This window comes from Microbacterium sp. CFH 31415, from assembly GCF_022538185.1.
Taxonomy (GTDB): Bacteria; Actinomycetota; Actinomycetes; order Actinomycetales; family Microbacteriaceae; genus Microbacterium.
Genome location: NZ_JAKYXC010000004.1, coordinates 1 through 54,331 on the forward strand (window position 1 = coordinate 1; position 54,331 = coordinate 54,331).

At 70.6% G+C, this 54,331-nt stretch carries 62 protein-coding genes (1 of these 62 cut by a window edge); 25 read left to right on the top strand and 37 right to left on the bottom strand.

Annotated elements, in window-relative coordinates:
• Positions 1-32 precede the first annotated feature (32 nt).
• The 11 genes from MK786_RS06085 to MK786_RS06135 all read right to left on the bottom strand — a co-directional run bounded on the left by MK786_RS06085 (position 33) and on the right by MK786_RS06135 (position 10,647).
• Positions 33-1,418 (bottom strand): glycine--tRNA ligase, encoded by a 1,386-nt coding sequence (locus MK786_RS06085; RefSeq protein ID WP_241111350.1) that lies wholly within the window; start codon positions 1,416-1,418, stop codon positions 33-35.
• Positions 1,419-1,484: 66 nt separating this feature from the next.
• Positions 1,485-2,528: a hypothetical protein gene (locus MK786_RS06090; protein ID WP_241111351.1), complete on the bottom strand. Its 1,044-nt coding sequence runs from the start codon at positions 2,526-2,528 to the stop codon at positions 1,485-1,487.
• A gap of 12 nt (positions 2,529-2,540) precedes the next feature.
• Positions 2,541-4,415, bottom strand: a complete 1,875-nt coding sequence (locus MK786_RS06095; RefSeq protein ID WP_241111352.1) for a substrate-binding domain-containing protein — start codon at positions 4,413-4,415, stop codon at positions 2,541-2,543.
• A gap of 65 nt (positions 4,416-4,480) precedes the next feature.
• The gene (locus MK786_RS06100) at positions 4,481-4,804 is read right to left on the bottom strand and encodes a DUF4870 domain-containing protein (protein ID WP_241111433.1); all 324 of its coding nucleotides are present in this window, start codon (positions 4,802-4,804) and stop codon (positions 4,481-4,483) included.
• Between the two features lie 133 nt (positions 4,805-4,937).
• Positions 4,938-6,266, bottom strand: a complete 1,329-nt coding sequence (locus tag MK786_RS06105) for an alpha-hydroxy-acid oxidizing protein (protein ID WP_241111353.1) — start codon at positions 6,264-6,266, stop codon at positions 4,938-4,940.
• Positions 6,267-6,388: 122 nt separating this feature from the next.
• Positions 6,389-6,547, bottom strand: coding sequence for a hypothetical protein (locus tag MK786_RS06110; RefSeq protein ID WP_191764592.1), 159 nt, complete (start codon positions 6,545-6,547; stop codon positions 6,389-6,391).
• A gap of 97 nt (positions 6,548-6,644) precedes the next feature.
• Complete coding sequence (locus tag MK786_RS06115; protein ID WP_241111354.1) at positions 6,645-7,550, bottom strand: hypothetical protein; 906 nt, start codon at positions 7,548-7,550, stop codon at positions 6,645-6,647.
• Entirely contained in the window at positions 7,547-8,680 is a 1,134-nt protein-coding gene (gene menC, locus MK786_RS06120) for an o-succinylbenzoate synthase (protein WP_241111355.1), read from the bottom strand. Before menC ends, MK786_RS06115 begins: the two co-directional genes overlap by 4 nt.
• Before the next feature lie 36 nt (positions 8,681-8,716).
• The gene (locus MK786_RS06125) at positions 8,717-8,869 is read right to left on the bottom strand and encodes a hypothetical protein (RefSeq protein ID WP_241111356.1); all 153 of its coding nucleotides are present in this window, start codon (positions 8,867-8,869) and stop codon (positions 8,717-8,719) included.
• Positions 8,870-8,934: 65 nt separating this feature from the next.
• Positions 8,935-9,852 carry a cyclase family protein gene (locus MK786_RS06130; protein ID WP_241111357.1) on the bottom strand — a complete coding sequence of 306 codons (918 nt, stop codon included), beginning with the start codon at positions 9,850-9,852 and terminating at the stop codon, positions 8,935-8,937.
• A gap of 78 nt (positions 9,853-9,930) precedes the next feature.
• Positions 9,931-10,647: a GNAT family N-acetyltransferase gene (locus MK786_RS06135; RefSeq protein WP_241111358.1), complete on the bottom strand. Its 717-nt coding sequence runs from the start codon at positions 10,645-10,647 to the stop codon at positions 9,931-9,933.
• Positions 10,648-10,740: 93 nt separating this feature from the next.
• On the opposite strand from MK786_RS06135, the gene MK786_RS06140 reads away from it, so the two are divergent.
• The gene (locus tag MK786_RS06140; RefSeq protein ID WP_241111359.1) at positions 10,741-12,141 is read left to right on the top strand and encodes an MFS transporter; all 1,401 of its coding nucleotides are present in this window, start codon (positions 10,741-10,743) and stop codon (positions 12,139-12,141) included.
• 73 nt (positions 12,142-12,214) lie between these two features.
• The gene (locus tag MK786_RS06145; RefSeq protein ID WP_374200433.1) at positions 12,215-13,819 is read left to right on the top strand and encodes a peptide MFS transporter; all 1,605 of its coding nucleotides are present in this window, start codon (positions 12,215-12,217) and stop codon (positions 13,817-13,819) included.
• A 37-nt stretch (positions 13,820-13,856) separates the two neighbouring features.
• Here the strand turns inward: MK786_RS06145 and MK786_RS06150 are convergent, their stop codons facing one another.
• Entirely contained in the window at positions 13,857-14,423 is a 567-nt protein-coding gene (locus MK786_RS06150) for an SRPBCC family protein (RefSeq protein ID WP_308220023.1), read from the bottom strand.
• Between the two features lie 128 nt (positions 14,424-14,551).
• Between MK786_RS06150 and purU the strand changes: the two genes are divergently transcribed.
• Positions 14,552-15,433, top strand: coding sequence for a formyltetrahydrofolate deformylase (gene purU / locus MK786_RS06155; RefSeq protein WP_241111360.1), 882 nt, complete (start codon positions 14,552-14,554; stop codon positions 15,431-15,433).
• A 13-nt stretch (positions 15,434-15,446) separates the two neighbouring features.
• On the opposite strand, the gene MK786_RS06160 is transcribed toward purU, so the two are convergent.
• Genes MK786_RS06160 through MK786_RS06190 form a run of 7 tightly spaced genes read right to left on the bottom strand, consistent with a single transcriptional unit; the run spans position 15,447 to position 21,925 of the window.
• Positions 15,447-17,090, bottom strand: coding sequence for a CDP-alcohol phosphatidyltransferase (locus MK786_RS06160; protein ID WP_241111361.1), 1,644 nt, complete (start codon positions 17,088-17,090; stop codon positions 15,447-15,449).
• Complete coding sequence (locus MK786_RS06165) at positions 17,074-17,769, bottom strand: dihydrofolate reductase family protein (protein WP_241111362.1); 696 nt, start codon at positions 17,767-17,769, stop codon at positions 17,074-17,076. The genes MK786_RS06160 and MK786_RS06165 overlap by 17 nt, the downstream gene beginning before the upstream one ends.
• Positions 17,766-18,734, bottom strand: a complete 969-nt coding sequence (locus tag MK786_RS06170) for a lysylphosphatidylglycerol synthase domain-containing protein (RefSeq protein ID WP_241111363.1) — start codon at positions 18,732-18,734, stop codon at positions 17,766-17,768. The genes MK786_RS06165 and MK786_RS06170 overlap by 4 nt, the downstream gene beginning before the upstream one ends.
• A complete protein-coding gene (locus tag MK786_RS06175) occupies positions 18,725-19,534 on the bottom strand; it encodes a class I SAM-dependent methyltransferase (RefSeq protein ID WP_241111364.1) in 810 nt (269 codons plus the stop codon). The genes MK786_RS06170 and MK786_RS06175 overlap by 10 nt, the downstream gene beginning before the upstream one ends.
• Positions 19,531-20,562: a glycosyltransferase family 4 protein gene (locus tag MK786_RS06180; RefSeq protein ID WP_241111365.1), complete on the bottom strand. Its 1,032-nt coding sequence runs from the start codon at positions 20,560-20,562 to the stop codon at positions 19,531-19,533. The genes MK786_RS06175 and MK786_RS06180 overlap by 4 nt, the downstream gene beginning before the upstream one ends.
• Positions 20,559-20,954, bottom strand: a complete 396-nt coding sequence (locus MK786_RS06185; RefSeq protein ID WP_241111366.1) for a 6-carboxytetrahydropterin synthase — start codon at positions 20,952-20,954, stop codon at positions 20,559-20,561. The genes MK786_RS06180 and MK786_RS06185 overlap by 4 nt, the downstream gene beginning before the upstream one ends.
• On the bottom strand, positions 20,951-21,925 hold the full coding sequence (locus tag MK786_RS06190) for a zinc-binding alcohol dehydrogenase (RefSeq protein ID WP_241111367.1): 975 nt from the start codon (positions 21,923-21,925) through the stop codon (positions 20,951-20,953). The genes MK786_RS06185 and MK786_RS06190 overlap by 4 nt, the downstream gene beginning before the upstream one ends.
• 89 nt (positions 21,926-22,014) lie before the next feature.
• Here MK786_RS06190 and MK786_RS06195 point away from each other — a divergent pair, with 89 nt between their 5' ends.
• Both MK786_RS06195 and MK786_RS06200 read left to right on the top strand, forming a co-directional pair.
• Entirely contained in the window at positions 22,015-22,755 is a 741-nt protein-coding gene (locus tag MK786_RS06195) for a CDP-alcohol phosphatidyltransferase family protein (protein WP_241111368.1), read from the top strand.
• Complete coding sequence (locus MK786_RS06200) at positions 22,752-23,144, top strand: hypothetical protein (protein ID WP_241111369.1); 393 nt, start codon at positions 22,752-22,754, stop codon at positions 23,142-23,144. Before MK786_RS06195 ends, MK786_RS06200 begins: the two co-directional genes overlap by 4 nt.
• An 8-nt stretch (positions 23,145-23,152) precedes the next feature.
• Here the strand turns inward: MK786_RS06200 and MK786_RS06205 are convergent, their stop codons facing one another.
• Positions 23,153-23,362, bottom strand: a complete 210-nt coding sequence (locus MK786_RS06205) for a hypothetical protein (protein ID WP_241111435.1) — start codon at positions 23,360-23,362, stop codon at positions 23,153-23,155.
• Positions 23,363-23,468: 106 nt separating this feature from the next.
• On the opposite strand from MK786_RS06205, the gene MK786_RS06210 reads away from it, so the two are divergent.
• Entirely contained in the window at positions 23,469-23,675 is a 207-nt protein-coding gene (locus MK786_RS06210) for a hypothetical protein (protein ID WP_241111370.1), read from the top strand.
• 9 nt (positions 23,676-23,684) lie between these two features.
• Here MK786_RS06210 and arr read toward each other — a convergent pair whose 3' ends face one another.
• Entirely contained in the window at positions 23,685-24,095 is a 411-nt protein-coding gene (arr, locus tag MK786_RS06215; RefSeq protein ID WP_241111371.1) for an NAD(+)--rifampin ADP-ribosyltransferase, read from the bottom strand.
• Between the two features lie 103 nt (positions 24,096-24,198).
• Between arr and MK786_RS06220 the strand changes: the two genes are divergently transcribed.
• The 4 genes from MK786_RS06220 (at position 24,199) to MK786_RS06235 (ending at position 26,998) form a co-directional block, all read left to right on the top strand.
• Positions 24,199-24,864 carry a VOC family protein gene (locus MK786_RS06220; protein WP_241111372.1) on the top strand — a complete coding sequence of 222 codons (666 nt, stop codon included), beginning with the start codon at positions 24,199-24,201 and terminating at the stop codon, positions 24,862-24,864.
• 62 nt (positions 24,865-24,926) lie between these two features.
• The gene (locus MK786_RS06225; protein ID WP_241111373.1) at positions 24,927-25,679 is read left to right on the top strand and encodes a MerR family transcriptional regulator; all 753 of its coding nucleotides are present in this window, start codon (positions 24,927-24,929) and stop codon (positions 25,677-25,679) included.
• A gap of 103 nt (positions 25,680-25,782) precedes the next feature.
• Positions 25,783-26,340, top strand: a complete 558-nt coding sequence (locus MK786_RS06230) for a small multidrug efflux protein (RefSeq protein ID WP_241111374.1) — start codon at positions 25,783-25,785, stop codon at positions 26,338-26,340.
• 70 nt (positions 26,341-26,410) lie between these two features.
• Positions 26,411-26,998: a GNAT family N-acetyltransferase gene (locus tag MK786_RS06235; protein WP_241111375.1), complete on the top strand. Its 588-nt coding sequence runs from the start codon at positions 26,411-26,413 to the stop codon at positions 26,996-26,998.
• Positions 26,999-27,016: 18 nt separating this feature from the next.
• On the opposite strand, the gene MK786_RS06240 is transcribed toward MK786_RS06235, so the two are convergent.
• Positions 27,017-27,244, bottom strand: a complete 228-nt coding sequence (locus MK786_RS06240) for an RNA-binding S4 domain-containing protein (protein ID WP_241111376.1) — start codon at positions 27,242-27,244, stop codon at positions 27,017-27,019.
• A 115-nt stretch (positions 27,245-27,359) separates the two neighbouring features.
• Here MK786_RS06240 and MK786_RS06245 point away from each other — a divergent pair, with 115 nt between their 5' ends.
• The 3 genes from MK786_RS06245 to MK786_RS06255 all read left to right on the top strand — a co-directional run bounded on the left by MK786_RS06245 (position 27,360) and on the right by MK786_RS06255 (position 30,499).
• Complete coding sequence (locus MK786_RS06245; RefSeq protein ID WP_241111377.1) at positions 27,360-28,163, top strand: N-formylglutamate amidohydrolase; 804 nt, start codon at positions 27,360-27,362, stop codon at positions 28,161-28,163.
• Positions 28,160-29,368, top strand: a complete 1,209-nt coding sequence (locus MK786_RS06250; protein ID WP_241111378.1) for a tyrosine/phenylalanine carboxypeptidase domain-containing protein — start codon at positions 28,160-28,162, stop codon at positions 29,366-29,368. Before MK786_RS06245 ends, MK786_RS06250 begins: the two co-directional genes overlap by 4 nt.
• Positions 29,369-29,455: 87 nt before the next feature.
• On the top strand, positions 29,456-30,499 hold the full coding sequence (locus tag MK786_RS06255; protein WP_241111379.1) for a glutathione synthetase: 1,044 nt from the start codon (positions 29,456-29,458) through the stop codon (positions 30,497-30,499).
• Between the two features lie 36 nt (positions 30,500-30,535).
• Here MK786_RS06255 and MK786_RS06260 read toward each other — a convergent pair whose 3' ends face one another.
• Together MK786_RS06260 and MK786_RS06265 are read right to left on the bottom strand one after the other, a co-directional pair.
• Positions 30,536-31,453 (bottom strand): serine hydrolase, encoded by a 918-nt coding sequence (locus tag MK786_RS06260; protein ID WP_241111380.1) that lies wholly within the window; start codon positions 31,451-31,453, stop codon positions 30,536-30,538.
• A 66-nt stretch (positions 31,454-31,519) separates the two neighbouring features.
• Positions 31,520-33,484 (bottom strand): M13 family metallopeptidase, encoded by a 1,965-nt coding sequence (locus tag MK786_RS06265; RefSeq protein WP_241111381.1) that lies wholly within the window; start codon positions 33,482-33,484, stop codon positions 31,520-31,522.
• A gap of 114 nt (positions 33,485-33,598) precedes the next feature.
• On the opposite strand from MK786_RS06265, the gene MK786_RS06270 reads away from it, so the two are divergent.
• Positions 33,599-34,924 carry an MATE family efflux transporter gene (locus tag MK786_RS06270; RefSeq protein WP_374200436.1) on the top strand — a complete coding sequence of 442 codons (1,326 nt, stop codon included), beginning with the start codon at positions 33,599-33,601 and terminating at the stop codon, positions 34,922-34,924.
• Positions 34,925-34,947: 23 nt separating this feature from the next.
• Here the strand turns inward: MK786_RS06270 and MK786_RS06275 are convergent, their stop codons facing one another.
• A complete protein-coding gene (locus tag MK786_RS06275; RefSeq protein ID WP_241111382.1) occupies positions 34,948-35,583 on the bottom strand; it encodes a TrmH family RNA methyltransferase in 636 nt (211 codons plus the stop codon).
• Positions 35,584-35,653: 70 nt separating this feature from the next.
• On the opposite strand from MK786_RS06275, the gene MK786_RS06280 reads away from it, so the two are divergent.
• The gene (locus MK786_RS06280; RefSeq protein ID WP_374200438.1) at positions 35,654-36,991 is read left to right on the top strand and encodes an Nramp family divalent metal transporter; all 1,338 of its coding nucleotides are present in this window, start codon (positions 35,654-35,656) and stop codon (positions 36,989-36,991) included.
• Positions 36,992-37,014: 23 nt separating this feature from the next.
• On the top strand, positions 37,015-37,653 hold the full coding sequence (locus tag MK786_RS06285) for a metal-dependent transcriptional regulator (RefSeq protein WP_241111383.1): 639 nt from the start codon (positions 37,015-37,017) through the stop codon (positions 37,651-37,653).
• Here MK786_RS06285 and MK786_RS06290 read toward each other — a convergent pair.
• Positions 37,643-38,593 (bottom strand): SDR family NAD(P)-dependent oxidoreductase, encoded by a 951-nt coding sequence (locus MK786_RS06290; protein ID WP_241111384.1) that lies wholly within the window; start codon positions 38,591-38,593, stop codon positions 37,643-37,645. The genes MK786_RS06285 and MK786_RS06290 overlap by 11 nt on opposite strands.
• Before the next feature lie 38 nt (positions 38,594-38,631).
• Here MK786_RS06290 and MK786_RS06295 point away from each other — a divergent pair, with 38 nt between their 5' ends.
• Positions 38,632-39,441: an HAD-IIA family hydrolase gene (locus MK786_RS06295; RefSeq protein WP_191764668.1), complete on the top strand. Its 810-nt coding sequence runs from the start codon at positions 38,632-38,634 to the stop codon at positions 39,439-39,441.
• A 51-nt stretch (positions 39,442-39,492) separates the two neighbouring features.
• Complete coding sequence (locus MK786_RS06300; protein WP_241111385.1) at positions 39,493-40,068, top strand: YdeI family protein; 576 nt, start codon at positions 39,493-39,495, stop codon at positions 40,066-40,068.
• 162 nt (positions 40,069-40,230) lie between these two features.
• Here MK786_RS06300 and pyrE read toward each other — a convergent pair whose 3' ends face one another.
• The 3 genes from pyrE to MK786_RS06315 form a co-directional block, all read right to left on the bottom strand.
• Positions 40,231-40,809 carry an orotate phosphoribosyltransferase gene (gene pyrE, locus MK786_RS06305; protein ID WP_241111386.1) on the bottom strand — a complete coding sequence of 193 codons (579 nt, stop codon included), beginning with the start codon at positions 40,807-40,809 and terminating at the stop codon, positions 40,231-40,233.
• A 74-nt stretch (positions 40,810-40,883) separates the two neighbouring features.
• Positions 40,884-41,672, bottom strand: a complete 789-nt coding sequence (locus MK786_RS06310; RefSeq protein ID WP_241111387.1) for a trypsin-like serine protease — start codon at positions 41,670-41,672, stop codon at positions 40,884-40,886.
• 116 nt (positions 41,673-41,788) lie between these two features.
• The gene (locus MK786_RS06315) at positions 41,789-42,466 is read right to left on the bottom strand and encodes a Type 1 glutamine amidotransferase-like domain-containing protein (RefSeq protein ID WP_241111388.1); all 678 of its coding nucleotides are present in this window, start codon (positions 42,464-42,466) and stop codon (positions 41,789-41,791) included.
• Between the two features lie 127 nt (positions 42,467-42,593).
• Here MK786_RS06315 and MK786_RS06320 point away from each other — a divergent pair, with 127 nt between their 5' ends.
• The 3 genes from MK786_RS06320 to MK786_RS06330 all read left to right on the top strand — a co-directional run bounded on the left by MK786_RS06320 (position 42,594) and on the right by MK786_RS06330 (position 45,067).
• Entirely contained in the window at positions 42,594-43,433 is an 840-nt protein-coding gene (locus MK786_RS06320; protein WP_241111389.1) for an exodeoxyribonuclease III, read from the top strand.
• A gap of 76 nt (positions 43,434-43,509) precedes the next feature.
• Complete coding sequence (locus tag MK786_RS06325; RefSeq protein ID WP_241111390.1) at positions 43,510-44,235, top strand: histidine phosphatase family protein; 726 nt, start codon at positions 43,510-43,512, stop codon at positions 44,233-44,235.
• Entirely contained in the window at positions 44,219-45,067 is an 849-nt protein-coding gene (locus tag MK786_RS06330; protein WP_241111391.1) for an NAD(P)H-hydrate dehydratase, read from the top strand. Before MK786_RS06325 ends, MK786_RS06330 begins: the two co-directional genes overlap by 17 nt.
• A gap of 6 nt (positions 45,068-45,073) precedes the next feature.
• Here the strand turns inward: MK786_RS06330 and MK786_RS06335 are convergent, their stop codons facing one another.
• The 3 genes from MK786_RS06335 to MK786_RS06345 all read right to left on the bottom strand — a co-directional run bounded on the left by MK786_RS06335 (position 45,074) and on the right by MK786_RS06345 (position 46,853).
• A complete protein-coding gene (locus tag MK786_RS06335) occupies positions 45,074-45,640 on the bottom strand; it encodes a hypothetical protein (protein ID WP_241111392.1) in 567 nt (188 codons plus the stop codon).
• A 70-nt stretch (positions 45,641-45,710) separates the two neighbouring features.
• Entirely contained in the window at positions 45,711-46,415 is a 705-nt protein-coding gene (locus MK786_RS06340; RefSeq protein ID WP_241111393.1) for a helix-turn-helix domain-containing protein, read from the bottom strand.
• Entirely contained in the window at positions 46,416-46,853 is a 438-nt protein-coding gene (locus MK786_RS06345) for a VOC family protein (RefSeq protein ID WP_241111394.1), read from the bottom strand. It abuts the gene before it with no gap.
• 178 nt (positions 46,854-47,031) lie between these two features.
• On the opposite strand from MK786_RS06345, the gene MK786_RS06350 reads away from it, so the two are divergent.
• Together MK786_RS06350 and MK786_RS06355 are read left to right on the top strand one after the other, a co-directional pair.
• Positions 47,032-48,291 (top strand): sensor histidine kinase, encoded by a 1,260-nt coding sequence (locus MK786_RS06350; RefSeq protein ID WP_241111395.1) that lies wholly within the window; start codon positions 47,032-47,034, stop codon positions 48,289-48,291.
• 44 nt (positions 48,292-48,335) lie between these two features.
• A complete protein-coding gene (locus MK786_RS06355) occupies positions 48,336-48,998 on the top strand; it encodes a response regulator transcription factor (protein ID WP_241111438.1) in 663 nt (220 codons plus the stop codon).
• A 63-nt stretch (positions 48,999-49,061) separates the two neighbouring features.
• Here the strand turns inward: MK786_RS06355 and MK786_RS06360 are convergent, their stop codons facing one another.
• A complete protein-coding gene (locus MK786_RS06360) occupies positions 49,062-49,631 on the bottom strand; it encodes an NADPH-dependent FMN reductase (RefSeq protein ID WP_241111396.1) in 570 nt (189 codons plus the stop codon).
• A 225-nt stretch (positions 49,632-49,856) separates the two neighbouring features.
• On the opposite strand from MK786_RS06360, the gene MK786_RS06365 reads away from it, so the two are divergent.
• Both MK786_RS06365 and MK786_RS06370 read left to right on the top strand, forming a co-directional pair.
• A complete protein-coding gene (locus MK786_RS06365) occupies positions 49,857-50,741 on the top strand; it encodes an ABC transporter ATP-binding protein (protein ID WP_241111397.1) in 885 nt (294 codons plus the stop codon).
• Positions 50,738-51,844, top strand: coding sequence for an ABC transporter permease (locus MK786_RS06370; protein WP_241111398.1), 1,107 nt, complete (start codon positions 50,738-50,740; stop codon positions 51,842-51,844). Before MK786_RS06365 ends, MK786_RS06370 begins: the two co-directional genes overlap by 4 nt.
• Positions 51,845-51,902: 58 nt before the next feature.
• Here the strand turns inward: MK786_RS06370 and MK786_RS06375 are convergent, their stop codons facing one another.
• The 4 genes from MK786_RS06375 to MK786_RS06390 all read right to left on the bottom strand — a co-directional run.
• Positions 51,903-52,283: a VOC family protein gene (locus MK786_RS06375; RefSeq protein ID WP_241111399.1), complete on the bottom strand. Its 381-nt coding sequence runs from the start codon at positions 52,281-52,283 to the stop codon at positions 51,903-51,905.
• An 81-nt stretch (positions 52,284-52,364) separates the two neighbouring features.
• Entirely contained in the window at positions 52,365-53,576 is a 1,212-nt protein-coding gene (locus MK786_RS06380) for an acetyl-CoA C-acetyltransferase (RefSeq protein WP_241111400.1), read from the bottom strand.
• Positions 53,577-53,658: 82 nt separating this feature from the next.
• A complete protein-coding gene (gene rraA, locus MK786_RS06385; RefSeq protein ID WP_241111401.1) occupies positions 53,659-54,126 on the bottom strand; it encodes a ribonuclease E activity regulator RraA in 468 nt (155 codons plus the stop codon).
• Between the two features lie 135 nt (positions 54,127-54,261).
• Positions 54,262-54,331 carry the final stretch of a helix-turn-helix domain-containing protein gene (locus MK786_RS06390; RefSeq protein WP_241111439.1) on the bottom strand. Its footprint extends 470 nt past the window's final position, so 70 of the gene's 540 nt are visible here — the last part of the coding sequence; its start codon lies off the right edge, out of view — the gene reads right to left on this strand; its stop codon occupies positions 54,262-54,264.

The following is a 54,331-nucleotide window of genomic DNA, read 5'->3' on the forward strand; positions in this document are numbered from 1 at the left end:
CCCCCCCCCCCCCCCTCTTCTGGTTCTCTGACTCAGGCGCCCTGGAGTCGCTCGCTGAGGTAGGCGTGGAGGGCGTCGAGCGCCACGCGCTCCTGGCCCATCGTGTCGCGGTCGCGCACGGTGACGGCGCGGTCGTCGAGCGAGTCGAAGTCCACCGTGACGCAGTACGGCGTGCCGATCTCGTCCTGGCGGCGGTATCGGCGGCCGATGGCTCCAGCGTCGTCGAAGTCGACGTTCCACTCACCGCGCAGCACATCGGCCACCTCACGCGCGATGGGCGAGAGCTGCTCGTTGCGCGAGAGCGGCAGGATCGCGACCTTGACCGGGGCCAGGCGCGGGTCGAGCTTGAGCACCGTGCGGGTGTCGGTGCCGCCCTTCGCGTTGGGCGCCTCCTCCTCGTGGTATGCGTCGACGAGGAACGCCATCATCGCGCGCGTGAGGCCGAACGACGGCTCGATGACGTACGGGATGTACTTCTCGCCGGAGGCCTGGTCGAAGTACGTCAGGCTCTGACCCGACGCCTCGGTGTGGCTGGAGAGGTCGTAGTCGGTGCGGTTGGCGACGCCCATGAGTTCGCCCCACTCCTTGCCGGTGAAGCCGAAGCGGTACTCGATGTCGATGGTGCCGGCGGAGTAGTGCGCGCGGTCCTCCTGGGGGACGTCGAACTGACGCATGTTCTCGGGGTCGATGCCGAGATCGATGAACCAGTCCCAGCACGCCTGGACCCAGTGCTCGAACCACTCGCCCGCCTCGGCGGGCGGCGTGAAGAACTCGATCTCCATCTGCTCGAACTCGCGCGTGCGGAAGATGAAGTTCCCGGGGGTGATCTCGTTGCGGAACGCCTTGCCGACCTGGCCGATGCCGAACGGCGGCTTCTTGCGCGACGCGGTGAGCACGTTCGAGAAGTTCACGAAGATGCCCTGCGCGGTCTCGGGGCGCAGGAAGTGCAGGCCCGACTCGTCGTCGACGACGCCGAGGTAGGTCTTCACGAGGCCCGAGAAGGCCTTCGGCTCGGTGTACTGGCCCTTCGTGCCGCAGTTCGGGCACGGGACATCCGCCAGTCCGTTCTCGGCCTTGCGGCCCTTGCGCGCCTCGAAGTCCTCGAGGAGGTTGTCGGCACGGAACCGCTTGTGGCACTGCAGGCACTCGACCAGCGGGTCGGTGAAGGTGGCGACGTGGCCGGACGCCTCCCACACGCGCTTCGGCAGGATGATCGACGAGTCGAGGCCGACCATGTCGCCGCGGCCGCGCACGAACGTCTGCCACCACTGGCGGCGGATGTTCTCCTTGAGCTCCGTGCCGAGGGGGCCGTAGTCCCACGCCGACCGGGATCCGCCGTAGATCTCGCCCGCCTGGAACACGAACCCGCGGTGGCGGGCGAGGGCGATGACTTTGTCGAGGCGGGACTGCTCGGCCACGGTGGCTCCAATGGTCGGGATGGGTGTTCGTGCCGGATGCGGCGAGCGCCGCGGCATCCGTCGATTCTAGTCGTCGGACCCGGGCCGGCTGGACGATCCGGGCTCGTCCCCGGCGGCGCGCTCGAACTCCCGGTCCCACTCGCGCAGCTCCTTGCGACGGCCGATGAGTCCGTCGAGCGACACCTGGAAGTGCAGTCCGCGCCGGGCGTTGACCTGCTTGATGTTCTCGACGAGCTCGAGCGAGAACGCCGACAGCGCGCTGCGCACCTCGTCGATGCGCTCGGCCGGGTCATCCCACAGGTCGGGGTGGATGAGGATGTCGAGCAGGTAGTCGCGGTCGAGCGCGCCGGTGAGCTTGCGCAGCGTCTCGCCGTACTCGACGGCGGCGGTCGCGCGCTGCCCCTCCTCGCCCTTGCGGTCGAGGCGGTCGAAGAGCTCGGTCGTGTGGGACGCGATCCGGCCGACGTCGGCGGAGACCTCGCCCGCCTGCGCGATGCCGCCGGCCCCGGCGTGGGCGTACTCGGCACTGAGAATCTGCAGCGTCTGCACGTGCGTGCGCACCGGATCGGGAAGCGGATGCCGCACCGCGGCGCCACGCGTGCGGCGACGCCGCGAGCGCATGACGCCGAAGAGCGCGCCACCTGCAGCGAGCAGCACCGCCGCGCCGACTGCGATGCCGACGAACGGCCCGGCGTCGGCGCCGCCGGGCGACGGCGCGTCGGGCGTGAGCGCGATGACCCCCTGGATCGTCTCGGTGAGCGCGGCGTCGACGTCGGGGGCCGACACCTCCGCCTCGTTCGCGACGCGCATCGCCTCGCCCGGCGCGAGCACGCGGGAGCCGGCCGACAGGTCGTCGCCGACCGCCACGATGATCGTCGCGGTGCCCGGGTGCGCGGCTGCCAGTTCGGAGACGATGTCGGGTCCGGATGCCTCGAGCGCGGCGTTGTCGGAGAAGACCGCCACCCCGATCGACTCGTCGCCGATCTGCTGGGCGAGCTGGTCGCGGAGCGATGCCGCATCGGCGACCTCCGACGACACGTACACGCTGGCGGAGCCGAGCGCGTCGACGGCGTCGTCGACGTAGCCCTGGCCGTCCATCGCGTTGTGCATGCTCGCCGTCGCCTAGAAGTTGTTGATGACCGAGGCGAAGACGAGATCGATCTTCGCGGCGTCCGACGCATCGAACCACTGGCCACCGGTGGCCTCGGCGATCCGCTGCAGGGCGCCGGTGTCGGCACCCTCGCCGTACGCGATCGGGAAGATGCGCACCGGGGCGTCGTCGCCGCCCTCGCGCGTCGCTTTGCCGATCTTCGCCACGAGCGAGTCGAGCGAGATCGACGAGTCGGTGTCCTGCCCGTCGGACAGCACGACGATCGCGTTGATGCGACCGGGCTCGGCACGTTTCGTCATCTCGTCGTACGCCTGCGCGATCGCGTCGTAGAGCGGCGTGCCTTCGCGCTTCGCGAAGCGCAGGTCGTCGAGCGACGCGTCGACCGACTCGCGGTCCGACGCGAGCGGCGAGACGTCGCGCAGCACGACGATGTTCTCGCCCGCCGTGGAGTCGACGCCCGTGGTGAACGCCCAGACCCCGACCTCGTCGCTCGAGCGGAAGTGGCCGAGGGTCGCCTGCGCGCCCTCGATGGCGCCGTCGAGCTTCGACCGGCCGTCGCCGATCGGCTCATCCATCGAGCCCGAGATGTCGATCACCTCGAGCACCGACGACGGCTTGCGGATCTGCGTCCACTGATCGATGGCCGCCGAGACGACATCGACCTCGGGCCGCGGGAGCGAGATCGCCGGCCCCGCCGGGTCGACGCCGTACGCCGCGGTGAAGAGGTCGCCGAGCGGGACCGTCTCGTCGAGCGGCCGGAAGCCGAACTCGGGGAGGATCTCCTGCGCGGCCTCGGTCTGCAGGAACGCCGCGAAGGCGGCGCCCGCCTCGGCCTGGGCATCGGTCACCCAGTCGGCGCCGAGCACCGTGATCGGGTTGTCGGACCACATCGATCCGCCCGACGGGTAGACCGCGACGAGCTTCTCCTTCGGCGGGGTGAGCTGCTCCCCCGGCTGCACGGTGTGCGAGTCGGGGTTGCCCTGGTTGTAGTTGAGCAGCGACGTCTCTTCGAGCGCGACGGCCGACACGTAGCCCGAGCCGCCCGCGCCGTTCTGAGTCTCGTCGTACAGCGTCGTGAGCACCTTGCCGGTCGTGTCGCCGTAGTGGATCACGCACTCCTCGAACACCCGCGAGAAGTCCGCCGCGGCGGCGACATCGGCGGCGGTGAGCCCGTCGGTCTTGCCGGAGGCCTCGTACGACTGCATCAGGATCGCCGAGAGGCCCGTCGTCGAGGTGTTCGGGTTCGTCTTCGAGATCTTGAAGGAACCCCACAGGTCCTTGCCGACGCTGCCCCAGCCCTCGGGATCCTGGCAGAGACGCTCGAAGTCGGCGATGCCGATCGGCGACCCGGGGTAGCCGAGGGCCTTCGCCATCGTCTCGGGCACACCGAAGACGATGGGCGTGTGGGTGAACGACTCGGGCTCGCCGACGAGAGAAGCGGATGCCGCAGCGGCGACGCGCTCCGTCCACACCGTCGACGCGGGCGACCACATGGTGGGCCAGCGACGCGGGTTCTCGTCGGGCCAGTCCTGTCCCGACGTGAGGAAGCGCGTGGCGTCGCCCGACGAGACGTTGATCGGGCGCACGGTCGCGCACTCGTCCAGTGCCTCGTGCTCGGGCGAATCCTTGAACGCGGCGGCGAGCGCGTCGAGCATGTTGACCTTCTCGGACGACGTCGCCACGACCACGCTCGTGCAGCCGTCGTCGGCGAAGTCGCCGTCGCCGAAGTCGCCGCCCTCGGTGCCCCCTCCCCCGAAGCAGGCGCTGAGGGCCAGCGCCGCGATCAGGATTCCGGCGCCTGCGGCGCCGCGCCGTGCGGGCGTGCGGACGCGCTCGGGCGAGAAGGGCGAGGAGGCGGCGAGGACCCGCCGGCGTGGGGCTGGCATGGGGCCAGCCTAAGGGTGAACCCGGCCCGTCGCGGGCTCGACCGCGACGCTGTGGAGCGAGGTCGTCAGGAGACGAAGCCGATCGACATCGGGTACTTGTACCACTCGCCCCGGTTGGCCTTCACGGCCGCGACGATGCAGAACACGATGTTGAGCACGTAGGCCGCGAGCAGGATGAAGATGCCGATGAGCACGAACGTCAGGACGGTGCCCACGACGTACGCGATGAGCAGCGTCAGCTGGAAGTTCAGCGCGGTCGCCGAGTGGGCGCGCACGAACGGTCCGCGGTCCTTCAGCACCAGGTAGCCGATGAGCGGGGCGAGGAATCCGAAGAAGAGGCCCCCCAGATTGATGAGGGTCGCCCAGAGCTTCTCGTCTGCCGGGTTCATCGGCTGGGGCTGCGGTGCGGCATACGGAGAGGACGGCTGGTACGGCGGAGGCGTGGTCACCGCCTCAGCATAGAGGCGCGGCGCGACGGCGACACGGGTGCTGACCCCCGAGTTCGCACGAACGGTGCGCCGGTCACGCCTCGCGCAGTGCGCCCGGGCCGACCTGGGCGATCGAGGTGTGCCCCGACAGGCCCAGCGTGATATCGAGCTCGGCGAGGATGTTGCGCACGGCCTCGCGCACACCGTCCTCTCCCGCGATGCCGAGGCCGTACGCGTACGGGCGGCCGATCGCGACGGCCGTGGCGCCGAGCGCGAGAGCGATGAAGGCATCCGATCCCTGCCGCACCCCCGAGTCGAAGATCACCGGCACGCGCCCGCCGACCCGCTCCACGACGGCCGGAAGAGCCTCGAGGGTCGGCACCGACTGGTCGATCTGGCGTCCGCCGTGGTTCGACACCCACACGCCGTCCGCTCCGACGTCGACGGCGCGCGCCGCATCGTCGGGGTGCGTGATGCCCTTGAGCAGGATGGGCAGGGTCGTCCACGCCCGCGCTCTGACGAGGTCGTCCCACGTCAGCGCGGGGGTGGAGAACACCTCGAGGAACGTCTCGACGGCGGCGCGCGGCAGCGGCGAACGGAGGTTCTCGCGCAGTCCGCCCCCGGTGAGCGCCGCGCCCTTGCGCGCGATCTTCACGCCCGCCGCCACCGTCTGCGGGGTGAGGCGCACCGGCGGCGCGGGCGGGGCCGCGGCATCCGCTCCTCTTCTCACGCGCTCGCGCACGAGCTGCTGGAAGACGGGATCGCTGGTGTACTGCGCGATGCCCATGCCGCGCGTGAAGGGGAGGTACGCGAGGTCGAGATCACGGGTGCGCCAGCCGAGCAGGTGCGTGTCGAGGGTGATCACGACCGCTTCGCACCCGGATGCTTCGGCTCGGCGCAGCAGCGATGCGTTGAGGTCGTCGTCGGCCGACCAGTACAGCTGGAACAGGCGCGAGCCGTCGGGCGCGGCATCCCGCACCTCTTCCATCGGGAACGAGGCCTGGTTGCTGAGCGTGAGGGGCAGACCGAGGGATGCCGCGGCACGCGCCACCGCGAGGTCGGCGTCGTCGTGCGCCATCTCCATCACCCCGAGCGGGGCGAGCAGCAGGGGCGTCGGACGGCGGCGGCCGAGGAAGTCGATCGACAGGTCGCGGGCGGCGACGTCGCGCAGCGGACGCGGCCACACCTGCCAGCGGCCGAACGCCGCCGCGTTGGCGCGCATGGTGCGCTCGGCGCCCGCACCGCCGGCGATGTAGGCGAAGGCCTCGGCGCTGAGCGCGCGGCGGGCCGCGTCTTCGAGGCGCTGGGCATCGACGGGAACGGCGGGCTTGGCGCCGCTGATCCCGGCGCGGTACACCTCCGACTGCGTGCGACGGGAGATTCCGCGCGCGGCGGCCGGGTCGTGGGGAGCGACGTTGCTCATGCGGCACAGCCTACGGGCGAGCACGCTCCCTCACCGTCCAGGCTGACGAAAGGGCGGGATCCGTGGGGGTCCCGCCCTTTCCGGTGCTCCGACGCTGGGGTCGACGGAGCGATGGGGGTGTGTCAGGTCTGGCGGCGGATGAAGCGCATCAGCCAGGCGATGATCGCGATGATCACGATGACGATGCCGATCCACAGCAGGAACTTCGCGGCCTCGATGAACACTCCGAGCAGAAGGAGCACGATGCCGACGATGAGAAGGATGACTGCGAGTCCGGTCATGACCCCAGATTCGCGGCATCCCCGCCCCGCGTCGAGGGGTTGACAAACGCGCGTGAGGAGTGCAAACCGGCGGATGGAGGACCGTGTCGGTTTCGCTTCAGCCGCCGAATCCGCACCAGTCGGCCACCCACGTGAGGACCTGGCCGCGGAGTTCTTCGGATGCCGCGAGCTCGATCTCGCCGGGCTCGCCGTCGACCTCCACCTCGAGGTCGAAGATCGTGCCCCGCTTGTCCTCCTGCACGGCGTGCGGGTCGCAGCGGATCGGGACGATCGGCAGCGACACCTCCGTCATTCCGGTATCACCCTCCCGCACCTCCAGGCCGATCGGAAGCGTTTCGAGCGCGGTGTCGCCGCCGTCCTCGAACGTGATCAGGTTCGTGGTCTGGATGCCCGAGATCAGCACGGCCGACCGCCCTGTCGGCGCGATGCCGAGCATGAGGGCCGCCGGTTCGCCCGGAGGCGAGGGATCGAAGTCGGTGAACGACACGTGGGCGGCATCGGCGACGGCGTCCGCACGGCAGTCGCGCACATGGAGCGGCTCGATGAATCCGATCGGGTCCTCGATGCCGGCCGACGCGCGCCCGGAGTCGTCGCCCAGCGTGTAGTCGAGGATCACCGTCGACCCGACAGCCTCCGTCGCGTCGCCTGCGCACGCCGCGTCGGGAAGCTGGACCCGGATGCCGACGGTGCGGCCGGGCCCGATCGTGCTCTCGCGCTCCTCGACGCGGACGATGGGGGCGGCGAACCGCGGATCCTCGACCTCGACGGAACCGACGACCAGCGTCTCGTCGGTTCCGTTGCGCACCACCACCTGCGCCTGCCGTGCGGCCACGTCGGAGCGACCCTGCTGCAGTTCGACGGTCACGCCGTCGGGGAGCCCGGTGCTCGGCGTCGTCGCCTCGCCGTCCGGCGCCTCGCCGCCGGGTGCACAGGCGGACAGAGCCAGCGCGAGAAGGGCGGCCACGGCGGTCGCCGCCCCGCGCATCCTCAGACGCGACATCATCGCGTCAGCGTCTCCCGCACGACGGTGACGTCGTCGAGCGCGACGGGATCGATCTCGACGCCGAGGCCGTGACCGGTCGGCACGCGGACGTGCCCGTCTTCGAGCACCGCCGGCTCGGTGACGATGTCACGCGTGTAGAAGCGGTCCGACGCCGAGACGTCGCCCGGCAGGGTGAACCCGGGGAGTGCGGAGAGCGCCGCATTCGCGGCGCGCCCGATGCCGGTCTCGAGCATGCCTCCGCACCACACCGGGATGCCGGCATCCCGGCACAGGTCATGGATCGCGACCGCCTCGAGATAGCCGCCGACGCGGCCGGCCTTGATGTTGATGATGGATGCCGAGCCGAGGGCGAGCGCGTCGGCGGCGGCCTTCGCCGAGACGATCGACTCGTCGAGGCAGACCGGCGTGCGCAGCCTGCGGGCGAGCGTCGCGTGGTCGACGAGGTCATCCTCCTGCAGCGGCTGCTCGATGAGCAGCAGGTCGAACCGGTCGAGCTCTGCCAGGGTGTCGGCGTCGGCGAGCGTGTAGGCGGAGTTCGCGTCGACCTGCAGCGCGATCGTGCCGAAGGCGTCGCGCACCGCAGCGGTGTCGGCGATGTCGCGCCCGGGCTTGATCTTGATCTTGATGCGCGCGTAGCCCTCGTCGAGGTATCCGCCGACCGCGTCGACCAGGGCCGACGGGTCGCGCTGGATGCCGACCGAGACGCCGCTGGGAACGCGGTCGCGGACCGCGCCGAGATACTCCCCGAGCGCGCGGCCCTCGCTGCGCAGCGCGGCGTCGAGCACCGCCAGCTCGAGCCCGGCCTTCACCATCCGGTGTCCGACGAACGGCGCGAGTGCGCCGGCGACCGCTTCGGGTGCGATCGTGCCGCGGTCGAGCAGAGCGGGCACCAGGAAGCGCAGCGCGACATCCCAGGCGCTCTGCGTGTACTCGCTCGAGTAGAGCGGCGCGGCGCCGGTGACGATCTCGCCCCAGCCGTCGCCGCCGGCGGTGAGGGCGCGGACGACGATCACCTCGCGGATGGTCTCGGTTCCGAACGACGTGGTGAACGGGGATACCAGCGGCAGATGCAGGACGCGCAGCTCGAATCCCTCGAGGGCGACGGATGCCGCGGGCGTGGCGATGGGCATGCGCTCAGGCTACGCCCGGCACGCGACCCGCCGCGCTCAGTGGGCGAGTGCCAGCGCAGGTGTCTCGGGGACCACCGGCACGAACGTGCCGCGTGCGCGGCGGGGTCCGTTGCGACGGGCGGCGCGGTGGCGTTCGCGACGAAGCTTCGCCGTCACCGCTGCCATCATGAGCTCGATGTGCTCGTGCATGATCGTCTCCTCTTCTGCGTTGCTGCAGAAGAGGAGCGCACGAGCGTCGCGCTGATACGTCGATGTCAGTCGGGGATCTCGGCGAACGCCCGAACCGGGAAGGTGCCGAACCCCTCGACGGCGGGCGGAGCCGCAGTGAAGCGGGCTCCGCGGGGCGGAAGCGAGCCGAGGTTCGTGAGGTGCTCGACGACGTGCACCCCGGCACCCAGCAGCAGCGAGTGCGCAGGGCGTTCCCCGCCCGACTCGGTGTCGTCGATGTTGAGCGAGTCGATGCCGACGAGCACGGCACCGGAGTCGATGAGCCATTGGGCGCCTTCGCCAGTGAGGAACGGGGCGCCCGAGCCGTACTCGGGCCGACCGAACCAGCGGTCCCAGCCGGTGTGGAGCAGCACGGCCGCGCCGCGCACATCGCGATCGGCGAGGGTGGCGGCCCGGATTCCGCGGCGCTCAGGCGCCCACGCGTCCTCGAGGTGGAAGACCTCGGCGCGCAGTCCGACCAGCGAGGCCAGGTCGAGACCGGCGAGGTCGGAGCCGTCCGCGTAGCGGTGGAACGGGCTGTCGAGGTAGGTGCCGGTGTTGCCGATCATCGTGAGGATGTCCATCGCGAACTCCGTGCCCGGTGCGTAGCGCGCACGGGAGTCCTCGCGGGTCAGGTGCGGCGTGATCGTCGGCGCGGGCAGCCCCGGATACGTCACCAGCCCGGCGCGGATCGGATGACTGAGATCGACCACCCGTGTGCCCACGCCGGTCGCGGCCGCGGAAGCCACGCCTCGGCTGCCGCGGTGCTCCTCCTCGACCACGCGCAGCCCGCGCAGCTCGACCTCATCGACGAGCGCCAGGCCGAGATGCTGCACCAGCAGCCGGCCGATCTCGTCCTCGGAGGCATCGGCGGACGGCAGGTCGAGGCGGAAGCCGGTGCCGGCGAGTGCTCCCCCGTTGGCGAAGCGGATGTCGAAGTCGAAGTGGGCGCGATACTCGGGCATGTCGCGAGCCTAGAACCGAGCGGATGCCTTCGACTGCCGCATCCCGTCGGATTCCCGCCGTTCCGCGCGTGACCCCCCTCAGCGCCTCGCGACGAACAGATACCCGCGCTCGTCGTCGAAGCCGCCGATGCGCATGCCGTCGGCGATGTTGCGCATGATCTCGTCGCGCACGCGCACGCGCCAGGCCGCAGCGTCCGCCGGATCGGTGCGCCGCAGCGACTCGATGTCGTGCGGCACCGCGACCGACGCCACCACCCGATCGTCCTCCGGCGTCGGCACCGGCGGCGCAGCGAGCGCCCACGACACCATGATCCGGTCGGTCTCATCACCGCGGTTGATGCCGTCGTCCATCGCGCCGTAGTGGTTGACGAGGTACTCGGTCACGCGCGTGCCGAGCGTGCACAGGTTGAAGTGCGCGTTGCGGGCGACCAGCGGGTCGAACGTCCAGGTGATGTGGCCGACCTCGCGGGCCAGCGCCCACTCCCGCTGATGCTGCTTGAGCAGCCTGCCGAGGCCCCGGCTCTGCAGGCCCGGCACGACTCCGGTGATGTGACTGTGCATGGTGCGCGCGGCGGGCGGCGCGAAGAAGCCGACGGAGGCCCCGACCATGCGCCCGCCCTCGTACAGGCCGACGGCGTAATTGCCGGAGTGAGCCAGCGCGCGGAGCAGATTCGGCGGCATCCCGCCGCGGTCGCCGCCCCACACCTCGGCGAGCACGTGAGACGCGGTGTGGACGGCGTCGATCGTGTCGAGGGCGTGGATGTCGATGCCCGGCGGGGTCGCGGAGTCGGCCATGCGATCACGGTACTCCGGCCCGGGCGGTCCTCGCGCGGATAGCCTGGACGGATGCGCGCGCGGGATGAGGACGACAGAAGAAGACTCACCCGGATGCCGCGCCAGGGCGCCATCGTGGCGGTCCTGGCCATCGCCGGCCTCGCCTCGTCCTTCATGTTCACGCTGGTCGTGCCGATCCAGTCGAAGCTGCCTGAGCTGCTCGACGCGAGCCGGGAGGACACCGCGTGGGTCGTGACCTCGACCCTGCTCGCCGCGGCGATCATCACCCCCATCTCGGGCCGGCTCGGCGACATGTACGGCAAGCGGCGCATCGTCCTCGTGCTGCTCGCACTGCTGGTGGTGGGATCGGTGATCGCCGCTCTCTCGCCCGGCATCGTCGGCATCATCGTCGGCCGTACCCTGCAGGGGGCGGTCGTGGGCGTCGTGCCGCTCGGCATCTCGATCCTGCGCGACGTGCTGCACGAGAAGCGCGTCGACACCGCGATCGCCCTCATCAGTGCGACGCTGGGGGTCGGCGGCGCTCTCGGCCTGCCGATCAGCGCGTTCATCACCGAGCGCAGCGACTGGCACGTGCTGTTCTGGGTCGCCGCGGGCCTCGGAGCGGTGGTGTTCGCACTCGTGCTGTGGATCGTTCCGGTGAGCGTGCTGCGCACCGCCGGCAGGTTCGACTTCGTCGGCGCGGCCGGTCTGAGCCTCGGTCTGCTCGGGATCCTGCTGGCGATCTCGCGCGGGAACGAGTGGGGCTGGCTCTCGCCGCCGGTGCTCGCTCTCGGCGTCGGCGGCCTGGTCGTGCTTCTGGCCTGGGGCTGGTTCGAGCTGCGCATCGCCGAACCCCTCCTCGACCTCCGCGTCGCCGCGCGGCGCCCGGTGCTGCTGACCAACATCGCCTCGGTCGCGATGGGCTTCTCGCTCTTCGCGTCGAACGTCGTCTACCCGCAGATGCTCGAACTGCCCGTCGCCACCGGCGGCTTCGGCCTCTCGCTCCTGGCCGCGAGCCTCGTCGTGATGCCCGCGGGCATCGTGATGATGGTGCTCTCACCGTTCTCCGGCCGGATGGCCCGCACGGTCGGACCCAAGCTGCTGCTCGTGCTCGGCGCGATCTCGCTCATCGCCGCGTACGGGTTCACCCTGCTGTTCTCGTCGGAGGTGTGGCACCTGGTCGTGGCGAACTTCCTCATCGGCGCCGGCATCGGCTTCGGCTACGCGGCGATGCCGATGCTGATCATGCGGTCGGTGCCGCAGTCCGAGACCGGCGCCTCCAACGGACTCAACGCGCTCTTCCGCTCGCTCGGCACCAGTACCGCCGCCGCCATCGTCGGCGCAGTGCTGGCGACCTTCACCGTGTCGTACGAGGGCACTCCCGTGCCGTCAGCCACCGGCTTCCAGCTCTCGTTCCTGCTCGGAGGCGCCGCGGCCGTCATCGCGTTCGTCGTCGCCCTCTTCATCCCGCGGCACCGCTCGGCCCAGGAGCGGCACCCCTCTCTCCCGGAGTGACCGTGGGCCCACTGTCGAGCGCGGTGGCGGGCCGCTAGCCTGACGTCATCCACCGGGGGCGGCGACGGGAGCGATGATGGGCGAGCGCGACGAACGGGATCCGGAGCAGGTGCCGGTCGGGGCGCCGGACGGGGCGACCGCGGCCGGGGCCGAGGCATCCGCCACCACTTCCGGCTCCGTCGCCGCAGAGCGCAGCGGCACCGACGCGGCCGCCACAGCGGGCCCAGGCGATCACGACACGCGTTTCTTCGGACAGCCGTGGTCCCTCGTCCACATCTTCTTCGTGGAGATGTGGGAGCGGTTCAGCTTCTACGGCATGCAGGGGATCCTGCTGCTGTACATGTACTACTCCGTGACCGAGGGCGGGCTCGGGATGCCGGAGGCCACGGCCGCGGGGATCGTCGGCGCCTACGGCGGCACGGTGTATCTCTCGACGATCCTCGGGGCATGGGTCGCCGACCGGCTGCTCGGTTCGGAGCGGGTGCTGTTCTACAGCGCGATCGTCATCATGGCGGGGCACATCGCGCTCTCGCTGATCCCGGGGTACTGGGGCCTGGGTGTCGGCCTCATCCTCGTCGCGGTCGGATCGGGAGGCTTGAAGGCGAATGCGACGGCGGTCGTCGGCACGCTCTACGCCTCCGACGACACGCGACGCGACGCCGGGTTCTCGCTGTTCTACCTCGGCATCAACCTGGGCGCGTTCCTCGGGCCGATCCTCACCGGCTGGGCGCAGGTGACGTGGGGCTTCCACGCCGGCTTCCTGCTCGCAGCGATCGGCATGGCCGCCGGTCTGATCCAGTACTCGTTCGGCCGGCGCGGCCTGCCCAAGGATGCGAGCGTCGTGGCCAACCCGCTGCCGCGCAACCGCTACGGGCTGTGGGTGGGAGTCGCCGCCGGCGCCGTGCTCGTGATCGTCGCCCTCGTGCTCCTGCAGGTGATCCGCGCCGACAACCTCGCGCAGGTCGTCATCCTGATCACGGTGGTCGCGGCCGTCGCGTACTTCGCCGTGATCCTGTCGTCGCGGGCCATCTCGTCGCTCGAGCGATCGCGGGTGCTCGGATTCATCCCGCTGTTCCTCGTGAGCGTCGCGTTCTGGTCGCTGTACCAGCAGCAGTTCACCGTGCTGACGATCTACTCCGACAAGCAGCTGGACCGCACCGTCTTCGGCATCGAGCTGCCGCCGTCGGTCATCCAGTCGATCAACCCGATCTTCATCATCATCCTGTCGGGCGTGTTCGCCGCCCTCTGGACGAAGCTCGGCGCGCGGCAGCCATCCACGCCCGTGAAGTTCGGCCTCGCGTCGATCATCATGGGCATCGCGTTCCTGCTCTTCCTGCCCTTCACCGGCGGGGCGCCGAACTCGACCCCCATGCTGGCGATCGTGGGAATCCTGTTCGTCTTCACCGTCGCCGAGCTGCTGCTCTCGCCCGTCGGGCTGTCGGTGACGACGAAGCTGGCGCCGACCCGCTTCCACACTCAGATGGTGGCGCTGTTCTTCCTCTCGGTTGCCCTCGGCACGTCGATCGCGGGCTGGCTGGCGAGCTTCTACGACCCCGAGAACGACCCGCAGGGCGAGGTGCCGTACTTCCTCACACTGGGCCTCATCGCGATCGCGGTCGGCGCCGTGCTGCTCGTGTTCGTGAAGCCGGTCCTCAAACTGATGAGGGGCGTGCGCTGACGCACGCCCCTCACAGGCTCACTGGCCGAACCGCCGATCAGACGCGGTCGCCATCCGAGGAGTGGGGGCTGGAGGGCTGTGCGGCTGCCGGGGAATCGGCGCCGTAGCCGCCGCTCATCGCCTCGGCATCGCGCTCGGTGACTCCGTCGTGCACTTCGCCGCGCCAGCCGCCGGTCTCGCGGCCGCGCTCCTCGATGAACGACTGGAAGCGCTTGAGGTCGGCCTCGGCCTGGCGCTCGTCGAGGTCGAGGGCAGCGCCCACCTTCTCGACGAACGTCTCGGGCAGCCACATCATCTCGAGATCGACGTGCGTGCCGCCATCGGCGTTCGGGCGGAACGCGACGCGGCCGGTGTGGGTCTTGCCGTCGATGCTCGCCCAGGCGATGAGCTGGTCGGGTACCTGCTCGGTGATCTCCGCCTCGAACTCACGGCGCACGCCGCCGACGCTCACGACCCACCGCGTGCGGGTGTCGTCGAGCTGCGTGACCTCCTTCACGGCGTGCAGGAAGCTCGGGAACGACTCGAACTGCGTCCACTGGTTGTACACGGGCCGGATCGGCGCATCGACGTCGATATCGGCGCTCATGGTGCTGGTCTTGGCCATGGTTCCTCCCTGGATCTGCGGTTCGACCACGCTAGGCGCACCGGCACACGAGCCGGAGGGGGTTGACGATCGCCGTCCGGGCGTCTATCCGCGTCACGGGCCCCGCGACGACAGGGCAGAATCGATGCATGGCCGCCCACAGCCCGCATCTGCTTCCCGACCACGCCTGCCTCATCGTCCACGGCAGCGACCGGCCCGGGATCGTGGCCGCGGTGTCGGCCCTCATCACGCGCAACCAGGGCAACATCGTCGCGTTCGACCAGTACTCCGACGACCCGACCGGCGGCGCGTACTTCCAGCGGGTCGTGTTCCACCGGCCCGACCTCGCCGCGGCCATGCCCGGGATCGAGGCCGACCTCACCCGCACCCTCGGCGAGGGCTTCGACCTCGAGTGGACGATCACCGACCAGTCCGTGCCGAAGCGCATGGCGATCCTCGCGTCGAAGCAGGACCACTGCCTGCTCGACCTGCTGTGGCGTCACCGCCGCGGCGACCTGCCGGTCACGATCCCGATGGTCATCTCGAATCACACCACCTCCGCCGACGACGTGCGCTCGTTCGGGGTGCCGTTCTTCCATGTGCCCTCCACACCGGGGCCCGACAAGTCGGCGTCGGAGGCTGAGATCGTCAAGCTGCTCGCCGGCAACGTCGACTTCGTGGTGCTCGCGCGGTACATGCAGATCCTGTCGGCCGACTTCCTCGAGAAGCTCGGGGTGCCGGTGATCAACATCCACCACTCGTTCCTCCCCGCCTTCATCGGTGCGGAGCCGTACAAGAAGGCGAAGGAGCGCGGCGTCAAGCTGATCGGCGCGACCTCGCACTACGTGACCGACGACCTCGACGAGGGCCCGATCATCGACCAGGACACCATCCGCGTGACGCACGGCGACTCGGTGGCCGAGCTCGCCCGCCGCGGAGCGGACGTCGAGCGCCAGGTGCTCTCGCGCGCCGTGCTGTGGCACGCGCAGGACCGCGTGATCCGCCACGGCAACCACACCATCGTCTTCTGACCCGGGCCACCGTCTAGGGGCTGAAGGCGTCGATGAAGCGGTCTCGGAAGGCGTCCATGCGCCAGACCGGCGCGGTGGCTGACGGGTGCACGCCGTCATCCCACCCCCACGACTCGATGTGCTCGAGCACGGCGGGATCCTGAGCGATGATCGTCACCGGAACCTCGCTGTTCGCGTCGTCGCCGCTGACGATGCGCGACGGCTGGTGGTCGCCGAGCACGATGAGCACGAGGTCGGACTGATCGAAGGTCGCGAGGTACGAGAACGTCGCCTCGAGCGAGTACGCGACGGACTCGGCGTAGAGCTGCCGCACGCGCCCGGGATCGCCCCAGACGGTGACAGCGGACTCGCCCACCTCCGGCTGCGAGGCGAACACGCGGCCGTCGCCGAGCTGCGACCACGGCACGATCTTCGGCAGCGGAGTCCACGGGGTGTGCGACGAGACGAGGTCGACCTCCGCCATGACCGGCCCGTCGTCGCCGGAGAGAGCGCGATCGTGGAAGGTCTGCCAGGTGTACTGGTCGGGCATCCTCGCGTACCCGAACGAGGGCCCGCGGTAGCCGAGGTTCCGGGCGTCGAGCACCGCGTCGAATCCGTAGAACGCCTCACCCTCCTCCCACTCGCGGTCGTTCGACGGCACCACCGCGAAGGTGCGCCACCCCGCGTCTCCGAATGCGCTGCTCAGCGTGATCCGGTCTTCCGTCATCAGTCGCGCGTACTTCGTCTGCGTGTCGACCCACACGCCGCTCTGCAGCGTCGCATGCGCGAGCCAGCTCACTCCGCCGAAGGTGGGCGAGGTCAGGAACGCGCTGCGCGCCGAGTATCCGCGGCGGGCGAGTACCGCGTCGCCCTCGTCGAGCACGCGGTCGACCGGCGCGGTGAAACCCGAGGGCTCCACGGCGACGCGGCCGTAGCTCTCGACGAACGCGATCACGACGTCCTTGCCGGCGAGCGCCGCGAACAGGTCGCCCGCGGCAGGTTCGAGCGAGTCCGAAGCGAGTGCGCGCTCGAATGCCGCCTGCTCACGCAGGCTGGCGACGGCGCGGGACGAAGACTCGACCAGGGCCTCGCCGGTCCGGGATGCCGCCACCGGCGCGCCCGGCACGAGCTGGGCACCCGCGAGAGAGCACACGATCCAGATGGCCGCCACGGCGGAGACCACGCCCCGGCCCCGGCGACCGTCGTGCGCGACGAGCGTCCCGACCCGCAGCGCGGCGGCGGCCAGCCCCCATCCGACGAGGGTGGCGACGGCCAGGATCAGCGCGACGACCGACGCGGCTCCGACCGGACCCATCGCATCGGACACGACCCCGTACGCCGAGACGAGCGACCCGCCGTCCTCCGCAAGGCTGAACGGGCGATCGATCGTCGATTCGTAGGCGACGTCGAGAGCGGCCACGACGACGGCCACCACGACGATGGCGGCGTAGACGCCTGCGACGACCCGCCGCGCGAGCCGATGCGTGACGGTGGCCAGCACGAGCACGACGACGATCGACTCGACGGGCACCGCCAGCAGCGCCCCCGACCCTTCGTCGCCGAGCGCACCGGGGACCAGCGGGGCGACGACCAGCGTCGCGCACGCCAGGATCGTCAGCGCGGCGCTGCCGAGCCCCCCTCCGGCCGCACCGGCCCCGAGGTCACGCCCCGCCGCCATCGAACCGGTCCGAGAGCGCGTAGCGCAGCAGCACCACGTCGGCGATCTGCCGCGCTTCGGCGAGCCGGGCGCGCCGGTGCGCCGTCCACGGGAAGCTGCCTGCGCCGACGAACCGCGGTGCCAGCGACTCTCCCACGAAGAAGGGAGCGATCACGAGCTGCAACTCGTCGGCGATCTCCTCGACGAGGAACTGCGTGTGCATGCGCCCGCCGCCCTCGACCATCAGCCTCTCGACGCCACGATCGCCGAGGTCGGCGACCACGTCGCGCATCGCCACCGTCTCGCCGAGCACCACGACCGTCGCCGCCCCGCCGAGCGTGCGCGTTATCCGCTCACCCTCGGACCGCGGACAGTAGACGATCTTCTCGACATCGCCGGCGGTGAAGAAGGCGGAGTCGGCCGAGAGATCACCGCTCGCCGTGACGGTGACCTTCACGGGCGAGGCGGTGAGCCCGGCATCCAGCCGCTGCTGCTGTCGTTCCTCGCTGCGCACCAGCAGGCGGCAGTCGTCGCGGCGCACCGTCGAGGCACCGACCATGATCGCGTCGCTGGCGGCGCGCAGCTGGTCGACCCGGTCGAAGTCCTCGGCGTTCGACATCGCGAGGCGCTGGGGCGTCTCGCTGTCGAGGTAGCCGTCGATCGACATGGCGCAGCTCAGGGTGACGTAGGGCCGGCTCATGACGCCGCCCCCGGGACCCCACGGCGCCGACGCACGAGCGAGACCATGACGATCGCGGCCCCGGGCGCGAGGGCGATCATCGCCAGCACGCCGTACGCGGTCGCCGCCGTCAGCCCCGCGGCGGCCCCGACGCCCACGGCGCCGAACGCCCACGCCGCCGCGCCCTCTCTGGGGCCCCAACCCCCGACGCTCAGCGGGATGGACGACGCGAGCACGGCAATCACGGCTGCGGCGCCCACGCGTTCGGCGGGCGCGTCGATGCCCACGGCGGCGCAGGCGACGAGGAACGTCGCGACATGCGCGACCACGACGACCGTCGACGACGCCACGACGCCGACGACAGCGCCGGGCGTCGCGAAGGCTCCGCGAAGGATCGCCCATTCGCGCCCCAGCGCGGAGCGCGCCCGGCGATTCGCCGCGGCGATCGTGAGCGCCGCGATCGCGAGCATCACCGAGACCAGCAACACGGTCATGGCCGGACTGTAGGCCGAGAATCCGATCGCCGCCAGGACCCCGACGGCCAGCATGAGCTGCACCGCCTGTCCCGCCGCGCGTTCCGCAGCGACGGCCCGCGCCGCCTGGGCCACCTGATCGACGCTGCGCCCGTGCACCACGGCCCGGTGCACGTCACCGACGACCCCGCCCGGCAGCAGGGTGTTGAGGAACTGCGAACGGTAGTAGGCGCCGATCGACTCGAGCCATCCCAGGCGCAGTCCCATGCGTCCGGCCAGGATGCGCCACCGCCACGCGGCGGCCGCGGTGGCGGCGGCCGCGAGCAGGACGGCCGCTCCGACGGCGGCGGGCGACACCGCCGCGAGACCCCGGACGAACGGCTCCGCACCGGCCACGGCGACGATCGCCGCCAGGGTGGCGAGGCCGATCGCGGCACGGATCCACGAACCCCACCGCGCCGCAGAGGGCGTGGGGGAGCCCGTCTCCGGGCGCGTGACCACGGTCATGGCCATGCCAGCAGATCCTCGTGGTGCACGATCACGCGCAGTCGTCCCGCGGCGAGCTGGGCGGAGCGGCTCCGGCTGTACTCCTCCGCCCACTCCCGCAGTGCAGGGCGCTCCGCCACGGCCGCGGTGAGCCAGCCGTCCAGCCACTCCGCGACGAGCGCACGGTCGGCGCTGGACAGCGTCCAGGGCGAGTCCGCGACCCTCACCGACCAGCCCCGCGACCGGAACAGGTCGGCCGTGACGAGGACGGCATCCGGTCCGAGCAGGCGTCGCGCGTCCGCCACGCGCCGCTGATGGTCGTTGAACGCCGCCTCGAACACGCGGTCGCCGGGGTCGAGCGGGTCGAGCTCGACGCGGCCGTTCACCGTCAGGCCGAACAGCGCGGGCCCTCCGACGGCGACGCACGCGTCGACGATGGCCTCCACCTCATCCGCGGCGAGCACGTCGAGCAGCGCGGATGCCGTCACGAGCGACGCGCCCTCGATGTCGGCGGCGCGCAGGTGCTCGAGTTCGCCCACACGGGTCCGCATCGTTATCGGGCCGCCGTCGGCGTCGTGCACGTCCGCTCGCGACGCGTGACCGAGAAGCGCAGGGTTCCAGTCGTGCAGCACCCACGTCTGCGGTCCCGGAAGAAGCGGTGCGAGCCAGCGCACCATCGACCCCGTGCCGCTGCCGAGGTCGTGCACGGTGAGCGGGGGGCGCAGCATCCGAGCCGCCCTCGTCGCCAGCGCCCGCGAACGCGACTCCGCGTCCGCTCGCTCTCGCAGCGTCAGCCAGTCGGCGGACACCGGGATGACGACGCTCACGTCAGTCCCGCCAGCGTCTGGTCGATCGTGCGCGCCGTCTCGCGCCACGACGGGCGGTCGGGGGCGGAACGCCGCGCCGCGGCCGACAGGCGCGCACGCAGCTGCGGATCCTCGATCCAGCGCCGCAGCGCGAAGCCGAGCGCCGTCGGATCGCCGGGCGGCACCAGGATCGCCGCGTCCTCGGGCTGCGCGGCCTCCGGAAGACCTCCGACGCGGGAGGCGATGACCGGGATGCCGCGCCGCAGCGCGTCGCCGACGGCGATGCCGTAGCTCTCGGTGCGCGAGGGGGCGATCAGCACATCCGCGCGCGCGTACGCGGCGTCGAGGTCATCGGGAGGCAGCACGCCCGTCCACGTGATCCGCTCCGACAGGCCCGCGCGCGCGGCATCCGTCTCCAGCTTCTCCGCGAAACTCCGATCGGCGCTGACCGACCCCGCGATCGTGCACGACCACGACGGGTCGGCGGCGAGCCCTGCGAGCGCCTCGATCAGGGTGTCCTGCCCCTTGTGAGGGGCGACGACGCCGACGCAGAGCAGCGAGCCGCCGGTGGTGGTGCCCGCCGCAGGCGACGCCGTATCGGCGCCGGGAGTCGCCACGACGATGCGGTCGGCCGGGCTGAGGCACCGCCGCACGAGTTCGTCGCGCGCCCACTCGCTCGTCGCGATCACGCGGTGCGCGTGCGACAGGGCCGCGCGCTCCCCCTCGACCATGCGCGGGTCGGCGTGCTCGAACGCGTCGGCCACCATGTGCACGAGCACGGCGATCCGGAGCCGCCGGGCGGCGGCCTCGACCGCAGACGAGGCGCCGATCGCGACGAGCCCGTCCACGAGCACGAGAGCATCGTCCGGCACGCCGTCGAAAGGGTCGCCGGGAGCGTCGGGCGCGGCTTCCACCGGGCGCACGACCCACCCCATCCGCCGCAGCTCCGCCTCGACGCGTTGGTCGAACACGTTCCCGCCGCTGACCCGCTGCGGATCGTCGAACCCGTGGGGGACGACGAACCACACGACGGGCGGGGCTGCGGTCACAGCGTCACCTCGTACGACGCCCAGGCGACGTGCGACTCGCGCAGCGTGACCTCGATCCCCGAGACGATTCCTCCGCCCAGCTCGCCAGCGCGCACAGCCACGACGAGCCGATCGGCCAGCACCTTGCACAGACGCTCGGTCGTGGTGTTCACGCCGGCGAACTCGGGCTCCTCGTCGAGGTTGCGATACGACAGCGTCGACAGGATGCCGCGCAGCGCCTCGGTGGCCCGCCCGATGTCGACCACCAGGCCGTCGGCGTCGAGATCGGCCGCGCGGAAGGTGGCGTCGACGACGTAGGTGGCGCCATGCAGGCGCTGGGCCGGGCCGAACACCTCGCCCGCCAGGCTGTGGGCGATCATCATGTGGTCGCGGACGGTCAGCGAGTAGGTCATGCGGAGTCCCTCCAGTCGATCGTGTGGCAGAGCCCGGGCGACGAGCCGCCGGCGATCCTGGCCATGACGGCGGGAAGTTCGCGCCACGACGACTCGCCGGTGAGCAGATGGTCGAACCCGGGGTCCTGCAGCAGGCTCAGAGCGAGTTCCAGGCGGTCGCCGGTCGAACGCGTGCCTCGCCGGCGCGGCGAGACCATGCCGACCTGGCTGGAGCGGATCGTCAGCCGGCGGGAATGGAAGTCGCCGCCGAGCTGCAGGCTCACCGGGCGATCGCCGAACCAGCTCGCCTCGATGATCTCGCCCTCGGTCGCGGCGCTCTCGATCGCCAGCTGCAGGCCGTCGCCCGAACCGCTGGTATCGATCACGGCGTCCTGGTCGACGGGGGCCGCCCCGGGGTGGGCATAGGTCACGCCCAGCCGCTCGCACACCCCGGCCTTCGTACGATCGACGTCGACGACCGTGACGGTGACACCCGGGATGCCGCGTGCCACCCGGGCGAGCGCGCACCCGATCATGCCCGCGCCGACGATCATGAGCCGATCGCCGACCAAGGGCGCGGCATCCCACAGGATGTTCACCGCGGTCTCGACCGCCCCCGCGAGCACCGCCCGGCGCGGCGGGACACCGTCAGGCACGACGGCGACCGACCGCTCCGGCACGACGTAGGACGACTGGTGCGGGTAGAGGGCGAACACCGTCCGGCCCCGCAGACGCTCCGGACCCTGTTCGACGGTGCCGACATTGAGGTAGCCGTACTTGACCGGCCCGGGGAAGTCGCCCTGCTGGAACGGGGCGCGCATGCGCTGCCGCTCGGTCTCGGGCACCTCACCGCGGAACACCAGGGACTCCGTGCCCCGGCTGACGCCCGTGTACAACGTGCGGACGCGCACTTCGCCGGGCTGCGCGTCCGCGACCGGCTCCTCGCGCAGCGCTCCCGACGCGGGCGCCTCGACCCAGAAGGAGGTGGCCATCGTCACCCTCGCACCACTGTCGATTGAACCGAGGCACTCCCCCGATACGTGTAACCGGTGGTATCCATGACGGAGGAACGGAGCTCCCTATGCCGAAGGTTCATCTCGCTCCGCTCTCGTCGATGGCGGCGGGGGTCCTCGGCCTGTCCGCGGTCGCGCTCGTCTCCCCGCTCTCGGCAGCCGGATGGACCGCCGGGCTCCTCTACCTTGTCGCTTCGAACGCTCTGCTCGCCAGGGGGTTGCAGACGCGCGGGATGTCGGCTTTCGGGTGGGGGAACTGGGCGACCGCCGGCCGCTCGACCCTTGTCGCCCTGGTGACCGCGCTCGTCGTGACGTCGTTCTCGTCGCCGATCTCGCTGCTTCTGCTCATCGTCGTGGCGGGCGTCGCGCTGGTGCTGGACGCCGTCGACGGCTGGCTCGCGCGCCGCACGCACAGCGAGACCGATCTCGGGGCACGGTTCGACATGGAGGTGGACGCCTTCCTCCTGCTGGTCCTCAGCCTCTACGTCTCGCAGCTGCTCGGCGGGTGGGTGATTGCGATCGGACTGCTGCGGTACGCGTTCGTCGTCGCGGGCCTGCTGCTGCCCTGGATGCGGGCGACCCTGCCACCGCGATACTGGCGCAAGGTCGTCACGGCTTACGCCGGCGTGGCGCTCACTGTCGCGGCATCCGATCTCCTGCCGTCCTGGGCAGGGGCCGCACTGGTCGCCGTCGCACTCGCGCTGCTGCTCGAGTCGTTCGCGCGGGACGTGCTGTGGCTGGTCGCACGGCGCCGGGCCGTCACCCCCCGCGCCGAAGCGGTTCATCGAAGAAAAGGAGTGGACGCATGAACGAAGGCACTCGACGAGGGCTGTGGGCTCTCCGCATCTTGAGCGCCGTCTTCCTCCTCGCCGCCGGAGGAATCCATCTCTACCTGGTCTTCAACGGCGTCGGCGGCATCCTCGGCGTGATGTTCGTGCTGAACGCGATCGCCGCGCTCGTGCTCGCGATCGCCGTGGTCGCTCTGCGGGGGCGGCTGCTGCAGCTGGCGACGGTGCTCAGCCTGCTGTTCATGATCGCGACCCTCGGCGCGCTGCTCCTGGCGCTGACGGTCGGGCTGTTCGGCATCACCGAGACGTGGGACTTCATGCTGGTGCCCGAGACCGTGATCGTCGAGTCGATCGGGATCGTGGTGCTCGCGGCCACGACGGTCGCCGTCTTCCGCAAGCCGCCGGAGTGAGGCGCGGGTCAGGGACTCTCGGTGCGGTGCGGCGCAGCCGCGTCGACCGCCTCGGCCGGCTCGGGGCCGGGGTCCCGGGCCGGCAAGACCACCAACAGTAAGGCCGCGATGGGGCCTAAGAACACGGTCAGCACGAACCACGCGAGGGCCGAGCGGTTGCGCGTGCGGGCGTAGCCTCCGGCGAGGAGCGCCGCGGTGATCCACAGCGCCGAGAGCATTCCCGTCACAGACGGATCCGATTCCATTGCGCGAACGTATCGCACTCCTCGTCTGCGAGCAGCGAATGCCCCCTGGAGTCTCTGTGAATACGGCATGCTCGGGGATGTGGCGGGCGCACCCTCTGGTTTCGATTTCACCGTCCGTGGCGACGTCGTCGAGATCCGTCACCGCGGACGACCCGCGGCGACCCTGCGGAACGCGGCGGCAGCGAAGTTCCTCGTCGATATCGAGCGCGGCGACCCGCAGCACGTGATGGCGCGCGTGACCGGCAACTACAAGCGCGGGAACGAGCGGACGGCGCATCGACCCTGACGTCCGTCGTCAGTTGATGATCTCACCGCGCTCGTCGGCGAGCAGGACCGCGAGGCGCTCCTGCCACTGCTGTAGGGCTTCGGGGGTGAGCCGGGTCCAGTCGTCGGTCTCACCGATCACCCTGATCGGCTCGCTGCTCCGGTAGGACCGTGTCGGGTTGCCGGGGAACTTCTTGTCGGTGACGTTCGGGTCGTTCTCGAACTCGCCGGTCGGCTCGACGATGTACACGCGGGGCGCCGCGTCGCCGGGCGCGAGCTCCGCGGCGAGTCCGGCGCCGTCGGGCAGGGCCGTGAAGTAGATGTGGTTCATCACCACTTCCGGCCGATAATTCGAGCGGTATCCGGGGGTCAGCAGATCGCCGACCTCCAGGTCGGCCTTCGTGCCATGGAAGAACGGGCCTTCATCCAGCGGTTCTGTCATCGAGTCAGCCTGCGGGATCCCGGCGAAGGGTTCAAGGGCTGCTTCCCCAGAAAGTCCCTGCCCCGGAGTACCGTGGGGCCGACCCGAGATCGAAGGAGCTCTCATGGGCGAGTCGAGCGGAACCGCATGGATCAGCGCCGCCGAGTTCCACCGAGCGCCGGGCGTCGCGGACTGGCGCGTCACCGGGTCAGGTCCACAGGCGGTCTTCACCTCCACCTCGCTGTCGCATTCGGGACGCTTCGTCGCCCCGGTCGTCGCTGCGGCCGAACGGTTCGGCGTGCTGCCCGACATCGACGTGCGCCCCGAAGGCGTGGTCGTGCGCGTCGCGTTCGGCGACCACGGCATTCCCGCCGCCGCGACCGGGTTCGCGGCCGCGGTGTCCGAGGCCGCCGCCGGGCTCTCGCTGAAGGCCGACCCGTCGCGCGTGCAGTCGGTCGGCATCTATGTCGCGCAGCACTCGCAGGTCGACGCGCGCCCGTTCTTCACCGCCGCGCTGGGCTATGAAGAGCTCGGCGACACGGATGCCATCGACCCGCTGCGCCGCGGGCCTCAGCTCGCCTTCAACCCGATCACGGGCGATACGCCGAGCCGCGGACGGACGCACTTCGACGTGTTCGTGCCGGCCGACCAGGCTCAGGCACGAGTGGACGCCGCCCTCGCGGCCGGCGGGCGGCTGGCCGACGATTCGCACGCACCCGCGTGGTGGTCGCTCGCGTCGCCCGACAACCACGGTGTCGACATCGCCGCCTGGACCGACACGTACGACTGACCCCCGATCGGTCGCCATCGCTACCCGAGGTCGGTACGGTGGGGGCATTCGAGGAGTGGGTCGTGGCCTGGAGCACGCGAGAGCTCGCCAACTTGGCGGGGACGACGGTGAACACCATCCGGCACTATCACCGGCTGGGCCTGCTCGAGGTGCCGGAGCGCGAAGACAACGGCTACAAGCAGTACGAGGTGCGCCACCTGGTCCGACTGCTGCGCATCCGCAGGCTGACCGACCTCGGCGTACCGCTGTCGCAGATCGGCAGCGTCACGGCCGGCGAGGACAGCACGCCCGACGCGCTGCGCGAGATCGACGCGGACCTCGCGACGACCATCGAACGACTCCAGCAGGCACGTGCCGACATCGCGGTCATTCTGCGCGACGGCGCACCGGCCGACACCCCCGCCGGCTTCGAGGCGGTGGCCTCACGACTGTCCGAGGCCGACAGCTCGATCATCCACATCTACAAGAAGCTGTACGACGACGACGCGCTCGCCGATCTGCGAGCGATGGTCGACGGCGATGACGACGTCCTCGGCGCGGAGATCGCCGCTCTCCCCGCGGACGCGGACGAAGCGAGCCGGGCGATGCTCGCCGAGCGGCTCGCGCCGATCATCGCGCAGCTCATGACCGACTACCCGTGGATCTCGGACCCGGGCGCGCACCTGTCACGGAGTCCCCTCGTCACGCAGGAGACCTTCATCGAGGCGATGGTGGAGCTGTACAACCCCGCACAGCGCGACGTCATCGCCCGCGCCAGCATCCTCGCCCACGCGCAGCTTCGCGACGGGGCGGACGAGGGCGAAGACGACACCTGAGCACACATTTCTCACAGCGTTTGACCATGTTCCGAGAACACGGCTTCTACTGAGCATCCGTCGGGGACGGACCCCGACATCCATCTCAGCAAGGAGTCGTTTCGTGAACCCCATCGAGGAGCTCGTCCTCAACTTCCAGAACCTGGTGGCCCAGGTGCCCGAATTCGTCCAGCCTTTCATCGTCCTGCTCGCCGGCGCGGTCCCCTTCATCGAAGGCGAGGGTGCGGCGATCATCGGCGTCGTCGGCGGGATCCTCCCGATCGTCGCCGCGATCGCGGCGGCAGTGGGCAACTTCCTCAGCGTGCTCGTCGTGGTGCTGCTCAGCTCCCGTGCCCGTTCCGCCGTCCTCGGCCGCCAGAGCGCGCACGCCGTCGCCACCGTGGGGGGTGCCGCTGCCGTGACGACCTTGGAGGCCCCGCTTGCCAAGCCCGAGTCGAAGGGTCGCCTGCGCTTCAAGAAGTGGCTCGACCGCTTCGGCGTTCCCGGAGCCAGCATCCTCGGCCCGCTCGCCATCCCCACGCAGTTCACCGCCGCGATCCTCATCGCCGGCGGCACGTCCCGATCCTGGGTGCTGCTGTGGCAGGGCGTCGCGATCGCGCTGTGGACGACCGTCGGCACGATCTCGGTCTGGCTCGCACTCCAGCTCGTCGTCTCGATCTGAGTGCGCGGCCCTGGCGAGCGTCGGAGCCGGTCGGCAGACTGGGCGCACCGGCGAGAGAAGGGCGGGCGATGTGGAGTCCTTGCACGTGATCAAGGCGCTCACCCCCGAGACCTACCCCGCGTGGCTGGCGCTCGCGCAGAAGCACAACGGGGTGTGGGGTGGGTGCTACTGCTCGTACTTCCACGGTGACACCGATCAGACGGTGAAGGCCGAGTACGACGGCCCGACGTTCAAGCGGCGGCTGGTCGAGGAGGGCGTCGCGCATGCCGCCCTGGTCTTCGACGGCGACGACGCGATCGCGTGGTGCGAGTACGGCAGTCCCGAAGAACTGCCGGGCATCTACCACCGCAAGCAGTACGACGCGGGCGAGACGCGACCGGCGCCCTGGCGCATCACGTGCTTCTTCGTCGACCGCGATCACCGGCGTTCAGGAGTCGCTCGCGAGGCGCTCGACGGCGCCTTGCACCTGATCTCTCAGGCGGGCGGCGGCGAGGTGGTCTCGTTCCCCAACGAACTGGTCCCCGGCAAGAAGACATCGTCCTCATTCCTGCACAACGGCACGCGGGCGATGTTCGAGAAGGCCGGCTTCACGTTCGAGCGGCACATCGGCAAGAGCAAGACCGTGATGCGGATCACCGTACCGCCGGCAGCGGGCTGACTCCCCGACCGTCTGCCGTCACGGGCGGACGCGATACCGACGGCCCTCGAAGCCGACGACGTCGCCGTGCTGCAACTGGCGCCCGCGGCGGCGATCGACCTCGCCGTTCACCGACACGAAGCCGTCGATGATGGCTTCTTTGACGTCGCCGCCCGAGTCCAGCACCCCGGCGAACTTCAGGAACTGCCCCAGGCGAATGCCGTCGCTGCCGATCGACACGTCGTCGATCGGGCCCGGATTGGTCATGTCGGAATGCTAACCGACGCGCAGCCGCCGACGCCGTGCGCTCCCCCGTGGCCCATGTGCGCCGCTTCTGTCAAGCGCTTGTGACCCGGACAGCCACGCGGCGACACTGAAACCCATGACCCAGACGGAACGACCGCCGTTCGAGTTCTTCGGCCAGTGGGACGGCCAGTTCGTGGCGACCGCGATCCACAACGGCCACGACGTGCGCCCGGACCTCGCCGCCGAGTTCGCCCTGCCCGAGCCGGATCGGCTGCGTGAGGAGGACCCGCACACCGACCGGATCGGCGCTCTCATCCCCGCCCGCGTCGTCGTGAACCGGTCGCGCTTCGAGGTCGATCTCAACCGCGCCCGTGACGAGGCCGTCTACCGCTCGTCGGAAGACGCCTGGGGACTCGAGATCCTGCGGCACCCGCCGCTGGCAGACGACCTCGTCTCGGGTTCGCTCGACGTCTACGACTCCTTCTACGCCGAGCTCGGCAGGCGCCTCGACGAGGTGGCGGCGCGAGGCCCGTTCGTCGTGTTCGACGTCCACTCCTACAACCACCGGCGCGACGGCGCCGACGGCGACCCGGCACCGGCCGAAGAGAACCCCGAGGTCAATGTCGGCACCGGCTCGCTGGACCGCGAGCGGTTCGGCGGAGTCGTGGATGCCTTCATCGACGCCCTTCATGGCGCGCACACCTCGACCGGCCCCCTGGATGTCCGCGAGAACGTGCGCTTCCGCGGGCGCCAGCTCGCCGCGTGGACGCATGCCCGCTATCCGGACCGAGCGGTGGTGCTCGCGCTCGAGTTCAAGAAGACCTTCATGGACGAGTGGTCCGGCGAGGCCGACTTCGGCCGCGTCGACGAGCTCGCGCGTGCTCTGGCGGAGACGGTGCCGGCGGTGGAGGCATCCCTCCGCGGTCTGGTGAGCACATGACGACAGACCATCCGAGCGAGGCCGTCGGGCCGGAGACGAGCGCGATCGAAGCGGGGGCGTTCTCGCCCGCCGATCTCGCGGCCGATCACGCCATGGCCTCCTTGGCCGGCACGGTTCGGTTCCTCCTCGAGATGACGCCCGTGAACGCCGACGAGGCGCGGGCCGCATTCCTCACCGACCCGCAGACCGATCCGGTGTTCGAGTACCGCGACCTCGACGTGGATCCCGACGTGCTCGATGCCCAGGTCGCCGCGATTCCGCTGGACTCCGTGACGGACGCCACCCTCGCCACGCTGCTCGCGAACCGGCACCGCGAGATGATCCTCCGTGTCGAGATGCTGCGTGCACGCGACACCGCCGACTTCCTGCAGCTCTCGATCGCCCACTACGGCCCGGTGCTGCCGGCCCTCGTGCAGCGTGCGGAGGACCTTCTGGAGCACCTTCCGCGCGGACGCTTGGAGTACGACTCGGTGGATGCCGCGGCCTTTCTCGCCGCAGCCGAGGCGGAGATCGACCACTACCGGTCGATCGACCCCGACGTCGGAATCCACGCGGAGATCCGCGACGACGTGTCGGGCGTGCTCGTCGAGGGCGACACGCTCCTCATCTCGCACAATGCGTCGGTCGCCGGCGCGCGCGTCAACGCGCTCCTTCAGCACGAGGTGGGCACGCACCTCGTCACTCAGGTGAACGGTTCGGCACAGCCGATCCGCATGATGGGCTCGGGCCTCGCCCACTATGACGAGACACAGGAGGGTTTGGCGGTGCTCGCCGAGATCGCGTGCGGCGGCCTCACCGTCGCTCGGCTCCGACAACTCGCCGCCCGCGTCGTCGCGGTGCACTCGATGGTCGGCGGCGCGAGCTTCGTCGAGACGCACCGCGTGCTCACCGGCTACGGGCTCCCGGCCGGCAGCGCGTACACCGTCGCAATGCGCGTGTACCGCGCAGGCGGCTTCACGAAGGACGCGATCTACCTGCGCGGGCTTCTCGCGCTCCTGGAGCACGTGGCGGGCGGCGGCTCGCTCGACCTTCTGTTCCTGGGCAAGTTCTCGCTCGAGGATCTTCCGCTCGTCGAAGACCTCGCGCAGCGCGGGCTGCTCGTCCCCGCCAAGATCACACCGCGCTACCTCGCCGACCCTGCGGCCGGCGACCGGCTGCGGGATGCCGCCCGAGCAGACGACCTGCTCGCCCTGGTCAACGCGTAGTGTCCAGCGTGATGACGGTGTCACCCCGCCGGTCACGATCCATACACTCGGCCTCACCACCGGGCGCCGTCGAGAAGGGGGAGAACAATGAAGATCGGTTTCGTCGTGAACGACATCGCCACAGAGAAGCCGGAGTACACCACGACCCGGCTGGCGATGGCCGCCACCAAGCTGGGGCACGAGGTTTTCCTCCTCGGGCAGCGCGACTTCGGGTACGAGCCGGACGGCTCGCTGTGGGCGTACGTCGCCACACCCGAGCACAGCAAGGCCTACCGCTCGCTCGAACGGTACCTCGAAGACGTGCAGGGCGCGACGCGCACCCGCGTGGGCATCGACGACCTGGATGTCGCCATGCTTCGCGCCGACCCGGCCACCGACGCGCTGGAGAGTCCGTGGACGAACACCGCGGGACTTGCGTTCGGCCGGATGCTCGCCGAGAACGGCGTGCTCGTGGTCAACGAGCCGCGTTCGCTCGCCGAGGCGATGTCGAAGGCGTACTTCCAGTACTTCCCCGAGGCGGTGCGGCCCCGCACGATGATCTCCCGCGACGAGGATCGGGTGCGCGAGTTCATCGCAGAGCTCGGCGGTCGCGCCGTGCTCAAGCCGCTGCAGGGCTCCGGCGGCTCCGGCGTGTTCCTGGTGAACATGAAGGAGGAGCCCAACATCACCCAGATCGTCGAGGCCATCTCGCGAGACGGCTACGTCGTCGCCCAGGAGTACCTGCCGGCGGCGACCGACGGCGACGTGCGGATGTTCGTCATGAACGGCCAGCCACTCGAGGTCGACGGCGCGTACGCCGCCTTCCGACGGCGGCCGGGCGAGACCGACGTGCGGTCGAACATGTCGGCGGGCGGGAAGGCGGAGGCCGTGAAGGTCACCGACGAGATGCTGCAGCTGGTCGAAGCCGTGCGGCCGAAGCTCGTCGCCGACGGGCTGTTCCTCGTCGGCCTCGACATCGTCGGCGACAAGCTCATGGAGGTGAACGTCTTCTCGCCGGGCGGCCTCGGCTCGTGCGCGACGCTCTACGGGATGGACTTCGCCGCCGCGGTCATCGACGATCTCGAGCGCAAGCTCGCGATCCGCGAGCACTACGGCTCGGAGCTGCTGAACATTCAGCTCGCGACCATGTGACGCGACAGGGCACGGCATGCCGGCACCCGCACCCGGTCAGAACACGTACTCCATCAGTTCGAGGCCCAGCGTGCGGAACGCCTCGTGCGCCCGCATGCGGTGGTAGATCGACAGGTCGTCGAAGCACACGATCAGCGCGTACGAGACACCGGCGCGAGGACCCGCCAGCACCCCCGCTTCCACGCGGATGCCGGCATCCCTCCCGGTCTTGTTGATGAAGAGCAGCCCGTGCTCGTCGTTCTCGTGCGAGAACGGGTCGAGCCCCGTCGCCGACGCCACGAGCGACAGGTCGTGGTTCAGACTCAGCCACTCGGCGACCTGCGCGCTCACGCTCGCCGACACGACCTGCGAGTTGACGAGCGCCGCGAACACCTCGGCGAGCTCGCGTGCCGACCCGAGCGCGAAATGCGGCGCGTCGTCGGGCCCGCGCGCGTCGCGGAAGCGGTCGAGCAGGGCGGACCGCGACAAGCCCATCCGCTCGATGCGCGCACGCACTGCAGAGATGCCCACCCGCGCCAGCAGCGCGTTGGCGGCGAGCGCGTCACCCGTCGATGCCGTCAGCACCGCGAGGTCGGACAGCGGCAGCGCCGGGGCCTTCAGATGCTGCCAGACGCCGCCGACCGTGACCGGCTCGACGTACGAGCGGTCGATGATCTCGAGCGGATCGAGCGTGCCGGCCTCGAAGCCGGCGGCCACCTCGATGAGCAGCGGAACCACCCCGAGACCCGCCACCGGCAGGGTGACGAAGTCGTCACCCGCCAGCACGGAGCCACCCCGGTCGAGATCGGTGATGCGCACCGAGATCTTCGCGCCGGATGCGGCGAGATCGTCGAGCGCCTTGAGCGTCGACGTGAATGATCGGCGTCCGACCGCCGCCCTCCTCGGCGGTCTTCTGCTGGTGCTTCGTCGCGCCCCCCGCAGCGACTCGGCATCCCTTCTGGGCTCAGTGCCCACGGGTGGGTTCCTTCCAGTGGATTCGGGTGGGTGAGTACGCGTCCCCAGGACGCGCACGGGTACATCTCACCAGATCGTGACGCGCTGCCCCTCGTCGAGCCAGAGCGCGTCGGATTCGGTCACGCCGAACGCGTCGTAGAACGCGTCGATGTTGCGCACGATCTGATTGCAGCGGAACTCGTTCGGCGAGTGCGGGTCGACCGTCAGCAGGCGGATGGTCTCGGCGTCCCGCCCCTTCTGCTGCCAGATCTGGGCCCAGCTCAGCAACAGGCGCTGCACGCCGGTGTACCCGTCGATCACGGGCGCCTCCTCGCCGCCGAGCGAGAGCTCGTAGGCCTTGAGGGCGATGCCGAGGCCGCCCAGATCGCCGATGTTCTCGCCGATCGTCAGCGCCCCGTTGACCTTGTGGTCGCCGTCGAGTCCTTCGGGAGACAGCTCGTCGTACTGCGCGATGAGGTTCTTGGTGCGCTCTTCGAATGCCGCGCGGTCGTCGTCGGTCCACCAGTCCCGCAGCGACCCGTCGCCGTCGAAGCGGCTGCCCTGGTCGTCGAAGCCGTGGCCGATCTCGTGGCCGATCACCGCTCCGATGCCGCCGTAGTTGGCGGCCGCATCGCGGTCCGACTCGAAGAACGGGTACTGCAGGATCGCCGCGGGGAACACGATCTCGTTCATCAGCGGGTTGTAGTACGCGTTGACCGTCTGCGGCGTCATGTACCACTCCTCGCGGTCGATCGGCTGCCCGACCTTCGCGAGCTGGCGGTCGTGCTCCCACACGTGGGCGCGACGCACATTGCCGACGAGGTCGGTGGCGTCGATCTCGAGCGACGAGTAGTCCTTCCACTTGACCGGGTAGCCGATCTTGGGCGTGAACGCGTCGAGCTTCGCGAGCGCGCGCTCGCGGGTCTCGGGCGTCATCCACTCCAGGTCGGTGATCGACTGGCGGTAGGCCTCGATGAGGTTCGCGACCAGCTCGTCCATTGCGGTCTTCGACGCCGGCGGGAAGTGCCGCTCGACGTAGACGCGTCCGATCGCCTCACCCAGCGCCGCCTCGGCGAGCGCGACGCCGCGCTTCCACCGCTCGCGGTTGACGGGCACGCCGGTGAGCTGGGTGCCGTAGAACGCGAAGTTCTCGTCGACGAACTCGTCGGACAGGAATGCCGCCGAGCCGTGCACGATCGACCAGCGCAGCCACGCCTTCCAGTCGTCGAGCCGCTCGTCGGTCAGGAGCGCGCCGAGGCCCTCGAGGAAACTCGGCTGGTAGACGTTGGCTTCGGCGAACGCGTCGGGGTGCGCCGGGGCGATCCCCTCGAGCCACGGAGCCAGGTCGAGCCCGGCGAGCGTCTCCACGTCGGCCCACGGCTTCAGGTTGTAGGTGGCGACCGCGTCGCGGCTGCGCACGTTGTCCCAGTGGTGGGTGGCGAGCTCGGTCTCGAGCGCGAAGATGCGATCAGCGGATGCCGCAGCCTCGGCCACGCCGGCCAGCTCGAGCATCTTCTGCACGTGCGCGCGGAACGCGGCGCGCGTCGCCTCGAAGTTCTCGAGGCGGTAGTAGCTCTCGTCAGGAAGCGACAGGCCGCCCTGGATGATGAACGGCACGTAGCGCTGCGGGTTGCCGGGGTCGGGCTCGATGTAGAGGTGCACGACACCCGCGACCCCGTCGCGCTCGAGCTCGCCCACGGTGCGCAGGAACGAGGCGATCGAGTCGATCTCGTCGACCCGCGCCAGCTGGTCGGCGAGGGGCGCGGCGCCGAGGCCGGCGATGCGCTCGGTGTCCATGAAGCTCGTATAGAAGTCGCCGATCTTGCGGGCCTCGGTACCCGGCTCGGCCGTCTGCGACTCCTCGACGATCGCGTGGACGTCTTTCTCGGCCTGCTCGGCGATGAGGTGGAACGAGCCCCAGCGTGCCTTGTCTTCGGGGATCTCGGTGCGTTCGAGCCACGCGCCGTTGACGTGACGGAAGAGGTCGTCCTGCGGGCGGATCTCAGCGCTGAGCTCGTCGAGCGCGAGACCGGATCGGGGGGCGTCGGTCATGCGTTCCACAATATGCGCCCTCGCCCCCAGGGAGAGTTGTTCACAGAACCAATCCGGGCTGTGACCGCATTGTGATGACCGGCCGGCGTCGCCGGGCGCACCTAGGCTCGAGGGGTGACGAGCCTGCCCGACACGCTGAACCGCGACATCCTGCGGCTCGCGGTCCCCGCGCTGGGCGCCCTCGTGGCCGAGCCCCTGTTCCTGATCGTCGACTCCGCCCTGGTGGGTCACCTCGGGATCACGCCGCTCGCGGGCCTCGGCATCGCGTCGGCGGTGCTGCAGACGATCGTCGGGCTCATGGTGTTCCTGGCGTACTCGACGACGCCGGCCGTGGCACGGCGGTTCGGCGCCGGCGACCCGTCGCGCGCCGTATCCGTCGGCATCGACGGCATGTGGCTCGCGCTCGGCATCGGTGGCGTGCTCGCCCTGATCGGCTATGTCGCGACGCCTTTCCTCGTCGGGCTGTTCGGAGCGACGCCGCTCGTCTCCGAGCAGGCCGAGATCTACCTCGGCATCTCGATGTGGGGCCTTCCGGCCATGCTCATCGTGTTCGCTGCGACCGGTCTGCTGCGCGGCATGCAGGACACCGTGACGCCGCTGTGGATCGCCGGAATCGGGTTCGCCGCCAACGCCCTGCTCAATTGGCTGTTCATCTACGGCGTCGGGTGGGGCATCGCCGGGTCGGCGGTCGGGACCGTCCTCGCGCAGTGGGGGATGGTGGCCGCGTACGTTCTGGTCGTCGCCCGGCTCGCTCGGCGGCACGCGGCATCCGTCCGCCCTCATCGCGAAGGGGTGCGCGGGTCGGCGCGCTCCGGCGGCTGGCTGTTCCTGCGCACGGTGTCGCTGCGCGTCGCCCTCCTCGCGACGGTCGCGGTCGCGACGGCGCTCGGCACCGGCGAGCTGGCCGGCTGGCAGGTCGCCTTCACGATCTTCTCGACCGCCGCGTTCGCGCTCGACGCGCTGGCGATCGCCGCGCAGGCGCTCATCGGCAAGGGCCTCGGTGCCGAAGACCGTCCGATGGTGAAGCGCGTGCTCGCCCGCACACTGGCATGGGGCGCCTGGTTCGGCCTCATCGTAGGCGGCGTGATCGGTGCGTTCTCGGGCGTGATCGGGCTGGTGTTCACCGGCGACCCGCAGATCGCCGCGCTCGTTCAGCCTGCGCTGATCGTGCTCGCCGTGGCGCAGCCGATCTGCGGCGTCGTCTTCGTGCTCGACGGCGTGCTCATCGGCGCTGGCGATGCGCGGTACCTCGCCCTCGCCGGCGTGCTCAACCTCGTGCCGTATGCTCCCGCGCTCGTTCTCATCGGGTTGCTCCAGCCGCACGGCGCCGCGGGCCTGGCCTGGCTGTCGGTCGCGTTCTTCGGCGTGTACATGCTGGCCCGCCTCGCCACGCTCGGCTGGCGGGTGCGCGGCACGGCCTGGATGGCGATCCCCGCCTGACCGGACCCGCGCTCAGCCGCGGCTCACGCCCAGCGGCGGCACCACTCGTACATGACGACGGCCCCCGCCGCGCTGGCGTTGATCGACCGGGTCGACCCGTACTGGGTGATCTCGACGACGGCGGATGCCGCGGCCACCGCCTCGGGCGACAGCCCCGGCCCCTCCTGTCCGAAGAGCAGCACGCAGCGTTCCGGCAGGTCGGCGCGGTCGAGCGGCACCGATCCGGCGACGTTGTCGATCGCGATCACCGGGAGCGATGCGGCATCCGCCCACTCCGTGAACGCGGCCACGCTCTCATGATGACGCACGTGCTGGTACCGGTCGGTGACCATCGCCCCGCGCCGGTTCCAGCGACGCCGGCCCACGATGTGCACCTCGGCCGCGAGGAACGCATTGGCGCTGCGCACGATCGAGCCGATGTTCATGTCGTGCTGCCAGTTCTCGATCGCGACATGGAAGCCGTGCCGTCGCTGATCGAGGTCTGCCACGATCGCGTCCATGGTCCAGTAGCGGTACGCGTCGATCACGTTGCGGGCGTCGCCGTGGGCGAGCAGCTCGGGGTCGTAGCGCGGATCGTCGGGCCAGGCCTCCGACCCGCCGGGCCACGGCCCGACCCCTACCGGCAGTGTCGGCTCGGGGGCGTCGTCGGGGGCGGTCACCGGCTCAGGTTATCCGCCGTACGCAGTGCAAGCGCTTTTCGGTCGACCGAAACCGGAGTATGGTTTCGGCATGCCGAAAAGTCTCGTCGACGTCGACCGGATGCCCCCGCTCACGCCCGCGCGGGCGGGCGGCGCGCCCACGACCCGTCGGGCGGCGTGGCTGATCGGTCCCGCCCTCGTCGCCGGCGTCGCCTATCTCGACCCGGGCAACGTCGCCAGCAACATGACGGCCGGTGCCGTCTACGGCTACCTGCTGGTGTGGGTCGTGGTGCTCGGCAACGTGATGGCGTGGCTGATCCAGTACCTGTCGGCGAAGCTCGGAATCGTCACGGGGCAGAGCCTGCCCGAGACGCTCGGTCGCCGCATCCGCAACCCCTGGGGCCGCCGCGCCTACTGGCTGCAGGCCGAGCTCGTCGCGATGGCGACCGACATCGCCGAGGTCATCGGCGGCGCGGTCGCGCTCAATCTGCTGTTCGGAGTGCCGCTGCTCTGGGGCGGGCTGATCACCGGCGTCGTCTCGATCGTGCTGCTGCTCATCCAGTCGCGCCGGGGGGCGCGCACGTTCGAGTTCGTGGTCATCGGCCTCGTCGTCATCATCGCGATCGGCTTCACGTACGGGGTGTTCGTCGCTCCGCCCGACCCGGCCGGCGTCGTCGCAGGCCTCGTGCCGCGCTTCGAGGACACCGGCTCGGTGCTGCTGGCCGCGTCGATCCTCGGTGCGACGATCATGCCGCACGCGATCTACGCCCACTCGGCGCTCGCGCGCGACCGCTTCGCCCCCACCCTCCCCCGCAGCGGCGATGCGTCGCCCGGCCCCCGCATCGGGGCGCCGCTCGACGAGCTGCGCGGCATCGGCACCGCCCGCCTGCTGCGCGCGACCAAGTGGGACGTCACGATCGCGATGCTCATCGCCGGCACGGTGAACCTCTGCATCCTGCTGCTCGCGGCCGCGAACCTCGCCGGCGTCCCCGGCACCGACACCCTCGAGGGCGCGTACGCCGCACTCGACACCGGCCTCGGCCCCGCCGTCGCCACGCTCTTCGCCGTCGGCCTGCTCGCGAGCGGCCTGGCGTCGACCTCGGTCGGCGCGTACGCAGGAGCCGAGATCATGCACGGCCTGCTGCACATCCGGGTGCCCCTGCTCGCCCGCCGGCTGGTGACGCTGATCCCGGCGCTCATCATCCTCGCCGCGGGCATCGACCCCACGCTCGCGCTCGTGCTGAGCCAGGTCGTGCTGTCGTTCGGCATCCCCTTCGCGCTGATCCCGCTCGTCGCCCTCACCGCGAAGTCCGACGTCCTGGGGCGGTTCCGCAACCGCGCGCTGACGACGGTCGCGGGGGTCGCGGCATCCGTCTTCCTCATCGCGCTGAACGGGATCCTGCTGTGGCTGGTGCTCACGGGTTCGTGATGTCCCGCGGGTAGCCTGATCACGTGCCCTCCTCCCCCGCCATCGACGACTATCTGAAGACGATCTACCACCACACCGAGTGGCAGACCGATCGCATCACGCCGTCGCAGCTGGCGGCCGAGCTGGGGCTGGCGCCGTCGAGCGTCACCGAGATGGTTCAGAAGCTCGCCGCGCAGGATCTCGTCACCCATCGCCCGTACGGCCCCATCGCACTCACCGAGCCGGGCAGGCTGCGGGCGGCGGCGATCATCCGGCGCCACCGCCTGATCGAGACGTGGCTCGTGCGCGAGTTCGGGTACGCGTGGGACGAGGTGCACGATGAGGCCGAGGTGCTCGAGCACGCGATCAGTGACCGGCTGCTCGAGGGCATCGACGAGCGCCTCGGACGCCCGCGCTTCGATCCGCACGGAGACGCGATTCCGGACGCCGCCGGCGCGGTCGAGCGCGTCCCGTTCGTGCTGCTCGCCGCGGCACCGGTCGGTCACACCGGGCGCGTGCTGCGCGTGAGCGACCGCGACCCCGATGTGCTGCGGGCCGTCGAGGCGGCCGGTGTCGAGGTGGGCGCCGATGCGACGGTGACGGATGCCGCGACCCTCCGCATCGGCGACGTCGACGTCGCGCTTCCGGCGGCCGCGGCCGACGCCGTCTGGCTCAGCGCCTGACGACCGTCTCGAAGGGCCAGCGCACGCCGGTCGCCTCCTCGGCTGCGCGCCAGAGCCGCGCCGCGACCTCTGCGTCGAGCGTGATGCGCGCCGCTCGCTGCCGGCGGGGCTCGCCACGCGCGACCGTGCGCGGCCCCCAGAACTCGCCGCCCTCGACGTCGGGATCGACGAGGGCGCGCACGAGCGACCATGCGCCGTGCTCCTTCGACTGGGCGATCGCGGCCTGCAGGTTGTCGCGGAACCTCTTCGCCCGTGTCGGCGCGTTGACGCCCGCGATGCCGGGCGTGCGCCCGCTGGTCGAGTAGCCCGGATGCGCGACCACGCTGTCGACGGGAACGCCCGCCGCCCGCAGACGGCGGTCCGCCTCGAATCCCAGCGCCGTCGTCGCGATCTTCGACTGCACGTACGCGCGCCAGGCCGAGTATCCCTCGACGAGCTGCGGATCGACCGGGTCGTATGGGGTCAGCGACGTCGACATGCTGCCGACCCACACCATGCGGCCCGACCGGTCGGCGAGCGGCCGCAGCAGCTCGCCGGCGAGCGCGAAGTGACCCAGTGCGTTGGTGGCCAGAACGAGCTCGTGCCCGTCCACCGTCATCTGACGCTCCTTCGGCGCGTGCACGATCCCGGCGTTGAGCAGCACGCCGTCCAGGCCGCCCTTGCCGCGGATGCTCGCGGCCGCCGAGCGCACCGATCCGAGGTTGCTCGTGTCGAGGACGAGCGTCTCCGTGGCGCCGGGCGCGGCATCGGGAACCCGTCGCCGCACCGCCGCGCGTGCAGCGGCGAGCCGGTTCGGGTGCCGGCCGGTCATGTAGACGCGGGCTCCGGCGCCGACGAGCTGCTCGGACGCGAAGAAGCCGAGGCCCGCGTTCGAACCCGTCACGAGATATGCGCGACCGGAGAGGTCGGGCAGGTGTCGGGGGTCCCACGTCGTGCGCACGACTCCGACCATATCCCCGCGACCCCTAGGCTGGGCGCATGCGGACCCGCGCCGAGATCGAATGCTGGCTGACCGACATGGACGGGGTCCTCGTCCATGAGAACACGCCGATTCCGGGGGCGTCGCAGCTGCTGCAGCAGTGGCGCGACACCGGCACACCGTTCCTCGTCCTGACCAACAACTCGATCTTCACGCCGCGCGATCTGTCGGCCCGGCTGCGGGCCTCCGGGCTCCTCGTTCCCGAGGAGTCCATCTGGACCTCTGCGCTCGCCACCGCCGACTTCCTCAAGTCGCAGATGCCCGGCGGGACCGCCTTCGTGATCGGCGAAGCCGGACTCACCACCGCCCTCCACGAGGCCGGGTTCATCATGACCGAGACCGAGCCGGACTACGTGGTCGTCGGCGAGACGCGCAACTACTCGTTCGAGGCGATCACGAAGGCGATCCGGTTCATCGGCGCCGGCGCCCGGTTCATCGCGACCAACCCCGACGCGACCGGCCCGTCGACCGACGGGGTGCTGCCGGCCACCGGTGCGATCTCGGCGCTGATCACGAAGGCGACCGGCATGGAGCCGTACGTCGTCGGCAAGCCGAACCCGATGATGTTCCGCTCCGCGATGAACCGCCTCGGCGCGCACTCCGAGAACACCGGCATGATCGGCGACCGCATGGACACCGACGTGGTCGCCGGCATCGAGGCCGGCCTCCACACCGTGCTCGTACTCACCGGCATCAGCGACCCGGCCGAGATCCAGCGGTATCCGTTCCGCCCCGACGAGGTGCTCGACTCGGTCGCCGACCTGCTCGCCGAGCACCCCGTCGAGGCCGAGGAGACCGACATCCTCTGATCGGCCCGATGCGGACACCTGGCGTCCGCATCGGCCGATAGGGTCGCGGACATGGGAGCACTCGACGACGGCGAGAAGGTGGAGGCGGCGGATGCCGCGACCTGGCGCGCGTGGCTCGAGGCCCACCATCGCACCTCGAAGGGCGCCTGGCTCGTGCGTGCGCGGCGCGGGTCGGGCCTGACGTTCGTCGAGTACGAGGACGCCATCCGGCAGGCGCTGTGCTTCGGGTGGATCGACGGTCCGGTGCGCAGCTTCGACGAGCTGCGGGGCGGCCTGTGGTTCGCGCCGCGCCGGCCGTCGAGCGGGTGGGCAGCCACCAACAAGGCACGTCTCATCGAACTCGAGGCAGCAGGGCTCATGACGGAGGCGGGCCTGCGCGCGGCAGAGGTCGCGAAGCAGAACGGCGCCTGGACGGTGTTCGACAACGCCGAGGCGATGATCGAGCCCGACGACCTGGCCGCCGCGCTCGACGCCCAGCCCGAGGCCCGGGAGAAGTGGGACGCGTTCCCCCCGTCGGCCCGCAAGATGGGCATCGGTTCGGTCGACTCGGCGCGGCGACCCGAGACCCGCGCGACGCGCATCGCCAAGATCGTGGCGGACGCCGCTGCAGACAGGAGACCCCGATGACGGAGCTCGAGCAGACTCTTCTCTTCGCCGGCACCGCCATCGTGCTGGCGGGCACGCTGATCGTCTTCGTCTGGCAGTGGTGGCGGGGGCGTGGTCGCGGCGGCGACGACTGACTGCGGGCCAGCTGACCGCGGCGGCCGGCTGCGTACAGGCAGAGACTGACTACTGCGGCTCGAGCCCCAGGTCGTCGAGGTCGATTGCGGCGAGCCATTGCAGCCCCGCGGCTTCGACGGCGGCCTGAGCGCCGGTCTTGCGGTCGACGATCACGGCGACGGCGACCGGCTCGGCGCCCTCCCGGCGAAGTGCCTCGACGGCCTTGAGCGCCGACTGGCCCGTGGTCGAGGTGTCTTCGAGCACGACCACCCGCTTGCCCGCGACATCCGCTCCCTCCACCTGACGGCCGCGACCGTGGTCCTTGGGCTCCTTGCGCACGACGAAGGCGTCGAGCGGCATGTGCGTGCGCGCCGACTCGTGCATCACGGCGTTGGCGATCGGGTCGGCGCCCAGCGTGAGACCGCCGACCGCGACGATGCCGTCGAGGTCGCGGATCAGATCGAGCATGATGCGCCCGATCGACGGGGCCGCCCGGTGGTCGAGGGTGAGCTTGCGCATGTCGACGTAGTATGTGGCCTGCGCGCCGCTCGAGAGCGTGAAGTCGCCGTGGAACACCGCCTCGTCCTGGATGAGGGCGATGAGGTACTGGCGGTCGGCTTCGAGCGCGGGCGTGGACGCGACGGTCATGGGGATGATTCTACGGATGCCCCGCAACGACGAAGCGGGTGCGATCTCGCGATCGCACCCGCCTGTCGCGTCGATCAGTCCAGGAAGGGCATCACGAAGGCGAGGTCGTCGGCACGGTCGACGCGGTAGACGCCGCCGGTGCCGGCGCACGTGCTGTTCTTCCCGAACGAGGTCACGCCGGCGATGACGTTGCTCGACCCCAGGAAGTTGGGACCGCCGGAGTCGCCCGAGCAGGTGCCGCCGGTGTGGGCGTTGTTCGAGAGGATCATCGAGCCGTCGCCCGTGTACCCGGTGTTGATCGAGTTGAGCTTCGGGTACGAGACCATGCGCAGGCGCTCGGCCTGGTCCTTCCACGACGCGGCGTCGGGGAAGCTCTTCTGCAGCCCGTAGCCCACGGCCGTGAAGGTGGCGGCCTTCTTGTTGGTCTTGAAGGCGTCGAGCTGGTCGAGTGCGGGCAGCGCACCGTATCGCGGCAGGTCCACGGCCTCGTCGAGCACCACGACGCCCAGGTCGTACAGGTAGAACGCGGCGTCGTCGTAGTCCGGGTGCGTGTACGGCGTGCCGCTGACCTCACCGGTCGTGGGGTAGCCGTGGGCCGCGGCATCCCGAACATCGTCGTCGAACCACAGCTCCACGTGGTCGGCGCCGAAGGTGCAGTGCCCCGCCGTGAGATAGACCGTCGGCGAGATCAGCGTGCCGCTGCAGCGCCATGCCGGGGCGCCGTCGACGAAGGCGACCATGAGGCCGACCTCCGGGTGTCCGTTCCCATCCGGCACCCCATCCGTGATTCCCTGTGCCGGTGCGGCGCTGAGTCCGATGAGTGCCAATGCCGCAACAACTGCGGCGAGCGCTTTGTGGCGCATGCAGTACCCCTCTCCCTGGGTTGTGCGACGAGCATGCCACCGCGGGTGAGGCGTGACAAGAGTGGACTCGGGATGCCGCGGCCCCGCGTAGCCGGGACTCCTCACCGCCCTCGGGGTCACCGAGGGGCGTCGAAGTGCTCCCAGTGACCCTCCGAGACGACCTCGACCGTGCCGTCGACGACCGTGATCGCCGTCTGGTCGTCGATCGCATAGGCGGGTCCGGGCATCGTCGTCGCCCACCGACGCGCCGCCGCGGTGGTGTTCTCGTCCCAGCCCGGATAGTCGAGGTGCGGGAAGATCGAGAAGTCCACCACGCCCAGAGTCTCGTCGCCGCCGTCGGGTCGCCAGTCGACGAACTGAGCGCCGATGCGCGGCGTCATCACCATGCTGCCCGCGCTCACCCCCACCCACACGAGGTCGGGCATGGCTGCGAGCTCGTCGGCCAGGCCGGATTCGCGCATCCAGTGACTCAGGTAGACCGCCTCGCCGCCGTCGACCAGCAGCACGTCCGCGTCGCGGACCCAGGGCACCCATCGTTCGGCGCGGATCGACGGCAGGGCCGTGAGCTCGAGCACGCCGACCGACCTCCAGCCGAGCGTCGTCAGCGCGCTCTCCCCCTCCCATCGCCCGGCGATCCCCTTCCAGACGGACTCGGGTGAGCACATCGGATGGCCCCACTGGGCGGTCGGGATGAACAGCGCCCGCGACTCGGCGATCGGCTTGCCGAGCAGGTCGACGAGCGCCGACCGGATCGATTCGTTCGTGATCCCGCCTGACGTGAGCAGCAGCTTCATGAACGTCCTCTCTCGCCCCGCGTTCTGGTTGTGATGTGCAATCGGTTCTGGCGACGGTACTACGAGAGCGGTACCACTGCAACGGCCGCCGCTCTGAGCGTCGGCCGCTCGTCCTAGGCTGGAGACCATGCGCTTGGCCACCTGGAACGTGAACTCGATCCGCGCCCGAGTCGATCGGATCGTCGACTTCGCGGTGCGTGAGCATCTCGACGTGCTCGCCATGCAGGAGATCAAGTGCAAGGTCGAGCAGTTCCCGTTCGCCGCCTTCGAAGACGCCGGCTTCCACGTCGAGGCGCACGGGTTCTCGCAGTGGAACGGCGTCGCGATCGCGAGCCGCGAGCCCGTCGAGAACGTGCGCACCGCGTTTCCGGGCATGCCCGGTTTCGAGAAGGGGCACAACGGTCCCGATGCTCCGCAGGAGGCCCGCGCGATGGGCGCGACCGTCGGCGGAGTCGAGGTCTGGAGCCTCTATGTGCCGAACGGCCGCTCTCTCGGCGACCCGCACTACTTCTACAAGCTCGACTGGCTCGCGGCGCTCGAGCAGTACACCCGCGATTCGCTGACGGCGAATCCCGATCTCGCCCTCGCCCTGGTCGGCGACTTCAACATCGCACCGACGGACGCCGACAACGGCGACCCCACCGTCGTGCAAGGCTTCGCGACCCATGTGTCGCCGCCCGAGCGAGAGGCCTTCGCTGCGCTCGAGGGCGCCGGGCTGACCGACGTCGTGCGCCCGCTCGTGCCGACCGGGTACACGTACTGGGACTACAAGCAGCTGCGGTTCCCGCGCAACGAGGGCATGCGCATCGACTTCATCCTGGGCTCGCACGCGATCGCCGATGCCGTGACCGGCGCCACGATCCACCGCAACGAGCGCAAGGGCGAGGCGCCGAGCGATCACGTGCCCGTGGTCGTCGACCTCGACCTCGAGGGGCCCGACGACGACGATCGCCCGATGATCTTCTGACGCGCCACGGCTGGTTCCCCCAGCCGCCCGTGTCAAGCGCTGGGCGCAGCGTCCCTCCCCTGCCTACTCTGGGCGCATGGCGGTGAACGAGCTGTGGCTGGTCAGGCACGGGGAGAGTGTCGGCAACGTGGCGGCGACGCGGGCGGAACTCGAGCGGCTCGACACGATCCCGCTCGACATCCGCGATGCCGACGTTCCGCTGTCCGACACGGGCCGCGAGCAGGCTGCGGCGCTCGGTGAGTGGCTCGACGAGGGCGGCGCGCGGATCGACGCCTACTGGGTCTCGCCGTACCTGCGCGCGCAGGAGACTCTGCGGATCGCGCTCGGCGAGCGCACCTCGGCCTCTCCGCCCGCCCTCGACGAGCGATTGCGCGACCGCGAACTCGGCATCCTGGATCTTCTCACGCGCACCGGCGTGCAGCGCCTGCATCCGGAGGAGCGCGCCCGGCGCCTGCACCTTGGCAAGTTCTATCACCGGCCGCCCGGCGGGGAGTCGTGGGCAGACGTCGCGCTGCGTCTGCGGTCCTTCCTGCGGGACCGGCTCGAGGGACCGGGCGAGAAGGTCATGATCGTCGCGCATGATGCGGTGGTCATGCTGCTGCTGTACGTGCTGCTCCCCCTGCGCGAGGACGAGCTGCTCGACTTCGCCGCCGAGAACACCGTGCTCAACGCCTCGGTGACCCACCTCGTTCTCCGTGACCCGGGCTGGGAGCTGGTGACGTTCTCCGACGTGAGCCACCTCCAGCGCGAGGGCGCGGACGTCACCGTGCACCCCGGGAACCCCGATGTCGAGCCGGCCTGAGCCCGTCGGCCCCGAGCTGCTGCGGGGATGGGGCCTCCCCGACCCTGGCGACTCCAAGAAGGCGCGCGGCGACGTGGTGATCGTCGGCGGCTCGCGCAGCGCGCCGGGTGCCGCGCTGCTCGCGGGTGAAGCGGCGCTCCGCGTCGGCGCCGGACGAGTCGCCCTCGCCGTTCCGGCGTCGATCGATGCGCAGGTGGGCGTCGCCCTGCCGGAGTCCGGCGTGGTCGCACTGCCCGATGACGCTGACGACCCGTTCGAGGGCGACCTCCGCGACCACGTGGCCCGCGCCGACGTCGTGCTCGTCGGTCCCGGGTTCGACGATCCCGCCGAGACGCGCGCGACCCTCCTCGCGGCGGTCGCCGCCGGTGCGCGGCGGCTGGTGCTCGACGCGTTCGCGCTCGGAGTGCTGCCCGAGGTCGAGCGGAACCTGCTGCCGCGTGAGCTCGTGCTGAGCCCGAACAAGGACGAGCTCGGCATCCTGCTCGATAGAGACCTGCGCGACGAGGCGACAGATGTCGTCGAGGCCGCCCGCCGCTTCGACGCCGTCGTCGGCTGCTACGGCATGGTCGCCCACCCCGACGGGCGGCTCTGGCACATCGACGAGGGTGGTGCCGGACTCGGCACGTCGGGAAGCGGCGATGTGCTGGCCGGCGCGATCGCCGGGTTCGTCGCGCGCGGCATGCCGATCGAGCGAGCAGCTGTGTGGGGCGGATGGGCGCATGCCCGCGCCGGGTCGCGCCTCGAGGAGCGCGTCGGGCTGGGGTTCCTCGCACGCGACCTCACCGCCGAACTCACCCCGACGGTGCGCGACACCCTTGAGCAGGCTGACTGAGCCGGCTCAGACCTCGGGGGTGGGCGCCGGCGTGCAGCTCGCGGGCGGGTAGTTGCCGCTGAGCTGGAAGTCCCAGCAGGTGAGGAAGTGCTCCTGGTTGATGCCAAGGATGAACGCGATGATCGCCACTCCGAGCACGACTCCCGCGATGAGCCACTTCGTGCCCGGGCTCGACTCGTGCGCGAAGTCGGGGAAGGCCACGCGGACCAGAACCCACAGCGTGAACGGGATGCCGATCAGCACCGCGAGGATCGCGACGACGTCGACGATCGCGATCAGCAGGTCGGTCTCGTCGTCCGAGATGACGAACGACAGCACGAGCCAGACCGATGGGAGCAGCAGGAGGAACGCTCGAACGAGCTTGCCTCCGACCGGCTTCCGCTCCACGAGAACGAACACGAACGCCGCGGTCGAGGCGGCCCACACCGCGAGGATATCGTCGAAGAAGATCTCGCCGTAGACCCCGAGCGTGAACGCCGGCCACCAGGCGATCACAGCCATGCCGACCATCACGACCCCGACGGGCACGTCGCGCCGGCGGCGCTCCGCCCTGACCCTGCCGGTCTCGCTCACACCCGCAAACTAGCGGGAGCCCGCGCGAGCCGCCGGCGGCACACGCCGAGCGGCGCGGCGCGCCCTCTGCTCATGCAACCAGCCCCGCGGCGCCGGTCGGATCGATGTGGAAGGTCGCAGCGAAGCGCTCCAGCAGTGTCGCATCGCCCGACACCACTGACAGCACCTCGCGGTCGATCGCCTCGGCGGGCGTGACCTCGCCCGAGATGAGCAGCCGGATGCCCGGCCCGGCCGCGAACACGAGGTCGGCGGCGCCGTCGGGCATCGCGCCGCCGACCGGCGGGGCGGGAGGCGCGAGCTGGGCGATGCGCAGCTCGGGTCCGTCGACCTGCACCCGCAGCGCGACGTCGGCGACGTGCACCTCGTAGTCCGCCGCGGGGAGGTCGGCCGCGGCATCCGCTCGGAAAGCCGTCCGCAGCGCCATGGTGAGCGAGTCCGCGGTCACGACGTCTTCGGGCGCGGGGTCGCCCATCTGCGCGAAGCCCCAGCGTCCGAGTGCGAGCACCACAGGCTCGAGCCGCCGGCCGTACGGCGTGAGCTCGTACACGAGTCCGCAGTTCATCAGGGGCACACGCCGCACGACACCGCCCTCCTGCAGCTCCTTCAGCCGCGTGGAGAGGATGTTCGTGGGGATCTTGGGCAGCCCCTGCTTGAGGTCGGTGTACCGCCGCGGCCCGACGAGCAGATCGCGGACGATGAGCAGCGCCCACCGCTCGCCGATCAGCTCGACGGCCGTCGTGACCCCGCAGTACTGCCCGTAGCTGCGGGACGCCACCTATGCCTGCGCCTGCGCCGACGCGTAGGCGTCGGGACCCTGCTCGGCCGCTTGCGGCTCCATGAAGACGAACTCGATGCCGTTGCCGTCGGGGTCTTCGAGGTCGCGGCTGTACATGAAGCCGTAGTCCTTCGGCTCGGTAGGCTCGGTGCCGCCGTTGGCCAGACCCGCTTCGACGATCTCGTCGACGGCTTCGCGCGACTCGCGGCTCAGGGCGATCAGCACCTGCGCGTGCGTCGCCGGGTCGGCGAACTCCTTCTCGGTGAAGGTCGAGAAGTACTCCCTGCTGAGCACCATGAAGTAGACGTTGTCGTCCCAGACGATGCACGCCGCGTTCTCGTCGGTGAACAGCGGGTTGATTCCCGCGCCGAGAGACGTGTAGAACGACTTGGCCCGCTCCAGGTCGTTCGTCGCGATGTTCACGAAGATGTGCGTCATTGCCCTGCTCCCTTGCCGGTGTCTGTCATGCCGTCGTGCCAGGTGCGGCTCCGCGGCGATGGATCAATACTTGCAAAAAGCAACAAAGCTTGTCAATAGCAAGTGGACGCGGCGGAGGAGCCGGGACTCCGCCGTGCGGGGGATGCCCGGGCAGCCGCGACGGCCCTACCGTGGAGGGATGTCCCTGAACTCCCCCGCCCGGCGCACGCCCGCGTCGCCCGCAGAGCTGCGCAACGACGTCTGGCTCGCAGGCGCCCTGCTGCTCGGCGCGGTGCTCAGCGCCGCCCTCGGCTCGGTCGCCGGCATCTACGGCGACGAGACCCGGCAGGGTATGCAGTGGGCGCTCCTCTACGCCTTCGGCCTCACCGCACCCTTGGCGCTGCGGCGCCGCTACCCCGAGATCGTCGCGGTCGTGATCGCCGCGGTGTTCTTCGTCGGGGTGACCATGCGCATCCCCGAGCTCTACGTCGGCAACATCGCGGTGTTCATCGCGATGTACACCGTGGGCGCGTGGGTCGACGACCGTCGACGCGCCATGATCGTCCGCATCGCGATCATCGTCGGGATGTTCCTGTGGCTGCTGGTCACGACGTTCCAGTCCGCGACCGCGCCGACCGACGAGGGCCTCTCGCGCGAGGGCCTGTTCTCGCCGTTCGTCGCGTTCATGCTGATCCAGTTCCTCGTCAACGCCGCGTTCTTCGGCGGGGCGTACTACATGGGCGACCGTGCGTACGCGTCGGCGCTCGAGCGGGCCGCACTCGAAGAGCGCACCCGCGAGCTCGAGAGCGAGCGCGAGGTGACGGCCGCCCAGGCGGTGGCGCTCGACCGCGTGCGCATCGCCCGCGAACTGCACGACGTCGTCGCACACCACGTGTCGGCGATGGGCGTTCAGGCCGGCGCCGCCCGCGCCGTGATGGACCGCGATCCCGAGGCCGCCCGTGCCGCGCTGTCGGGGGTCGAGGCATCCGCTCGCTCTGCTCTCGACGACCTGCGCCACCTGCTCGAGACGCTGCGGACGCCTGACGGAGAACCGCCGAACGCGTCGACCGTACGGCTGGCCGGGCTCGCCGAACTGGTCGCACACGCCAACGCGAACGGCCTGCCCACGACCCTGACAGTCGTCGGCGACGAGACCCCGGTGCCCGACCTCGTGCAGGTGAACATCTACCGCGTCGCCCAGGAGGCGCTCACGAATGCGCGCCGCCACGGCGGACCGGATGCGGCGGCCGACGTGCGCCTGCGCTACGCCGGCGACGCGGTCGAGCTCGAGATCGTCAACACCGGGCGCGTCGTCGCGGCGCTGCGCCCCGGCCTCGGCATCGTCGGCATGCGCGAGCGCGCGGGCGCGTCGGGCGGGACGCTCGAGGCGGCGCCGCGCGCACGGGGCGGCTTCCTCGTGCGGCTGAGCGTGCCGCTTGCCGAGCGGGTCGTCGCGTGACGGGTTCGCCGATCCGGGTGCTGCTCGTCGACGATCACGCCGTGATGCGCGCCGGCTTCCGCATGATCCTCGAGGCGGCGGGCGACATCACCATCGTGGGCGAGGCCGCGACCGGAGTGGAGGGCGTGGCGGCGGCATCCGCTCTGCACCCCCACGTGGTGTGCATGGACGTGCAGATGCCCGACATGGACGGGCTCGAGGCGACCCGGCGCATCGTCGCCGACCCGGCGATCGCCGCGGCCGTCGTGGTCGTGACGACCTTCGACCGTGACGACTACCTGTTCTCGGCCCTGTCGGCGGGGGCGAGCGGTTTCCTGCTGAAGAACGCCGGCCCGGAGGAGCTCGTCTCGGCCGTGCGCGTCGCGGCAGCGGGCGACGCACTGCTCGCGCCCGAGGTCACGCGGCGGGTGATCGCCCGGTTCGCGGATGGCGAGTCTTCCGGCTCACCCGTCACGAATGGCCGCCGCGACGCGCACAATGCGACAGGTGAGCAACCCGGGCGAGGCACCCTGCCCGTCGAGCTCACCGAGCGCGAGGACGAGGTGCTGCGCCTGGTCGCGCAGGCCCTGAGCAACGCCGAGATCGCCGAGCGGCTCTACATCGGCGAGGCGACGGTCAAGACGCACGTCTCGAACGTGCTGCAGAAGCTCGGCGCCCGTGACAGGGTCGCCGCCGTCGTGTACGCGCTCCGCCACGGCTTGGTCTGACCCCTCGCGGGAAGGCGGAACGCCCCGTGCCCGCCGGGGCCCGGGGCGTTCCGTGGGCCGGGATCAGGCCGCGACGGGAACCGACGCGTAGCGGTCGACGAGCGCGCCGAACGCCTCGAGGTAGCCGACGAGGAACTCGGCCGTCTGCTCGTTGGTGACCTCGCCGGTCTCGGTGAACAGGCCGGGGGTCGACTGCACATAGCCCTCGGGCTGGCCGAGCGTCGGGGCGTTGTAGTGGCTGAGGATCGCCTTGAGGTGCTGCTGCGCCGCAGCGGTGGCGATGCCGCCGCCCGAGGTGCCGATGACGGCGGTGGGCTTGCCGTTGAACGAGCCCTGGCCCCAGGGGCGGGCAGCCCAATCGAGGGCGTTCTTCAGCACGCCGGGGATCGAGCGGCTGTACTCGGGGGTGACGATGATGACGCCGTCGACCTCGTCGATGGCGTGCTTGAAGTCGCGCGCGACCTGCGGGTAGTCGGCGTCGAAGTCGGGCGAGTAGAAGGGGAGGTCCTTGATCGGGATCTCGACCAGGGTAGTGCCCTCGGGTGCGAGGCGCTCGAGCGCCTTAGCGAGGCGAAGGTTGATCGAGGTCGACGAGATGCTGCCGACGATGTAGCCGATGGTCCGCTCGGACATGGGTGTGTGCTCCTTCTGGAAAAACGAAAAGACGTCCCGGTGGTGGCCACCGTGGACGTTCCACAACCATGCAAGCGCATCGGTTCGAGATCTATTCCGGCGAATGGAGAAGTCGTCATCCCGCCGCTCCCTCGCGCGGCTGATCGCACGAATCCCCCCTGAGGGGGAGGACGCGCGGTCGCGGGCTCCGTAGCGTCGGACGCAGGAATCGACAGGAGGAGTGGGATGCTGCAGCTGACGGGGATCACCAAGAGCTACGGAGGGCGGCGCGTGCTCGACGACGTCGCGTTCGACGTCGAACCGGGCAGGCTCACCGGCTTCGTGGGCGGCAACGGCGCGGGCAAGACGACGACGATGCGCATCGTCCTGGGTGTGCTCGCCAAGGACGGCGGCGACGTCCGTCTCGACGGCGCAGAGGTCACGGCGTCCGATCGCCGCCGCTTCGGCTACATGCCTGAGGAGCGCGGGCTCTACCCGAAGATGAAAGTGCTCGAGCACATCGTGTACCTCGCGCGCCTCCACGGGTTCGCAAAGGTGGACGCCACGGCCCGCGCCACAGCGCTGCTCGAACAGCTCGGGCTCGGCGAGCGCCTGGACGACAACGTCGAGACGCTCTCGCTCGGCAACCAGCAGCGTGCGCAGATCGCCGCGGCCCTGGTGCACGACCCGCAGGTCCTGATCCTCGACGAGCCCTTCTCGGGACTCGACCCGCTCGCTGTCGACGTCGTCGCAGGCGTGCTGCAGGAGCGCGCCGCCGGCGGTGCCGCCGTGCTCTTCTCGTCGCACCAGCTCGACGTCGTCGAGCGGCTGTGCGACGACCTCGTCATCATCGCCGGCGGCACGATCCGCGCGGCCGGTGCCCGCGACGCGCTGCGCGCTCAGCACTCCACCCGCCGCTTCGAGCTCGTATCGACGGGCGATGCCGGGTGGCTGCGCTCCGAGCCCGGGGTCGAGGTCCTCGACTTCGACGGCGGCTACGCCGTGTTCGACGCCGACACCGACGAGACCGCCCAGCGCGTGCTGCGCCGGGCCGTAGACCAGGGCGATGTCGCGAGCTTCGCGCCGCAGCATCCCAGCCTCGCCCAGATCTTCAAGGAGGTCATCCAGTGAGCACCCCCACACGCACCGCCGCGGCCGGCCTCGGCACGGCCCAGGCAGTCTGGCTCGTCGCCGAGCGCGAGATCGGCTCGAAGCTGCGCAGCAAGGCGTTCGTCATCTCGACGGCGATCCTGCTGATCGGCGCGCTGGCGCTCGTCATCTGGGGCGGCTTCGCGGCCGCGAACTCCACCGGCACCCCGGTAGCGGTGACAGCGGATGCCTCGTCCGCCGTCGCGGACGTGCAGGGACTCGACATCACCGAGGTCGATGACCGCGCCGCCGCTGAGGCGCTCGTCGCGGACGGCGACGTCGACGCCGCCATCGTGGCCGACCCGGAGTCGCCGGTCGGGATCGCCGTGATCGCGGACTCGAACGCCCCGTCGCAGCTGCTGCTGCAGCTGTCGCAGGCACCGACGGTCGTACTGCTCGAGCCTCAGACAGGCAATCAGGCGCTCGGCTACCTCGCGGCGATCGGCTTCGGTGTCGTGTTCCTGTTCGCGGCATCGATGTTCGGCGGCACGATCGCGCAGAGCGTCGTCGAAGAGAAGCAGACCCGCGTGGTCGAGCTGCTCATCTCGGCGATCCCGGTGCGCGCCCTGCTCGCCGGCAAGGTGATCGGCAACACGATCCTCGCGATGGGGCAGATCCTGCTGCTCGCGGCGATCGCGATCGTCGGCCTGACGGTCACCGGTCAGACGGCACTGCTGCAGGGGCTCGGCGGGCCGATCGCCTGGTTCGCCGTGTTCTTCCTGTTCGGGTTCATCCTGCTGGCGGCGCTGTTCGCGGCCGCGGCGTCGATGGTCTCGCGCATGGAGGACGTCGGCTCGACCACCACCCCGCTCACGATGCTCATCATGGCGCCGTACTTCCTGGTGATCTTCTTCTTCGACAACCCGCTCGTGCTGGGGATCATGTCGTACGTGCCGTTCTCCGCGCCGGTGGGCATGCCGATGCGACTGTTCCTCGGCGAGGCGCAGTGGTGGGAGCCGCTGCTGTCGCTCGCGATCCTCATCGCGACGTGCATCGCCGCGATCCTGGTCGGCTCGCGCATCTACGAGAACTCGCTGCTGCGCATGGGCGGCCGCGTGAAGCTCTCGGAGGCGCTCGCCGGCTGAGCTCGATTCCGGATGCCTCGTCCCTCGCTCTGTGCGCGCGGGGCGAGGCATCCGTCGTTCACTCCGTCTTCAGCACCGCCAGCACGTTGCCCGACGGGTCGCGGAACCACGCGATCGCGGGGCCCATGTCGCGCGAGATGCCCTTCGCGTCGGTGGGGAACTCGGAGTCGTCGTAGATCTTGGTCACGACGCCGCGCGCGTTGAGGTCGTCGACCGCCGCCTCGACGTCGTCGACGTCGAAGTTCAGGATGGTGAAGACGGCCGGCTCGTGGTCGTCCTTCGGATAGACCATCACGCGTGCGCCGCTTCCGATCGTGAGTTCGAGGATGCCCATGTCATACTCCTGCACGGGCAGGCCGAGGGTCTCGCCGTAGAAGGTCTTCGCCGCGCCGAGGTCGGTGACGGCGAAGCTGCTGAAGGCGCGAGCGGGTGTGAACATGCTGTCTCCCTGGGTCGTGGCTGCAGCCAGCCTCCGCCTCCGGCGGCGCGGTGTCCAGGGGTGCGGTGCGGTGCCGCGCCGTCAGAGCCGCTCGACCACGGTCGCGACACCCATACCGCCGCCGATGCAGAGCGTGGCCAGGCCGTAGCGTCCGCCGGTGCGCTCGAGCTCGTCGATCAGCGTGCCGAGGATCATCGCGCCGGTGGCGCCGAGCGGGTGCCCCATTGCGATCGCGCCGCCATTGACGTTGGTGCGCTCATGCGGGAAGTCGTCGAGGTCGCGCATGAGGCGCAGGGCGACGGAGGCGAACGCCTCATTGATCTCGACGAGGTCGATGTCGTGGATGCGGAGCCCAGCGCGCTCGAGGGCGAGCCTCGACGCCGGGCCGGGGCCGGTCAGCATGATCGTGTGCTCGGTGCTCACGACGGCGGCCGAGCGGATGCGGGCGCGCGGCGTGAGTCCGTGACGCTCGCCGGCCCGCTCACTGCCGACGAGCACGAGGGCGGCGCCGTCGACGATGCCCGACGAGTTGCCGGCGTGGTGGACGTGCTGGATCGCGCCCGCCTCGGGATACTTCGCGAGCGCGAGGTCGTCGTAGCCGACGGCGCCCATCGCCGCGAAGGCCGGGGCCAGCGCGGCCAGGGTCTCGACCGTCGTGCCAGGGCGGATGATCTCGTCGCGCTCGAGCAGCGGCGTGCCGTCGGCGCCGAGAACGGGGATGACCGACCGGTCGAACCGGCCCTCCTCCCAGGCGCGGGCGGCGCGCTCGTGCGACGTCGCGGCGAAGCGGTCGACGTCTTCGCGCGTGTAGTCCTCGAGCGTCGCGATGAGGTCGGCGCTGATGCCCTGCGGCACGGAGTCGGGCGAGATCGCCGCCGCACGGTCGGTGGAGAACGGGCTGCCGTCAGAGCCCATCGGCACGCGGCTCATGGACTCGACGCCGCCCGCGAGGAAGAGGTCCTCCCAGCCGGACCGCACGCGTGCCGCCGCCTGGTTGACGGCCTCGAGGCCTGAGCCGCAGAAGCGGTTGAGCTGCACTCCGGGGACCGAGTCGGGCAGGCCGGCGGCGAGCGCGGCGACCTTCGCGATGTCGGAGCCCTGGTCGCCGATCGGAGTGACGCACCCGAGGATGACGTCGTCGACTCCCGCCGGGTCGAGACCGGGATGCCGGTCGCGCAGCGCGTCGACGAGGCCCACGACGAGCTCGTGCGGTGCCACCCCGTGCAGTGTTCCGGTCGCCTTGCCGCGACCGCGCGGCGTGCGCACCGCGTCGTAGACGTAGGCGTCGGTCATGGGGTCTCCCTTGGTCGCTCGTTCCATCGTGCCACCGTGCGCTCGGTCCCGGCCGCGGAGCGCGCGAAGCGAGGGGGACGCGTCAGCGCTCGACGAGCACGCCGTCGGAGTCTGCCCAGACGTGCCGGCCGGGCGCGAAGACCACGCCCCCGATCTCGACGGGCACATCGACCTCGCCGACGCCGTCCTTCGCGCTCTTGCGCGGGTTCGAGCCGAGAGCCTTCACGCCGATCGGGAGGGCGGCGATCGCCTCACGGTCGCGGATCGCTCCGTGCACGATGATCCCGGCCCATCCGTGCTCGACCGCCGACGCGGCGATCAGGTCGCCGACGAGCGCCGACTGCAGCGAGCCGCCGCCGTCGATCACGAGCACGGCGCCGTCGCCCGGTGTGGCGAGCAGGGCCTTCACCAGCGCGTTGTCGCGGTGGCAGCGCACCGTGCGGATCGGTCCGTCGAAAGCCACCCGGCCGCCGAGGTCGTGCAGCTGAAGGGAGAGCGAGTCGAGCGCGTCCCCGTGCTCGTCGTAGAGGTCGGCCGTCGCGATGGTCATGCGGCCACGCTACGACGCGCGCTGAGCGCTCGCCGCGTCAAACCGTCGGGAAGAATCGCCGTATTTCCTCGGCGGTGAAGCCCGGAGCGGGCGTTTCTCCCGACGGTTTGACGAGTGGCGCCCCGCCCGGGTCGCTCAGCGACCGGGAGGCGACGGGGCGGGCGGGTTGAGGTCGGGGTGCAGTGCCGTGAAGAGCGAGTACGGC

Bases quoted from the DNA above. Each gene is read 5' to 3' on its own strand.
- MK786_RS06090 (WP_241111351.1), bottom strand. From the start codon at position 2,528: ATGCACAACGCGATGGACGGCCAGGGCTACGTCGACGACGCCGTCGAC.
- MK786_RS06095 (WP_241111352.1), bottom strand. From the start codon at position 4,415: ATGCCAGCCCCACGCCGGCGGGTCCTCGCCGCCTCCTCGCCCTTCTCG.
- MK786_RS06100 (WP_241111433.1), bottom strand. From the start codon at position 4,804: ATGAACCCGGCAGACGAGAAGCTCTGGGCGACCCTCATCAATCTGGGG.
- MK786_RS06105 (WP_241111353.1), bottom strand. From the start codon at position 6,266: ATGAGCAACGTCGCTCCCCACGACCCGGCCGCCGCGCGCGGAATCTCC.
- MK786_RS06110 (WP_191764592.1), bottom strand. From the start codon at position 6,547: ATGACCGGACTCGCAGTCATCCTTCTCATCGTCGGCATCGTGCTCCTT.
- MK786_RS06115 (WP_241111354.1), bottom strand. From the start codon at position 7,550: ATGATGTCGCGTCTGAGGATGCGCGGGGCGGCGACCGCCGTGGCCGCC.
- menC (WP_241111355.1), bottom strand. From the start codon at position 8,680: ATGCCCATCGCCACGCCCGCGGCATCCGTCGCCCTCGAGGGATTCGAG.
- MK786_RS06125 (WP_241111356.1), bottom strand. From the start codon at position 8,869: ATGCACGAGCACATCGAGCTCATGATGGCAGCGGTGACGGCGAAGCTT.
- MK786_RS06130 (WP_241111357.1), bottom strand. From the start codon at position 9,852: ATGCCCGAGTATCGCGCCCACTTCGACTTCGACATCCGCTTCGCCAAC.
- MK786_RS06135 (WP_241111358.1), bottom strand. From the start codon at position 10,647: ATGGCCGACTCCGCGACCCCGCCGGGCATCGACATCCACGCCCTCGAC.
- MK786_RS06140 (WP_241111359.1), top strand. From the start codon at position 10,741: ATGCCGCGCCAGGGCGCCATCGTGGCGGTCCTGGCCATCGCCGGCCTC.
- MK786_RS06145 (WP_374200433.1), top strand. From the start codon at position 12,215: ATGATGGGCGAGCGCGACGAACGGGATCCGGAGCAGGTGCCGGTCGGG.
- MK786_RS06150 (WP_308220023.1), bottom strand. From the start codon at position 14,423: ATGGCCAAGACCAGCACCATGAGCGCCGATATCGACGTCGATGCGCCG.
- purU (WP_241111360.1), top strand. From the start codon at position 14,552: ATGGCCGCCCACAGCCCGCATCTGCTTCCCGACCACGCCTGCCTCATC.
- MK786_RS06160 (WP_241111361.1), bottom strand. From the start codon at position 17,090: ATGGCGGCGGGGCGTGACCTCGGGGCCGGTGCGGCCGGAGGGGGGCTC.
- MK786_RS06165 (WP_241111362.1), bottom strand. From the start codon at position 17,769: ATGAGCCGGCCCTACGTCACCCTGAGCTGCGCCATGTCGATCGACGGC.
- MK786_RS06170 (WP_241111363.1), bottom strand. From the start codon at position 18,734: ATGGCCATGACCGTGGTCACGCGCCCGGAGACGGGCTCCCCCACGCCC.
- MK786_RS06185 (WP_241111366.1), bottom strand. From the start codon at position 20,954: ATGACCTACTCGCTGACCGTCCGCGACCACATGATGATCGCCCACAGC.
- MK786_RS06190 (WP_241111367.1), bottom strand. From the start codon at position 21,925: ATGGCCACCTCCTTCTGGGTCGAGGCGCCCGCGTCGGGAGCGCTGCGC.
- MK786_RS06195 (WP_241111368.1), top strand. From the start codon at position 22,015: ATGCCGAAGGTTCATCTCGCTCCGCTCTCGTCGATGGCGGCGGGGGTC.
- MK786_RS06200 (WP_241111369.1), top strand. From the start codon at position 22,752: ATGAACGAAGGCACTCGACGAGGGCTGTGGGCTCTCCGCATCTTGAGC.
- MK786_RS06205 (WP_241111435.1), bottom strand. From the start codon at position 23,362: ATGCTCTCGGCGCTGTGGATCACCGCGGCGCTCCTCGCCGGAGGCTAC.
- arr (WP_241111371.1), bottom strand. From the start codon at position 24,095: ATGACAGAACCGCTGGATGAAGGCCCGTTCTTCCATGGCACGAAGGCC.
- MK786_RS06220 (WP_241111372.1), top strand. From the start codon at position 24,199: ATGGGCGAGTCGAGCGGAACCGCATGGATCAGCGCCGCCGAGTTCCAC.
- MK786_RS06240 (WP_241111376.1), bottom strand. From the start codon at position 27,244: ATGACCAATCCGGGCCCGATCGACGACGTGTCGATCGGCAGCGACGGC.
- MK786_RS06245 (WP_241111377.1), top strand. From the start codon at position 27,360: ATGACCCAGACGGAACGACCGCCGTTCGAGTTCTTCGGCCAGTGGGAC.
- MK786_RS06250 (WP_241111378.1), top strand. From the start codon at position 28,160: ATGACGACAGACCATCCGAGCGAGGCCGTCGGGCCGGAGACGAGCGCG.
- MK786_RS06255 (WP_241111379.1), top strand. From the start codon at position 29,456: ATGAAGATCGGTTTCGTCGTGAACGACATCGCCACAGAGAAGCCGGAG.
- MK786_RS06265 (WP_241111381.1), bottom strand. From the start codon at position 33,484: ATGACCGACGCCCCCCGATCCGGTCTCGCGCTCGACGAGCTCAGCGCT.
- MK786_RS06280 (WP_374200438.1), top strand. From the start codon at position 35,654: ATGCCGAAAAGTCTCGTCGACGTCGACCGGATGCCCCCGCTCACGCCC.
- MK786_RS06295 (WP_191764668.1), top strand. From the start codon at position 38,632: ATGCGGACCCGCGCCGAGATCGAATGCTGGCTGACCGACATGGACGGG.
- MK786_RS06300 (WP_241111385.1), top strand. From the start codon at position 39,493: ATGGGAGCACTCGACGACGGCGAGAAGGTGGAGGCGGCGGATGCCGCG.
- pyrE (WP_241111386.1), bottom strand. From the start codon at position 40,809: ATGACCGTCGCGTCCACGCCCGCGCTCGAAGCCGACCGCCAGTACCTC.
- MK786_RS06310 (WP_241111387.1), bottom strand. From the start codon at position 41,672: ATGCGCCACAAAGCGCTCGCCGCAGTTGTTGCGGCATTGGCACTCATC.
- MK786_RS06315 (WP_241111388.1), bottom strand. From the start codon at position 42,466: ATGAAGCTGCTGCTCACGTCAGGCGGGATCACGAACGAATCGATCCGG.
- MK786_RS06320 (WP_241111389.1), top strand. From the start codon at position 42,594: ATGCGCTTGGCCACCTGGAACGTGAACTCGATCCGCGCCCGAGTCGAT.
- MK786_RS06325 (WP_241111390.1), top strand. From the start codon at position 43,510: ATGGCGGTGAACGAGCTGTGGCTGGTCAGGCACGGGGAGAGTGTCGGC.
- MK786_RS06330 (WP_241111391.1), top strand. From the start codon at position 44,219: ATGTCGAGCCGGCCTGAGCCCGTCGGCCCCGAGCTGCTGCGGGGATGG.
- MK786_RS06345 (WP_241111394.1), bottom strand. From the start codon at position 46,853: ATGACGCACATCTTCGTGAACATCGCGACGAACGACCTGGAGCGGGCC.
- MK786_RS06350 (WP_241111395.1), top strand. From the start codon at position 47,032: ATGTCCCTGAACTCCCCCGCCCGGCGCACGCCCGCGTCGCCCGCAGAG.
- MK786_RS06355 (WP_241111438.1), top strand. From the start codon at position 48,336: ATGCGCGCCGGCTTCCGCATGATCCTCGAGGCGGCGGGCGACATCACC.
- MK786_RS06360 (WP_241111396.1), bottom strand. From the start codon at position 49,631: ATGTCCGAGCGGACCATCGGCTACATCGTCGGCAGCATCTCGTCGACC.
- MK786_RS06365 (WP_241111397.1), top strand. From the start codon at position 49,857: ATGCTGCAGCTGACGGGGATCACCAAGAGCTACGGAGGGCGGCGCGTG.
- MK786_RS06375 (WP_241111399.1), bottom strand. From the start codon at position 52,283: ATGTTCACACCCGCTCGCGCCTTCAGCAGCTTCGCCGTCACCGACCTC.
- MK786_RS06380 (WP_241111400.1), bottom strand. From the start codon at position 53,576: ATGACCGACGCCTACGTCTACGACGCGGTGCGCACGCCGCGCGGTCGC.
- rraA (WP_241111401.1), bottom strand. From the start codon at position 54,126: ATGACCATCGCGACGGCCGACCTCTACGACGAGCACGGGGACGCGCTC.